This is a genomic window from Pedobacter sp. Bi27, assembly GCF_918698255.1.
Classification (GTDB): domain Bacteria; phylum Bacteroidota; class Bacteroidia; order Sphingobacteriales; family Sphingobacteriaceae; genus Pedobacter.
In genome coordinates this window covers 288,356-346,026 of record NZ_CAKKMW010000005.1, presented here as the reverse complement: position 1 = coordinate 346,026, position 57,671 = coordinate 288,356, and the positions used below count along the sequence as shown (strand labels likewise).

Annotated in this window: 44 protein-coding genes and 3 tRNA genes (1 of these 47 cut by a window edge); 30 read left to right on the top strand and 17 right to left on the bottom strand. The window is 40.7% G+C overall.

The window, feature by feature from the left end; translation table 11 throughout:
* The 3 genes from dnaE to LQ227_RS18605 form a co-directional block, all read left to right on the top strand.
* On the top strand, positions 1–2,735 hold the 3' portion of the coding sequence (gene dnaE / locus LQ227_RS18615) for a DNA polymerase III subunit alpha (RefSeq protein WP_230150505.1). The gene continues 280 nt to the left of window position 1, outside the view; 2,735 of the gene's 3,015 nt are visible here — the last part of the coding sequence; the start codon falls outside the window, past its left edge; its stop codon occupies positions 2,733–2,735.
* 10 nt (positions 2,736–2,745) lie between these two features.
* Positions 2,746–3,324 carry a 2'-5' RNA ligase family protein gene (locus LQ227_RS18610; protein ID WP_230150503.1) on the top strand — a complete coding sequence of 193 codons (579 nt, stop codon included), beginning with the start codon at positions 2,746–2,748 and terminating at the stop codon, positions 3,322–3,324.
* 255 nt (positions 3,325–3,579) lie between these two features.
* The gene (locus LQ227_RS18605; protein WP_230140044.1) at positions 3,580–4,083 is read left to right on the top strand and encodes a YdeI/OmpD-associated family protein; all 504 of its coding nucleotides are present in this window, start codon (positions 3,580–3,582) and stop codon (positions 4,081–4,083) included.
* 191 nt (positions 4,084–4,274) lie between these two features.
* Here LQ227_RS18605 and LQ227_RS18600 read toward each other — a convergent pair whose 3' ends face one another.
* From LQ227_RS18600 to LQ227_RS18565, 8 genes are all read right to left on the bottom strand, one after another.
* Entirely contained in the window at positions 4,275–5,009 is a 735-nt protein-coding gene (locus tag LQ227_RS18600) for a polyprenol monophosphomannose synthase (RefSeq protein WP_230150501.1), read from the bottom strand.
* A gap of 620 nt (positions 5,010–5,629) precedes the next feature.
* Positions 5,630–7,111 (bottom strand): peptide MFS transporter, encoded by a 1,482-nt coding sequence (locus LQ227_RS18595; protein WP_230140047.1) that lies wholly within the window; start codon positions 7,109–7,111, stop codon positions 5,630–5,632.
* Between the two features lie 63 nt (positions 7,112–7,174).
* Positions 7,175–8,764 (bottom strand): peptide MFS transporter, encoded by a 1,590-nt coding sequence (locus tag LQ227_RS18590; protein ID WP_230140049.1) that lies wholly within the window; start codon positions 8,762–8,764, stop codon positions 7,175–7,177.
* A 137-nt stretch (positions 8,765–8,901) separates the two neighbouring features.
* Positions 8,902–9,798 (bottom strand): hypothetical protein, encoded by an 897-nt coding sequence (locus LQ227_RS18585; protein WP_230140051.1) that lies wholly within the window; start codon positions 9,796–9,798, stop codon positions 8,902–8,904.
* A 37-nt stretch (positions 9,799–9,835) separates the two neighbouring features.
* Positions 9,836–11,011: an acetyl-CoA C-acyltransferase gene (locus LQ227_RS18580; RefSeq protein ID WP_230140053.1), complete on the bottom strand. Its 1,176-nt coding sequence runs from the start codon at positions 11,009–11,011 to the stop codon at positions 9,836–9,838.
* Between the two features lie 787 nt (positions 11,012–11,798).
* Positions 11,799–11,966 carry an Arc family DNA binding domain-containing protein gene (locus LQ227_RS18575; RefSeq protein ID WP_230140055.1) on the bottom strand — a complete coding sequence of 56 codons (168 nt, stop codon included), beginning with the start codon at positions 11,964–11,966 and terminating at the stop codon, positions 11,799–11,801.
* A gap of 2 nt (positions 11,967–11,968) precedes the next feature.
* The gene (locus LQ227_RS18570; RefSeq protein ID WP_230150499.1) at positions 11,969–12,490 is read right to left on the bottom strand and encodes a hypothetical protein; all 522 of its coding nucleotides are present in this window, start codon (positions 12,488–12,490) and stop codon (positions 11,969–11,971) included.
* Positions 12,491–12,522: 32 nt separating this feature from the next.
* Positions 12,523–13,380 carry an SPFH domain-containing protein gene (locus LQ227_RS18565; RefSeq protein WP_230150497.1) on the bottom strand — a complete coding sequence of 286 codons (858 nt, stop codon included), beginning with the start codon at positions 13,378–13,380 and terminating at the stop codon, positions 12,523–12,525.
* Positions 13,381–13,570: 190 nt separating this feature from the next.
* On the opposite strand from LQ227_RS18565, the gene LQ227_RS18560 reads away from it, so the two are divergent.
* From LQ227_RS18560 to LQ227_RS18500, 13 genes are all read left to right on the top strand, one after another.
* Entirely contained in the window at positions 13,571–15,577 is a 2,007-nt protein-coding gene (locus LQ227_RS18560) for an HD family phosphohydrolase (RefSeq protein ID WP_230150579.1), read from the top strand.
* 82 nt (positions 15,578–15,659) lie between these two features.
* A tRNA-Ser gene (locus LQ227_RS18555) sits at positions 15,660–15,746 on the top strand.
* 100 nt (positions 15,747–15,846) lie between these two features.
* Positions 15,847–15,920: transfer RNA gene (locus LQ227_RS18550), tRNA-Pro, on the top strand.
* Positions 15,921–15,970: 50 nt separating this feature from the next.
* Positions 15,971–16,044, top strand: a tRNA-Pro gene (locus LQ227_RS18545).
* 265 nt (positions 16,045–16,309) lie between these two features.
* Complete coding sequence (locus LQ227_RS18540; RefSeq protein ID WP_230150495.1) at positions 16,310–17,557, top strand: site-specific integrase; 1,248 nt, start codon at positions 16,310–16,312, stop codon at positions 17,555–17,557.
* 116 nt (positions 17,558–17,673) lie between these two features.
* On the top strand, positions 17,674–17,946 hold the full coding sequence (locus LQ227_RS18535; protein ID WP_230150493.1) for a helix-turn-helix domain-containing protein: 273 nt from the start codon (positions 17,674–17,676) through the stop codon (positions 17,944–17,946).
* A gap of 108 nt (positions 17,947–18,054) precedes the next feature.
* Positions 18,055–18,204 (top strand): hypothetical protein, encoded by a 150-nt coding sequence (locus LQ227_RS18530; RefSeq protein ID WP_230150491.1) that lies wholly within the window; start codon positions 18,055–18,057, stop codon positions 18,202–18,204.
* A gap of 138 nt (positions 18,205–18,342) precedes the next feature.
* Positions 18,343–18,753: a mobilization protein gene (locus LQ227_RS18525; RefSeq protein ID WP_230150490.1), complete on the top strand. Its 411-nt coding sequence runs from the start codon at positions 18,343–18,345 to the stop codon at positions 18,751–18,753.
* On the top strand, positions 18,735–19,985 hold the full coding sequence (locus tag LQ227_RS18520) for a relaxase/mobilization nuclease domain-containing protein (protein ID WP_230150488.1): 1,251 nt from the start codon (positions 18,735–18,737) through the stop codon (positions 19,983–19,985). The genes LQ227_RS18525 and LQ227_RS18520 overlap by 19 nt, the downstream gene beginning before the upstream one ends.
* Positions 19,982–22,009 carry a conjugal transfer protein MobC gene (gene mobC, locus LQ227_RS18515; protein WP_230150486.1) on the top strand — a complete coding sequence of 676 codons (2,028 nt, stop codon included), beginning with the start codon at positions 19,982–19,984 and terminating at the stop codon, positions 22,007–22,009. Before LQ227_RS18520 ends, mobC begins: the two co-directional genes overlap by 4 nt.
* Before the next feature lie 184 nt (positions 22,010–22,193).
* Entirely contained in the window at positions 22,194–23,072 is an 879-nt protein-coding gene (locus tag LQ227_RS18510; RefSeq protein ID WP_230150484.1) for an RNA polymerase sigma factor RpoD/SigA, read from the top strand.
* Positions 23,073–23,459: 387 nt separating this feature from the next.
* Positions 23,460–24,425 carry an NAD-dependent epimerase/dehydratase family protein gene (locus tag LQ227_RS18505; RefSeq protein ID WP_230150482.1) on the top strand — a complete coding sequence of 322 codons (966 nt, stop codon included), beginning with the start codon at positions 23,460–23,462 and terminating at the stop codon, positions 24,423–24,425.
* A 210-nt stretch (positions 24,426–24,635) separates the two neighbouring features.
* Entirely contained in the window at positions 24,636–25,010 is a 375-nt protein-coding gene (locus tag LQ227_RS18500; protein WP_230150480.1) for a type II toxin-antitoxin system HicB family antitoxin, read from the top strand.
* Here the strand turns inward: LQ227_RS18500 and LQ227_RS18495 are convergent.
* Together LQ227_RS18495 and LQ227_RS18490 are read right to left on the bottom strand one after the other, a co-directional pair.
* Positions 25,000–25,599, bottom strand: a complete 600-nt coding sequence (locus tag LQ227_RS18495) for a hypothetical protein (RefSeq protein WP_230150478.1) — start codon at positions 25,597–25,599, stop codon at positions 25,000–25,002. The genes LQ227_RS18500 and LQ227_RS18495 overlap by 11 nt on opposite strands.
* Before the next feature lie 64 nt (positions 25,600–25,663).
* Positions 25,664–28,063: a UvrD-helicase domain-containing protein gene (locus tag LQ227_RS18490; protein ID WP_230150476.1), complete on the bottom strand. Its 2,400-nt coding sequence runs from the start codon at positions 28,061–28,063 to the stop codon at positions 25,664–25,666.
* A 305-nt stretch (positions 28,064–28,368) separates the two neighbouring features.
* On the opposite strand from LQ227_RS18490, the gene LQ227_RS18485 reads away from it, so the two are divergent.
* The 6 genes from LQ227_RS18485 to LQ227_RS18460 all read left to right on the top strand — a co-directional run bounded on the left by LQ227_RS18485 (position 28,369) and on the right by LQ227_RS18460 (position 35,374).
* Positions 28,369–28,563, top strand: a complete 195-nt coding sequence (locus tag LQ227_RS18485) for a cold-shock protein (RefSeq protein WP_230150475.1) — start codon at positions 28,369–28,371, stop codon at positions 28,561–28,563.
* A gap of 504 nt (positions 28,564–29,067) precedes the next feature.
* Positions 29,068–29,535 (top strand): Lrp/AsnC family transcriptional regulator, encoded by a 468-nt coding sequence (locus LQ227_RS18480; protein ID WP_230150474.1) that lies wholly within the window; start codon positions 29,068–29,070, stop codon positions 29,533–29,535.
* Positions 29,536–29,866: 331 nt separating this feature from the next.
* Positions 29,867–30,616 carry a sulfite exporter TauE/SafE family protein gene (locus LQ227_RS18475; RefSeq protein ID WP_230150470.1) on the top strand — a complete coding sequence of 250 codons (750 nt, stop codon included), beginning with the start codon at positions 29,867–29,869 and terminating at the stop codon, positions 30,614–30,616.
* Between the two features lie 1,093 nt (positions 30,617–31,709).
* Positions 31,710–32,255, top strand: a complete 546-nt coding sequence (locus LQ227_RS18470; RefSeq protein ID WP_230150468.1) for a Crp/Fnr family transcriptional regulator — start codon at positions 31,710–31,712, stop codon at positions 32,253–32,255.
* Positions 32,256–32,641: 386 nt separating this feature from the next.
* Positions 32,642–34,228, top strand: a complete 1,587-nt coding sequence (locus LQ227_RS18465) for a type I restriction-modification system subunit M (RefSeq protein ID WP_230150460.1) — start codon at positions 32,642–32,644, stop codon at positions 34,226–34,228.
* Between the two features lie 45 nt (positions 34,229–34,273).
* On the top strand, positions 34,274–35,374 hold the full coding sequence (locus tag LQ227_RS18460) for a restriction endonuclease subunit S (protein ID WP_230150458.1): 1,101 nt from the start codon (positions 34,274–34,276) through the stop codon (positions 35,372–35,374).
* Here LQ227_RS18460 and LQ227_RS18455 read toward each other — a convergent pair.
* Positions 35,367–36,560: a restriction endonuclease subunit S gene (locus tag LQ227_RS18455; protein ID WP_230150456.1), complete on the bottom strand. Its 1,194-nt coding sequence runs from the start codon at positions 36,558–36,560 to the stop codon at positions 35,367–35,369. The genes LQ227_RS18460 and LQ227_RS18455 overlap by 8 nt on opposite strands.
* Positions 36,561–36,629: 69 nt before the next feature.
* Here LQ227_RS18455 and LQ227_RS18450 point away from each other — a divergent pair, with 69 nt between their 5' ends.
* From LQ227_RS18450 to LQ227_RS18440, 3 genes are all read left to right on the top strand, one after another.
* The gene (locus LQ227_RS18450) at positions 36,630–37,556 is read left to right on the top strand and encodes a site-specific integrase (protein ID WP_230150453.1); all 927 of its coding nucleotides are present in this window, start codon (positions 36,630–36,632) and stop codon (positions 37,554–37,556) included.
* A gap of 127 nt (positions 37,557–37,683) precedes the next feature.
* On the top strand, positions 37,684–40,533 hold the full coding sequence (locus tag LQ227_RS18445; RefSeq protein ID WP_230150451.1) for a type I restriction endonuclease subunit R: 2,850 nt from the start codon (positions 37,684–37,686) through the stop codon (positions 40,531–40,533).
* Positions 40,534–40,597: 64 nt separating this feature from the next.
* Positions 40,598–41,617, top strand: a complete 1,020-nt coding sequence (locus LQ227_RS18440) for a PD-(D/E)XK nuclease family protein (RefSeq protein ID WP_230150449.1) — start codon at positions 40,598–40,600, stop codon at positions 41,615–41,617.
* 400 nt (positions 41,618–42,017) lie between these two features.
* On the opposite strand, the gene LQ227_RS18435 is transcribed toward LQ227_RS18440, so the two are convergent.
* Positions 42,018–42,827 (bottom strand): HTH domain-containing protein, encoded by an 810-nt coding sequence (locus LQ227_RS18435; RefSeq protein ID WP_230150447.1) that lies wholly within the window; start codon positions 42,825–42,827, stop codon positions 42,018–42,020.
* A 490-nt stretch (positions 42,828–43,317) separates the two neighbouring features.
* Between LQ227_RS18435 and LQ227_RS18430 the strand changes: the two genes are divergently transcribed.
* From LQ227_RS18430 to LQ227_RS18415, 4 genes are all read left to right on the top strand, one after another.
* A complete protein-coding gene (locus LQ227_RS18430; protein ID WP_230150444.1) occupies positions 43,318–44,217 on the top strand; it encodes a TIR domain-containing protein in 900 nt (299 codons plus the stop codon).
* Between the two features lie 526 nt (positions 44,218–44,743).
* The gene (locus LQ227_RS18425) at positions 44,744–46,963 is read left to right on the top strand and encodes a reverse transcriptase family protein (protein WP_230150442.1); all 2,220 of its coding nucleotides are present in this window, start codon (positions 44,744–44,746) and stop codon (positions 46,961–46,963) included.
* The gene (locus tag LQ227_RS18420; RefSeq protein WP_230150440.1) at positions 46,960–47,553 is read left to right on the top strand and encodes a hypothetical protein; all 594 of its coding nucleotides are present in this window, start codon (positions 46,960–46,962) and stop codon (positions 47,551–47,553) included. The genes LQ227_RS18425 and LQ227_RS18420 overlap by 4 nt, the downstream gene beginning before the upstream one ends.
* Complete coding sequence (locus LQ227_RS18415) at positions 47,550–49,340, top strand: hypothetical protein (RefSeq protein WP_230150439.1); 1,791 nt, start codon at positions 47,550–47,552, stop codon at positions 49,338–49,340. The genes LQ227_RS18420 and LQ227_RS18415 overlap by 4 nt, the downstream gene beginning before the upstream one ends.
* A gap of 1,052 nt (positions 49,341–50,392) precedes the next feature.
* Here the strand turns inward: LQ227_RS18415 and LQ227_RS18410 are convergent.
* The 5 genes from LQ227_RS18410 to LQ227_RS18390 form a co-directional block, all read right to left on the bottom strand.
* Positions 50,393–50,695, bottom strand: a complete 303-nt coding sequence (locus LQ227_RS18410) for a RebB family R body protein (protein ID WP_230150437.1) — start codon at positions 50,693–50,695, stop codon at positions 50,393–50,395.
* Positions 50,696–51,007: 312 nt separating this feature from the next.
* A complete protein-coding gene (locus LQ227_RS18405; protein WP_230150435.1) occupies positions 51,008–52,426 on the bottom strand; it encodes a putative phage abortive infection protein in 1,419 nt (472 codons plus the stop codon).
* Between the two features lie 107 nt (positions 52,427–52,533).
* On the bottom strand, positions 52,534–54,132 hold the full coding sequence (locus tag LQ227_RS18400; RefSeq protein WP_230150434.1) for a hypothetical protein: 1,599 nt from the start codon (positions 54,130–54,132) through the stop codon (positions 52,534–52,536).
* A gap of 442 nt (positions 54,133–54,574) precedes the next feature.
* Positions 54,575–55,927, bottom strand: coding sequence for a hypothetical protein (locus LQ227_RS18395; protein ID WP_230150433.1), 1,353 nt, complete (start codon positions 55,925–55,927; stop codon positions 54,575–54,577).
* Positions 55,928–56,009: 82 nt separating this feature from the next.
* On the bottom strand, positions 56,010–56,600 hold the full coding sequence (locus tag LQ227_RS18390; protein WP_230150432.1) for a hypothetical protein: 591 nt from the start codon (positions 56,598–56,600) through the stop codon (positions 56,010–56,012).
* A 306-nt stretch (positions 56,601–56,906) separates the two neighbouring features.
* Here LQ227_RS18390 and LQ227_RS18385 point away from each other — a divergent pair, with 306 nt between their 5' ends.
* Positions 56,907–57,086, top strand: coding sequence for a hypothetical protein (locus LQ227_RS18385; protein ID WP_230150431.1), 180 nt, complete (start codon positions 56,907–56,909; stop codon positions 57,084–57,086).
* Positions 57,087–57,671 lie beyond the last annotated feature (585 nt).

Here is a 57,671-nt window from a genome sequence, read left to right as displayed (position 1 = left end):
ATAAAGAGGGAATGCGTGAGCTGAATGAATTTTTAAGCCACCACAACATCAACCATATTCCGTTACCCAATATTCCACCCGAAATGGAGCATGTTTATATCATTTATCCCTTTCAAAAATCTTTTAACCCAGTACTAAAAGCAAATGAATTTGTAGGTATCCGAGCCAAACAGCTCAATCTTTTGTACAAACATCCACTTTTAAAACAGAAAGAAAAATTGTTGGTGTGGCATCCTGTTACCGTTAGCGATAAGATCACCTACCGCCTGCATGAATATTTTAGGGCGATCGAGCTCAATATGCTTTTAAGTAAAGTGCCCGATGAGCAAAAATGTGATCCGGATGAGTTCCTGATTCCAGAAGTAGAACTAACCCAGCAATTTGAACAGTATCCCTTCATTGTTCAAAATACACAGAAACTGATAAACAGCTGCGATTTAAGTGTTTATTTTGAGGATGGTCCTACACCTACTTCTAAAAACAAGTTTTTTTATACTGGAGATTTCGAAGGAGATAAAAAAATGCTTCGGGAGTTGGCCGAAGAAGGGCTCAGATATCGTTATGGTGAAAATAATACAGAAGCCATTGAGCGTTTGGAGAAAGAACTCCGGATCATTGAACTTAAAAACTTCTGCGCCTATTTTCTCATTACCTTCGATATTGTAAGCTATGCCATGAATAAATGCGGGTTTTACCACGTTGGCCGTGGCTCGGGTGCAAACAGCATTGTAGCTTATTGTTTGCGCATTACCGATGTAGATCCGATTGATCTCGATTTGTATTTCGAACGTTTCCTGCATGAAAAACGGACAAGTCCGCCAGATTTTGACATCGATTTCTCCTGGGACGAAAGGGAGGTGATACAACGTTATATCTTTGAACGTTATCCCAAATGGCATGTTGCTTTTTTAGGCACCATGAGCACTTTTAAAGATCGTGCAATTATCAGGGAAATCGGTAAAGTGCTGGGTTTACCTAAAGGCGAAATAGATAGTTTTACAGATCCCACAAAAGAACGTGAAAATTTACTGAATGCTACTTACCAGAAATTGCAGGCCGTGTACCGATACATGAAAGGAATGCCCAACCAGCGTTCGATTCATGCCGGAGGAATTTTAATTTCTGAAGAACCGATTACCTATTATACAGCCTTGGATATGCCGCCAAAAGGTTTCCCAACCGTGCAATGGGATATGTACGAAGCCGAAGCCATAGGTTATGAGAAATTCGATATTTTAAGTCAGCGGGGTATCGGGCATATCCGTGAAGCTGTGCAGCTCATTAAAAAAAATAAGGGAAAGGATATCGACATCCACGATTTTAAAACTTTTAAAGAAGACCAGAAATTGAACGGTATTCTTAAAGAAGGGCAGCCCATAGGGTGTTTTTATATCGAATCGCCGGCTATGCGCCAACTGCTCAAAAAACTGAAATGCGATAACTATCTTACCCTGGTGGCTGCCAGTTCCATTATCCGTCCGGGCGTGGCCAGCTCAGGCATGATGAAATCCTATATTGAACGCTATCACGCACCAGATAAAGTAGTATACCTCTGCGAAGTGATGAAAGAACGACTTAGCGAAACCTATGGGGTAATGGTTTATCAGGAAGATGTGATCAAAGTATGTCATTATTTTGCAGGTCTAGATCTTGCAGATGCCGATATCCTTCGTAAAGCCATGAGTGGTAAATATCGGTCTAAACTGGCTTTTGATGAACTGGTGAACAAATTTTTCGTTTCAGCCAGAAAAGAAGGGCACTCAGAAGAACTCATTACCGAAGTTTGGCGACAGATTTCTTCTTTTGCCGGTTACAGTTTTTCAAAAGCACATTCAGCCTCTTTTGCAGTAGAAAGTTACCAAAGCCTTTACCTTAAAACTTATTACCCTATGGAATTCATGGTAGCGGTACTGAATAACTATGGTGGTTTTTACAGTCGATGGGTTTATGTGCACGAACTGCAAAAAACAGGAGCAAGGGTGCATTTACCCTGCGTTAACTGTAGCGATGATGTGGTAAATATAAAAGGCGAAGATGCTTATCTGGGCTTCATTGCCGTTCAGGGCTTGGAAGAAAAAATCATCAAAATTATTCCGCAAGAACGTGCTGCAAATGGTTTGTATATAGATCTCGAAGATTTTGTAAGGCGGACCTGCATCTCATTAGAACAGGCCATTATTTTAATCCGTTTGGGCGCCTTGCGTTTTACCGGGAAAGATCGGAAAACCCTGCTTTGGGATGTACATAACTACCTTGGGTTTAAACAAAAAAAAGTGAATCATGCCGAACTTTTTAAGCTGAGTTACAAAACCTATCAGCTCCCCGAATTGGCCGATTCCGAACTCGAAAATGCTTACACGGAATTAGAGTTATTGGGATATCCGCTCAATTATAGAATGTTCGATTTTTTAAAAACACCTTATCGTGGCGATGTTATGGCGGTCGATCTGCACGAACATTTGGGTAAAACGGTAAGAATGGTAGGGAGCTATGTTTGCGAAAAAACGGTACACACCATTAAAAATACCAAAATGTGGTTCGGTACTTTTTTAGATGCCAACGGCGATTTTTTTGATACGACCCATTTCCCCAATAGCACACCTATGTATCCTTTTAAAGGAAAGGGCTGTTACCTTATTTTAGGTAAAGTGGTAGAAGATTTCGGCTTTCAGAGTATCGAAGTTTTAAAGTTCGCCAAACTGGATATCCAGATGAACCCAGTGGCGATTGATTAAATAAATTGATATGGATTTAAAATTAAAAAAAGACAGGTATTCAATAGTTGTTTACCCTCAAAGAAAAAGTATTAATGATGTTAAAGTTTTGAAAGATATACTTTGGTCTAAAGTTGGCTGGTATAGCAGTAGAAACTCAGAGGCTCATGTTACGATTGCTCTGTTTGAAGCAGATAAGCATGAGTTGGATTTTTACATATCGTATACTAAAGACTTTTGCTATGCTGAAAAACCTAACTTTGTGATGTTTGATCAGTTCATTGCTTCGGAAAAAAACGGAGCAGTTGTTGTTTTACCTAACAAGACTGCTAAACCTTACTTGAATAGCCTTTTTAAAAGATTTAGACAAGGTTTGAGATATAAGAAAGCAATAAATGGAGCTGCTGCCCATATCTCTATTGGGAGAAAATTACATCCCGAAGATATTGAAATAGCTCAAGACCTGTTCGAAGAAGTTAGCTTGAATTTTTTATGTGAAAAGATTGCAATTCGTAAATTTAATGATGAGAAAGGACAGTATGAGGTCATTTACGAATTTTGTTTTTTAGGAAATCCTCCTAAACAAGGACAACTTTCATTCTTTCAATAGAAGGCAGTTTATTGATATGAGCAGATTAATCTTGATAATCGGCTCATGATTTGGGCTATTTTTGAGCCGATTAATGTTTTCTTTATAAGATCGTCATTCCCAACTTGATTGGGAATCTAAAGTTTATTGCATTAAGATTCCCGTCTGCGCGGGAATGACGATCGATTATAGTGTGCGCTCGTTTTTAACGAGTGCACGAATAGCCTAACCATTTAATCGTTTAACTTGTTTAAACATAATTTTTATATTTAAGCCATGATCCACTTTAAAGCAGAAATAGAGCGTTTCGAAACCATGGGCGAAAAAACAGGCTGGAGTTATGTGTTTATTCCGGCAGCGCTGGCTAACGAAATCAAACCAGATTGTAAAAAGAGTTTCAGGGTAAAAGGAAAGATAGATCAGTTGGATATTAACGGTATGGCAACCATCCCAATGGGAGAGGGCGATTTTATTATTGCTTTAAAAGGCGAAGTCCGTAAAAAATTGAGAAAAGAAGCCGGAGCAGGTGTCGAACTCTATTTAGAAGAAGATAAAGATTTTAAAATCGAAATGCCCGAAGACCTCGAAATCTGCTTGTCAGAAGAAGAACATTTAATCCGGAATTTTTTAAAACAGCCTAAATCGCACCAAAACTACTACATTAACTGGATCAATCAGGCTAAAACCGAGCCTACACGCACCAAAAGAATCGTAATGACCGTTAAAGCCATGGATAAAGGGCAAGATTTCGGCGCAATGATTAGGGAAAGTAAGTTGTGAGTTTGGAGTTTTTAGTTTGGAGTTTTGCAAAGAGCAGAAAGATCTTCGGACAATAAGCTTTTGGTTTAGCGTTCTGAAAAAATAACAGGCTTACAATAACCTCAAATTCCCAATTTCTAATCACATCCCAGAGCGATTAGAACGGCTATGCACTTAGTAGCGCTCTCAACTCCAAGCTCCCCGCTCCAAACTTAAGACTCTCTTTTATAACTCCTAAACCAACTCCAAACCTTCATTTGTATAACACCTAAAAAAGCCTCTCTAAAGATACGGGTGCTCATTTTTGATGTTCCTTCGGTACGGTCGGTGAAAATGATTGGAACTTCGACCACTTTAAAGCCAAATTTAATGGCGGTGAATTTCATTTCGATCTGAAACGCATAACCAACAAACTTAATTTTATTTAGTGGAATGGTTTCTAAGACAATTTTGCGGTAACATTTAAATCCGGCAGTCGCATCCTGAATGTTTATACGGGTAATCATACGTACATACATTGATGCAAAATACGACATTAAAACCCTGCCCATTGGCCAGTTTACCACATTTACACCCTTAACATACCTGGAGCCAATGGCTACATCAGCACCGTTTACACAGGCTTCGCGTAAGCGTGATAGATCATCGGGGTTGTGCGAGAAATCGGCATCCATTTCAAAAATGTAGGCATAATCGTGTTGCAATGCCCAATTGAAGCCGTAAATATAGGCTGTACCCAATCCTTGCTTTCCTGCGCGCTCCTCAATAAATAAATGTCCTTCGTATTCGGCTTGTAACGATTTTACAATTTCAGCAGTTCCATCAGGCGAACCATCATCAATAATTAAAACATGAAAAGGCTGGGTTAAAGAAAAAACCTTTCTAATGATCTTTTCGATATTTTCCTTCTCGTTGTAGGTGGGAATGATGACTAAACTATCTGACACGTTTTGTTGTGGTTTTTATAAATAATATAAGCTTTTGTCCTGTGTAGGTGACATGCTTTGCTTATTTGTGCTGTGCAATTGCTTTTAATGTGCGAAAGTAAATATTTAATGTGAAACCTTTATGAATTTTCATTAATAACCAATGATTCCTATTCCTGAACTTGTTTTATAGTAGTTTTTATTGTTTTTAAAGTATTGTCAGTCTGTCCAAAGGACCCCTGTGGAGAGCGTAGTCGAAGACCTTACCCAAATATTTCCCGCTGATTTAGCAGATCACCGCCGAGAAACTTCTGAAGGTCCGGATTTGTAATCCGGATCTTCGTTCTCCAGATTTGTAATCTGGTTTAGCAGTGTTGCAAGTATTACGGGTTCCAAACTGGCTGTTGTATTTACTTTTAGCTTTTACGGCACAAACCATTGTTCCTAAAGCCGATCGGCGTGTAAAGCCCGTAGACCGAAGCATGAGGGCAAGGACTTGAAACAAGAGCGGGACAATGGGCCTCCAAGAACCACTATCCTTTCATTTCCAAATCTTACATTATATCAATAAAAATCGTTTTATAGATTCTCCTCCAAAGGAGTTCCTTTGGAACACTACAGTCGAAATGACGATCACTTTCTTACCTCACCTCTTGCATTAACTTTTTAACCAGTTGCGAGAAAATAATCAGCGCCAAACCTGCAATTAAAGAGTATAATGCCAATGCTTTATAACCTTCAGTATAAGCCATTAATTTTGTGGTTAATGATGCATTATCGATACTCGACATTTCTGCGCCTAATTTTCCGGCAGCCAATTGCCCGAAAGCACTTGATAAAAACCAAAGCCCCATCATCATCCCGAACATTTTCTTTGGCGAAAGTTTAGTAATGATCGACATACCTATCGGGCCCAAACAAAGTTCGCCAAGGGTTAATAATAAATAGGCTAACGTAAACACATTTAACGAACTAATGCCCTGTACATTGGCGAAGAACCTGGTGGCGTAAAAAACATAAAAGCTCAAAGCCAGTAAAAGGAAGCCGATTCCGAATTTTACAACCGTGTTCGGCTCTATTTTACGTTTGTATAAGCCTAACCACAAAATGCCAACAATCGGACTAAAAACAATAACAAAGAACGAGTTAACGCTATTGTTTACCACATTCGGATCGATATTGAAAAAAAGGATTTTATGGTCAAGATTGTCCTTCGCAAATAACGATAATGAACCACCACTCTGCTCGGATATGGCCATGAAAATAAAATAACAGAAGATAAAAACGAAGGCTGCGAGTAGTTTATATTGTGCTTTTTTATCTTTTATTTTAAACGTTTCGTACAAGAAATAAACCAGGGCAACAATGCCTATGGTGTACATGAAATAATCGGTAAAGGCCGTATTTTTTACCATGATATAAATCAGTGGAATACAAAGTATCGACCCCACATAAACGGCAATTTCCCATAACTGCTGTTTTGATTTTTTAAGATGCAGCAAAGGCGAATTCCCGATCGGACCTAAATGTTTTTTTGTGAAAATGAATGTGCCCAAACCGAACATCATTACCAGTGCAGCAGACAAGAAACATAAATGCCAATTGTAATATTTACCAAGATAAATACACATGGCGCCCCCCAATAATCCACCTACATTAATACCGGCGTAAAAAAGCCCATAACCTGCATCTCTGCGGTTGTCTTTCTCGTGGTATAATTCGCCAACCATTGATGAAACATTGGGTTTAAAGAAACCTGTTCCAATGATTGATAAGGTAATTCCAACATAAAACAGATCGTGAGGAGAGAAGGCCAGGATTAAATTCCCGATAATCATCAATGATCCGCCCCAAAAAAGCGATTTTCTGAAACCTAAAATCTTATCGGCAAAAATACCACCTATAAAAGTAAAGGCATAAACAAAGGCTTGTATAGCACCGTACTGTAGGTTCGATTTTTGGTCGCTTAAACCCAGTTGCTCAACCATAAAGAAAGCCAATACCCCGCGCATTCCATAAAAACAGAAACGCTCCCACATTTCTACCAGCGATAAATGCCAGAGCTGTTTCGGGTATTTTCCCTCAAAATTTTGAATATCTTCTATTGAAACTGTTTTTTCCATTAAATATGCTTAAAAATTAAAAGCCCGATGGAGATCGGGCTTTTTGTTAAATTTATTTTTTGATTAGTGAACGCCATGCATCCATTTACGCAATATCGGACTTATAGCAAACATAATTAAGCCTGCAACAATAGGAATAATGGTAAATATCAAGAAGAAAATCGAAATGGAGTATTCTGAACTTATTTTGTCAATTAGGCCGCCAGTAGTACCCGCTAACCAGTTACCAATCGCTGTACAGGTAAACCATACACCGAACATTAAACCTACCACTTTGGCCGGAGCTAATTTACTAACGTAAGATAATCCAACAGGTGAAACACATAATTCGCCAACGGTATGGAAGAAGTAAGCGAAAATTAACCAAAACATGCTTACCTGTGCAGAGGTAGCACCTTTTGCAATATCCATACCTCCATAAGCCAATCCTGCAAAACCTATACCAACAAAAATTAAACCGAGTCCAAATTTTACGGGTCCACTTGGGTTAAATTTAGTTTCCCATATTTTAGACACAAATGGTGCAAGGGAAACAATAAAGAATGAATTTAGAATCCCAAACCATGAGGCAGGAACTTCTGTGTTTAAAGCGGTAAATTCTTTTTCTACTTTCCAAATGGCTAATCCCCAGATAATAATGAAGCTTATTGCAGTAAAAATTATGGTGGCAGGATATTTTTTTGCGATTTTTGCCGCCAGGCTTAATAAAACAACGGTTACCGCAATAAGTGGGAAAATAGTGAGTATGGCATCAACCCATTTAAAAATTGTACTTGCATTTCCTGTTAAATTTCTAAGTGTGTAATCTTTAGCAAAAATTGTCATTGAGCCACCTGCCTGCTCAAACACCATCCAAAAGAAAATGGTGAAAATTGAAAATACAGCAACCACAGCTAAACGTTGATTGCTTACTTTTTTTGGTAAAACTTCATCAGTTGGATCAATTACTTTTTCTGTTTTATTTACAGCAGCACCTAAAACACCAAATATTTTTTGTCCAAAGTAAAACTGAAGCATTCCAAAAAACATAAATACCCCCGCTAATCCAAAACCCCAATGCCAGCCCACTTTTTCGCCGATATAACCGCACATTAACATACCTAAAAAGGCACCGGAGTTAATACCCATGTAAAAAATAGTGTAAGCAGCATCTTTTTTATCACTTGTAGATGGGTAGAGTTTTCCTACGATAGAAGAAATATTTGGTTTGAATAATCCGTTTCCGGCAATTAATAAAAACAATCCCAGGTAGAAGAAATTGGTATTTGAACCTTCTAACGCCATTGATATGTGGCCAATGGTCATAATTAAAGCGCCTACAATAACAGCTTTTCTGTATCCGGTCAATCGATCCGCAATTAAGCCGCCAATTATGGGAGTTAAATATACTAAACCTGTGTACCAGGCGTAGAGTTGTAAAGCCTCTGGCCTTGTCCAGTGCCAGCCACCTTTACTTATTTCACTTACTAAGAATAAAACAAGTAGTGATCTCATTCCATAGTAACTAAATCTTTCCCACATTTCTGTGAAAAATAGCACAAAGAGGCCTACCGGGTGGCTAAATAATTTTTCTTTGGATACATTGTTACTGTCTAAGTGGAGATCTAGTTCCTTGCTATGGTCAATACTAATGGTTTCATTAGATGTTTGCATAAAACATTTGTTGGTTTTAGTTTATGAATTCAGAATTTGTGTGTTGTTTAAGCCAGTTAAGCAGGGCGCAATATAGTCAGCGAATGCCAAACTCACAAATTTTTAAATGATGTGTTAGGTAAATGATTTGTTAAGATTTAAAACTTTCTGATGGGTTTAACATTTTTTTTTGGGTCAGCATAAAGCTCATCAGTCGAATTCGGATCGTTGTGAAGTGTGATGTCTTCCTGCAGTTTTAGCCTTCCGCCAATGATTTTAAAGCCATCAAAAGTGCCGTCTGATCCATGATATTCAAAGGTATCTTTCATTTCCGGATTAAAGGATGCTAAATGGTCGAACACGATCATGCCAGCTTTTAAATCCGTTTTTAAAGTCATCGCATTCGATTTGGCATATTCGAATATTATCCTGTTTTTTCCTTTTAGTTCTTTTCCGTCAAAAACCGGGGCACCAAAAGTGAGATTATCTTTATCGAAAGAAAGGATATCGATTACCTTTTTAGTGGTAAATGGTGTATTTCCTTTCCAGCCTAAAAGTACATAATAAGGCAATCGGTTTCCACTGGTTACCGAAACAATTTCATAATACCTGGCACCGAACCATTTTTGGTTATTGGTAATGCTGTTCGGATCGGCTAAATTGTCTGTCTGATCGATCAGGGGATAAAGTTTCAATGGACCACTTTTGGTATTCATTTGGATGGCGCCATAATAGCGGTAAGTACCGTCTTCGAGTAGCACGTACCAACTCAAAACCCTAAAAGCCTGATCGGATGATTTAACTACTGATACATTTTTAAGCGAATCGAATGGATAAGAAAAAGAATTGGGGGCTTTTAAAGCCTCTACCAAAGTTTTTACGAAATTTCCGTTTATTTCTATTTTTTGTGCATCGCTTTGAGCAGCAATAACCCTTGCCGATATTTTAATCAGTGTATCCTGAAAAACATTTAATTGCTTTGGCGTTTGCTGTGCTTTTAAGGTAAAGCTTAGTGTTCCAAAGATTAAAAGGATATAAAATCTGATAAGTTTCATACAATCAAATGTGCAAAGATGCTGCAAAACCCAAAAATTATAATTTCTCGATAACAAGAGCACTTGCGCCACCACCACCATTACAAATTCCGGCAACGCCGATTTTTCCATCGTTCTGTGCCAATACCGACAGTAAGGTAACTACAATTCTTGCGCCCGATGCACCAAGTGGGTGACCCAATGAAACGGCACCACCATTAACGTTAACCTGGCTGTCGTTTAGTTCTAAAAGTTGATTATTTGCAATGGAAACGACAGAAAAGGCTTCGTTAATTTCGAAAAAGTCAACATGCTTAATGTCGATATTGGCCTTGTGTAAAGCCAATGGAATTGCTTTTGAAGGTGCGGTTGTAAACCACTCCGGTGCTTGTTGTGCATCAGCATAGCCTAATATTTTGGCCAAAGGTGTTAAACCTAGTTCTTTTGCTTTATCGGCACTCATTAAAACCAATGCCGCTGCGCCATCATTTAAGGTAGATGCATTTGCTGCAGTTACTGTTCCATCTTTTTTGAAAACAGGTTTTAATGAAGGTATTTTATCAAATTTAACTGCCGTTGGCTCATCATCGGTATCAACCAGGGTAATTTCACCTTTACGGTCTTTCACTTCTACAGCTACAATTTCTCCAGCAAATTTGCCCGAAGTTTGTGCTGCCTGCGCTCTTTTGTACGATTCTATTGCAAAATTATCCTGCGCTTCGCGGCTGATGTTACATTCAGTAGCGCAAAGTTCGGCGGCAGACCCCATATGATAATCGTTGTAAACATCCCATAGACCATCTTTTACCAGGCCATCTGTAATTTGTCCATGGCCTAAGCGATAGCCGTTTCTTGCCTTATCCAGGTAATAGGGAACATTACTCATGCTTTCCATGCCACCGGCTACAATAATTTCATTATCGCCATTAGCAATACTTTGCGCTGCAAGCATAATTGCTTTTGTGCCCGAAGCGCATACTTTATTTATTGTAGTAGCAGGTAAATCTGGTAAACCTGCAAATTTTGCGGCTTGTGTAGCTGGTGCTTGCCCCAGGTTTGCAGATAAAACATTACCCATATATATTTCTTGGATCTGTTCTGGTTTTAAGCCAGCTTTTTCAATAGCAGCCTTAATGGCAAAGCCACCAAGTTGAGTAGCAGAAAATTGAGCTAATGAGCCTCCAAAACTGCCAATAGGCGTTCGCACAGCTGATACAATTACAACTTCTTTCATGTAAACTAAATTTTATGAATTTTTGGTTAGGCCGCTAAGTTAGTCAAACCCCACAGGTTTCCAAAACCTGCGAGGTTTAAAAATAACGTTTAGAAAATGATTTTAGCCTATTTGAAAATAATAAGTTTTAATAGATTTTTGAAAAGGTGCTGCAGTGATACTTAGGAGAGTTCAGTCCTGCTGTTCGCTTTATCCCGATGAAACCTCTGAAACAAGCAAGCATGTGAAAAAACAATAAATAACAATGCTTAAATCGGGATGCTCACTGCCATCAGGTTTAATTAACTGGGGCTGGTGGTTCTTTGGCTGAGTTGTCTTTCTGGCGTCGATTACCCCCTCCGGGTTTAAGGGGAGCATAGGGGCGGGGTGGTTAAGTAATATGAATTTATTCGGAAAGACGCTGCAGTAGTGCTTGGGTTTGTTCAGTCCTGCTGTTCGCTGTAGCCCTCATACTTCGGGGCTGTCGCTGCCATCAGGTTTAATTAACTTGGGCTGGTGGTTCTTTGGCTAGGTAGTCTTTCTGCCGTCGATTATGCCACTCTTTGTTTTAGGAGGGGTGTCCCTGGGGCGGTTGGCTAGCGTTAGGGATTGTAAGGGTTCAGTACCGATCCTTCATCGATACCGGAGCGAAGCGCAGCCCTGAAAAGCCCGACCCTTTCCCGTTTTTCACGGGATTGGGAACGCCCAATTCAGTTAAGAGTTGGCAGTTAGCAATTAACAGTTGGTTCTTGTAGACTTCCGAAGCTTGCTGATGCCCTGAGCCCTGAAAACTTCGGAAGTCTTGCTTTTATTCTTCTTTTGCTTTTCCCTTTTTTCTCGATTTTATAGCCTGTGTAAGTAAAAATTCAATCTGCCCGTTCGTACTTCTAAACTCATCGGCAGCCCAGGTTTCTACTTCTTTTAATAAAGTAGGACTAATTCTTAATACAAAAGCTTTTTTATCTTTCTCCGCCATTCTTATTGTATTGCTTGTATATTATACCTCGTTTTTAAATTAATAAGGAACATTTCGAGTTCTTCTATCTCATTTGAGCTGAACAGGAGCCTTTTGCCGTTTTTAAATTCAATCTGTAAACCTTTATCTTTATCGTTTAGGATATAAGCCTTGTCGTTAAATTTAAACCAAAGCCTGCTTCGAACACCAAATCCGCCATAATCTCCTAAAGCATTGTATTTATTAATGTAAACTTTCTCTATGTTGGCCCAACTCAATAGCTTCAGCTTGGTTTGAAATGGAAAATACTTGTAAGAAATACCTTCAGTGCCGACCTGCAAGGTCATTTTATTTTTTTGAAGCAGGTAAATAATAGCAAAAGGAAGGAGAATGGCCCAAAATGGGGCAAAATAAGTAGCTTTTAAGGTTTCAAAGCTCATTCCACCTTTATCAAAAAGCACAATACTGACGACCATAACAACATCAATGGCCAATAAAATATAAAGCCACCAAAGTTTTAAGCTTTGTTTTTCCTCAAATTCCATTTTGTTTAATTATATCTCAAATTCCATTTTGTTTAATTATATAGTGTTCCGGTGTTTACCACGGGCTGTACATGGCGATCGCCGCAAAGTACAACCAGTAAATTGCTTACCATAGCTGCTTTACGCTCTTCATCCAGCTCAACAATCCCTTTTTGTGATAATTTCTCTAAAGCCATCTCTACCATGCCTACCGCACCTTCTACTATTAATTTACGGGCCGCTATAACTGCTGTGGCCTGCTGACGCTGTAACATGGCACTGGCAATTTCTGGTGCATAAGCCAAATGCGAAATTCTGGCTTCTAAAACTTCAATGCCCGCTCTCGATAAACGTTCGTTCAGTTCGTTTTCTAAAAGCTCGCTTACTTTATCTGCACCATCTTTTAAGGTAATGGTGGTTTCTTCACCTTCGGAATGATCATAAGGGAAAATGTTCGCCAAATGCCTTACAGCAGCTTCACTTTGAATGTTTACATATTGCATGTAGTTTTCTACAGAGAAAACGGCTTTGGCCGTTTCGTTTACTTTCCAAACCACCACAGCAGCAATTTCGATCGGGTTGCCAAGTTTGTCGTTAACCTTTAATTGCTGCCCGTTTAAATTGTTTGCTTTTAACGATAAACGTCTTTTAGCGGTTAGGGGATTTACCCAGAAAAATCCATCGGCTTTTACTGTTCCAATATATTTTCCGAAAAGGGTGAGCACCATTGATTGATTGGGATTGATGATTAAAAAGCCTGGGAATATTAAAAATATATCTATAGCCAGTAAAATCCCTCCCCAGAGAAAGATTTCTGAAACAAAACAGAAAATAGAAGCGCCCAGCAATGCGATGGATAGTGCGAATGTTAGATAGCCCGATGGCGGATTAATAATTTTTTCTTGATACATAATTGATATTAATTTGATATCATAAAGTAAAATATAAAATCTGGTAATTGCAAACAAAACCTGTAAAATGTATATTAGATAAAAATGCTATTTTTGACAATACAATAATTACATCGTTTTGGCTAAAATCAAGAGAAATTCACACAAAATCCTTTACCGGAAGTATTCATCAAACCTAAAATATGTGATGATGATATTTACCGTTTTCATTATTACGTTATTTCTGCCCAAACAGCCCCGGTTTAGGTATGAGTTTGAAAAAAATGCAGTATGGAAAAACAAGGACCTGATTTCTCCCTTCAGTTTTGCTATTTTAAAAACCAACCCGCAGGTTAGTGCCGATAAAAAGAATGCATTAAAAGATATTTTACCTGTTTACCAATTCGATAGGGGTATTACGGCAAATGCTTTAGAGGAGTTTGCCAATGAGTTTGATGTGAAATGGAAATCTAAGCAACTTAACGAAAAAGATAAGGACGTGTATAAAAGCGCTTCCTATAAATTGCTGCAGAACATTTACGAGAAAGGGATTATTGGTTTAAATGTGAAACATCAGGCAGGAGGGAAGAACTATGACTTTTCTTTACTTGAAAACAATGTTGCCCAGAAAAAGAATACACAGGATGTTTTTACCGCAGAATCGGCCTTGAAGTTTTTTAAAGATAATTTTAAAGCCCCCAATCAGGTAATGGGCGATCTGGTTGCAAACCTCGCCATTGATCATATTACCCCGAACATTGTATTCGATGAGCGGTTAACCCAAACCATACAGGACAATACGGTTAACAATATTTCTACTACCAAGGGTATGGTACAGAAAGGAGAACTGATTGTAGCGAAGAATGATGTTATTGATGAAGAAATTTATCAGAAACTGGAATCTTATAAAGCAACTTACGATGCACAAAGCAAAACAATAGGGAGCAGGGCATTGGTTTATTTGGGGCAGGTAATATTGGTTGGCTTCATACTCGCCATTTTAATGTCGTTCCTTTTTCTTTTCCGGAAGGATATTTTTGCCGATAACCGCCAGCTTTCCTTAATCCTGATTGTTACCACGGGAATGTTACTGGCATTAACCTGGGCCATTAAAATGGAAATTCCAAGTTTGTACTACATTCCGTTCTGTGTGGTGCCCATTATTATTAGGATCCTGTTCGATACCCGTTTGGCACTTTACCTCCATATGCTGGTGATTTTAATTGCTGGTTTTTTTGTGGCCAATAGTTTCGAGTTTGTGTTTTATCAGGTTACTGCGGGCATGGTTGCCATATTCAGTATTAAAAACTTTGTTAAGCGCGAAAGATTCCTGGTTTCGGCCTTATTTATTCTTCTGGCTTATTTTGTTTCTTTTATAGGTATTGCCCTGCTTCGTGAAGGTTCTTTCCGTGAAATAGAGTGGATGAATTTTATTCCTTTTGTTTTTAGTGTACTTTTATCTCTGTTAGCTTACCCTTTAATTTACCTGTTCGAACGTATTTTTGGTATCACATCAGATGTGGCCTTAATTGAGCTCACCAATACGAATAATAAACTGTTAAGGGAGCTTGCCTTTAAAGCGCCTGGAACGTTTCAGCACTCTTTACAGGTGGCAAACCTGGCAGAGGCCGCGATATTTAAAATAGGGGGCAATTCGGTGCTGGTAAGGGCAGGTGCTTTATATCATGATATTGGTAAGGTAGACAATCCACAATATTTTATCGAGAACCAGAATACCGCTGTTAGTCCGCACGATAAACTGCCATATGAGCAAAGTGCACAGATTATAATTCAGCACGTGCATAAAGGAATTGAGATTTTAAGGAAGAACCAGATTCCTGAAGCGATAATCGATTTTATCAGAACACACCACGGCAATACTAGGGTTGATTATTTTTATCAGTCTTTTTTGAAAAATACACCTGAAAAATTTGTCGACGAAAACATTTTCCGCTACCCCGGACCAATACCTTTTAGCAAAGAAACTGGTGTGTTAATGCTCGCCGATTCGGTCGAAGCTGCCTCTAGAAGTCTGAAAAATCCCGATGCTCAGAACATAAATGACATCGTTGAACGGATAATTAACTACAAATTGGAGCAAAATCAGTTAGATGACTGCGATTTAACGTTAAAAGATATTGAGACTATCAAATTGATATTCAAGACGATGCTTATGAGCATCTATCATGTGCGTATAGATTATCAACAAATTTTGTAATTTTTTTTTGTTGGATAACTTGTTTTACTATATTTGCAGACCTCAAAACAACGCCGGTAGGGCGGAAAATAGAGGTCGAAAAGGAGAGGTGCCTGAGTGGCCGAAAGGAACAGTTTGCTAAACTGTCGTACTGGTAACGGTACCGCGGGTTCGAATCCCGCCCTCTCCGCAGAAAATAAAAATTTGCAAAAATAAATGGAATTATCAATTTAAAACCGTTTCTTTGCAATCCCTTCGAAAAAGGGAAATAAAAAAGAAGATACCAAGTTCGGGATGTAGCGTAGCCCGGTATCGCGCCTGCTTTGGGAGCAGGAGGTCGTAGGTTCGAATCCTGCCATCCCGACAAAAAGTTGATCCACTTTTAAAATAGGATTAAAAGATCGATACCAAGTTCGGGATGTAGCGTAGCCCGGTATCGCGCCTGCTTTGGGAGCAGGAGGTCGTAGGTTCGAATCCTGCCATCCCGACGAAACAAGGATTTAAAATCCGTCAAAAACCCTCTAAATCAATTGATTAGAGGGTTTTTTGTTTTTATTCCATGTCAGTTTGGTGCTAAAAATATCAACCTATTTAGCACCTATTCCAGCACCAAAATCTTATTTCTATCATTGTAAATTTTTGAGTCGCATATTTTTTTCAATCACTAAAAATTATTTTGCACCATTTTGCTATCACTTGATTTTTACTGTTTTTCAGGTGCTAGAATAGGTGCTAAGCTTAGGAGGAAATTTTATGAAATCTCAGCACACTTTTGCCCTCTCATTCTATTTAAAGCGGGAAAATGAGCTAAATGGCAAAGCTCCAATTTATGCGAAAATTACAGTCGATGGTAAGTACCTCCGGCTAGCGGTAAAAAGGTCTGTCGAACCGAAATTTTGGAATCAGCGGACTCAAAGGCTCATGGGTAATACACCCGAAATTATTTTATTAAGGGAGAAGCTCAGGCAGGTGACAAATGAAATTAATGGTGCTTATGATGAATTGCGGTATCAGAAGAAAGTAATTACCGCTCAGGCAATCAAATCGAAGGTCGAAGGGAAAGAAGAAGGGAAAACCCTTATGTACCTGATCAAATATCATTATGAGCATCAGGGCTCACTACTTGCTAAAGGGACAATCAAAAACTATTATTCTACGGAACGCTTTTTGAAAGAATTTCTTAAACGTAAAAAGCTGACCGATATCCAGCTTACAGCGCTGGACTTTCGTTTTATTACCGAGTTTGGCGTATACTTAAGAAAAAAAGAACCGGACAGGGCACAGCGCCCATGTACGAATAATACCGTAATGAAGCATATGGAAAGGCTTCAGAAGCTTACCGGTCTCGCTTTAAAATTTGGCTGGATAACTACAGATCCATTTCTTAACTATCAGCGGCACATCATCAAGAAAGATAGGGAGTGTCTCGACATGGATGAAATTTCGGCTTTATGGTCACTGGAAATTGAAGATAATTCGATAATGCTTGTGAAGGAAATGTTTCTGTTCAGTTGCTACACGGGGCTTTCTTATAATGAAATCAGTAGGCTAACCAATGACTTTATCAGAAGGGAAAGTGATGGAAGCCTGTGGATTGAAATGGTCAGGCAGAAAACGCTTAATACCAGTGAACTGAAGTTCCATGTGCCAATCCTTCCTGAAGCGCTTGGGCTTATTGAGAAGTATGAGCATTCGGCAGAATCCTTATTTAAGGGAACAATTTTCCCCAGCCCCACCAATCAGTATATGAATCGCTGCCTGAAAATCATATCCAGGTTGGCTGGCATAAGTAAATGTTTAACCTTTCACGTTGCACGGCACAGCTTTGCCACGACCATAACCCTAGAAAATGGCGTGTCAATAGAAAGTGTCGCTCATATGTTAGGGCACAGTAGCACCAGGACAACCCAGATTTATTCAAAGGTGAAAAAAAAGAAGGTCGCAAGCGAAATGAATCTGGTGAAACTTAAATTACATCCTGTTATCAGAAAGGTAGTTTAAAAACTAATCGGTTATCAATTAAACAATACGATAAAATACTAGGTAAGTGACCTTAATATCCCTTGTTGAACATTGCTATTTTTTGAACTTTATCCTTTAAACAACAGGGGATATTTATGGGAACATTAGAATTTATTACAAAGGAGGATCTTGAACAATTCAAACAAGAACTTTTTGCGGAGTTGCGTAGGCCCACGTTTAAACCACCAACCGGTAAGGATAAGCAAAAACCCTTTATTAAAAGTTATGAGGTCAGACAACTATTAGGGATTTCGCCAGGAACCCTTCTGCAACTTAGAAAAAATGGTCAAATTAAGTTCAGTAGGATTGGTGGATTGATGTATTACAAATACGAAGATATTGAGGCTATGATGGAAAGACGAGCATAAGTAAAGAACAACCTTTTGGCATAGGACTGGAAGTGTACAAACTGCCCAAATATAATGTTGGGTGGTGACCTTGTTAGACCAGGAGTGGACTAGTTGAAAATAAGCAGCATGGAAAAGACAAAGGAGATTACCGATGCCCATCAGTTTTATTGCCCTAAACGAAAACGGCAGGGATCTAAAATAGGCATGCGCCTAAGGATAAGAAAACTGCTACAGTCATTTCCATCTGTTAAAGAGAACAATAAAGAAGGAGTTTAACACTAGCCTAAATGGAAGGATTCTGCCCACGCGTGTGCGCAGCAAGATGGATTTTTGTAGACAAAAATATCTTGCCATCCTTACGGCTGGGGAACCGCGGCGGGACTTGCGGTTCCAAAATTGATCCATTTTTTTATTATGGCCAGAGCTAAACAGAGGGACACTGAAAAACTTTTGAAACATGTGCTGCGGATCAGGATTGATGAGAAGACCTTCAAACGGCTGGAGAAACTGGTGGCAACAAGTGATTGCCGGAACCCTTGCGCTGCCGCAAGGAAGATCATTACCGGGGAGCGTATCAATGTCTTCCATCGGAATGATGAAATGGGGGAAGTGATGGAAGAACTGGCCATGATCAGAAAGGAAATCCGCTCTATCGGTATCAACATCAACCAACAGACCCATTTTTTCAATGCCAGTGGCCAGGTAAGCCAAAAGTGGTTTTATGTTAACCGTACACTGGAGCAGTACAAACCGATAAACGAAAAAATTGAGAGACTGCTGGAAATCGTGAACCAACTTGCCATACAATGGTTGCAAAAATCGTAAGCGGTAAAAAAGTAGCGGGTATTGTGCATTATAATGAGGATAAGGTTGATCAGCGCCATGCACAACTCCTTATGGCCAGCGGTTTTGCTGCAGATATCAGATCACTTACACTGAACATGAAAATCAACCGTTTCCGGCAGCTGACCAGACTCAATGCGGCCACAAAGACCAATGCCATACACATCAGCCTGAATTTCCATCATAAGGACAGACTGGATTCCACCAGACTTTCTGCCATTGCCAGGCAGTACATGGAGGGTATCGGTTTCGGTAACCAGCCCTATCTGGTTTATCAGCACCTGGATGTGCATCATCCGCATCTGCACATTGTTTCCACTAATATCCGGCGGGATGGCTCCAGGATCGATGTCCACGGGATCGGGTACAGGCTGTCAGAACCAGTGAGAAAACAGATCGAGCGGGAGCACAGTCTAACAGTTGCGGAAGGAAGGTCGGAAAAACAGGAGATTGAAAAGATCATGGCACCAAGGCAGCTGGACTATGGGCAGAAAGCTACCAAAAAGTCGCTTTCCAAACTTATCCGGGCAGTGAGGGAGCATTATGTTTATGGGAGTTTACCTGAGTTTAACGCAATACTGAAAACCTTTAATGCCGTAGCTGTGCCTGGAACAGCAGGGTCTAGAATGGAGCAGAACAGGGGCCTTTTATATTCGGTGCTGGATGAAAATGGCAAGCCAGTTGGCGTACCGATAAAAGCCAGCGCGTTAAGCGGACAACCCATCCTGCGTAATCTGGAAAAGGACTTTGTCCAGAAGCAGGAACTAAAGCCTGGGTTAAAACCTGGTCTTAAGGTCAAAATCGAACTTGCGTTAAACAGCAAGGTCAGTTCCCTTGAGGGATTTAAAAAGGTACTGTCCCGATATAATATTGATCTGGTGGTAGCCAGATCAAAAGAGGGAAGGGTTTTTGGTTTGAGTTATATCGATCATGAAAGCAAAATAATCATTAAGGGATCTGAGCTGGGTAAATCGTATGCTGCTTTCGGTTTAGTGGCAAGATTTGGCCGGGCTCAAAAAATACCCGTTAGGGAAAACGATGATCAACGCGCAATCTCTTTGCAGCATGCCGAACAATTTGTGACCGGGAAGGGACAGGGATTAATGCCAGACCTTAACTTCTTATTGGAACCCGGTGAGGGGCTAGCCATTCCAACAGTAAACAAGCGGAAGAAAAAGAAAAAACGCAGCCAGGAAAGGGGACAACAGCGATGAATACAGGCGAAGATACCGGAGCGCTAAGAAAGATCATTGACCTTACGCGGCTGATCAGCCTGGTCATACTCGGCCTGCATTTTTACAATTGCTGTTATGAATTCTTTCGGATGGTGGGGTTTTATGCAGACCTGACAGACAGGATTCTATCGCGTGTTTTTATGGCCAAGCTTTTTTATGGGTTTTTTATAGCAAAAATAGCTGCCCTGGTTTTTCTCATTATTTCACTTTTGGGCGTAAAAGGCAGTAAAGATGAGAAGGTTAAGCTTAAACCGCTTATCCGGAATTTTACTGCAGGACTGGTGCTTTTTTTTATCGCAATTGCTTTTTTACTTCTGTTAAAAGACCCGGTTGTAAAAACACTGCTATATATTGGGATAAGTATGGGTGGATATCTGTTGATGTTAGGCAACGGCGTTAAGATCAGCAGAATCGTAAAAGACAGCCTGCAGGTGGATGTTTTCAACCGGGACAGTGAAAGCTTTCCACAGGAAGAACGTTTGCTGGAAAACGAGTATTCGGTCAATCTGCCCGCCCAATACAACCATAAGGGAAAGATAAAAAAGAGCTGGATCAACCTGATCAACATGTTCCGGGGACTTCTGGTGGTGGGAACGCCCGGGGCCGGAAAGAGTTATTTTGTGATCCGGCACATTATTTCGCAGCACATCCGGAAGGGTTTTTCGATGTTTATTTATGATTTCAAGTACGACGACCTCAGCCGCATTGCCTGGAATATGCTTAAGGAGTATGCGGAGAATTATGGGGTGAGGCCAACATTTTGGGTGATCAATTTTGACAGACCACTGCACCGCTGTAATCCACTTGACCCGAAAGCCATGGAAGATGTTACCGATGCTACTGAGGCCAGCCGTACCATTATGTTGGGGCTGAACAGGGAGTGGGTAAAGAAACAGGGGGATTTCTTCGTGGAGAGTCCGATCAACTTCCTGACTTCGATTATCTGGTACCTGAGAAGATATAAAGATGGCATATATTGTACGCTCCCGCATGTGATTGAACTGATGCAGGCCGAATACGACCAGCTTTTTACCCTGCTTAGCAAACAGGAAGAGATCAAGGTGCTGATCAATCCTTTTATTTCGGCCTGGAGAAACCAGGCAGTCGCACAGCTGGAAGGACAGATCGCAGGGGCGAAGATTGCCCTGGCCAGGTTGTCCAGCCCGCAGTTATATTATGTGCTGAGCGGTAATGATTTCACGCTTGACCTGAACAATCCCAAGGAGCCTAAGATCATCTGTGTGGGCAATAACCCCCAAAAGGTGCAGATATACGGGGCGGTATTATCGCTGTATGTTTCGCGCATGATCAAGCTGGTGAACCAGAAAGGTAAGCTCAAGAGCAGCCTGATTTTTGATGAGTTCCCGACCATCTATTTCTCGGGCATGGATAGCCTGATCGCCACGGCCAGAAGCAATAAAGTTGCCACCACACTCGCCATACAGGATTTCAGCCAGCTCAAGAAAGATTATGGGGCAGAACAGGCCGATGTGATTACCGGGATCGTGGGCAATATCATCTCTGGACAGGTAACCGGCGATACCGCCAAAAAACTCAGCGAGACCTTTGGCAAGACCATGCAGGACCGCCAGAGCAAAAGTATAAACAGTTCGGACGTGTCTATCAGTAAGTCGTCCCAACTTGAAATGGCTATTCCGGCATCGAGAATTTCTTCACTTTCTTCCGGGGAATTTGTAGGCATTGTGGCCGATAATCCTGAAGAAAAAATATCCCTCAAGATGTTCCACTGCGAAATCATGAACGATCATGCTGCAATAGCTAAAGAAGAGGGAACTTTTGAAGATATTCCTACAGGCAAAGGAGCCAGTGAAGAGGAGATAAGGGCGAATTATGAGCGTATAAAGTCAGAAGTGGCGATGATCGTAGCGGCTGAGGGACAGGTGGAAGAAGCTGGAGAAAAGTCTGGAGGGAAAAATAAGAAGGATAAGCGAAAGAAAAAGGCTAATGGTACCCAAACTGTGTCCCAGAGCATGTCGACTTAAAAAAATAGGGTTATTTTTATTTGCCCGGAAGAATCATGGGATGTTCCTTACAGAATTTGATTCTATCTAGAAGTGAATAAACAGCCCGATTTACTTTTCTATAAGCTTTACTGTGACAGCTCGGGAGAACTTTTCAACTTTATGCCGACCAAACTGAGCCCCATCGGGGCGAGCAAGATAATTTATGAGCAAGAACCCCGGCATGAAGTCGCTTCGCATCGAAGTTTCCTATACCACCCGTGATTACCGTTCCTTGAACCTGTATTTTAACGACCTGGCAAAGATCGGACTATTGGGTGATGAGGAAGAAGTGCTGCTCTGTAAACGCATCAGGGAAGGGGACGGTTCTGCCGTTGAACGGCTGGTGAAAGGGAACCTGCGTTTCGTGGTTTCCTGCGCAAAGAAATATGAACATATGGGGCTTCCGATCTGTGACCTGATCAATGAGGGGAACCTGGGGCTGATTACGGCAGCGAAAAAGTTTGATGAAACCCTTGGTTTTAAGTTTATCTCTTATGCGGTGTTCTGGATCCGTCAGGCCATGCTGCTGGCTTTGGGTGAATACGCCCGTATGGTCCGTCTACCCATGAACCAGGTACGCAACATCACGGTGGCGCACCAGCTGATGGGCGAGCTGGAGCAAAAGCTAGAAAGGCCGGCTACTACCCAGGAACTTGCTGATAGCGTCGGGATTCCACAGCACCAGATGACGGAGCAGTTACTCGCTGACCGCATGCCGCTTTCGATCTATCAGCCCCACGGGCATGAGCTGGGCGAACGCTCGGTCGGTGATATCATTGCCGATGATAATATCCCGTCCTCAGACCATCTTCTGGCGCTTTCCGATATTAAAGAAATCACCGAACGGCTGCTTTCCAGATTAACAAAAAAAGAGCGCACCATTATCGAAGGGCTTTACGGGATCGGCCAGGCCATGGACTGCAGTTATGAAGTAATGGCCGGCAGGATCAGCCTGACTGCAGAACGGATCAAGCAGATTGAGAAGGTGGCCATCGGCAAGTTAAAAACCATGGTGAGGGAAGGGGGAATGCCGGATGTTTAGCCCGAGACCCCAATCCTGGCAGATGCTTATCCCACCTGTGCTGCTGCTGCTAGGCTGGGCAATATTGCTTTACCATAAAGGGCCGTTTTTCTGGCGGGAGGGACGGTCTTCCAGAGCAATATCCTTAAAATCATTATTTGCCCGGTGGAGACTTGGGCTTGATATTTTAAGGTTAAAGGCATTATATCTCATCCAAAGGCTTAATTGCCCATTTAAGAAGTTCAAATACTAACCACATATACAATGAACAATGACCTGCTCCTTCACGGAAGCTTAATCCTGATCCTGGTAATATGCGCAGGGCTTATCCTGCGAAAAAGCCAGCTAATGAATAAACGGACAGATAAAAGCGATGATGAGGACATGCATTGGTTATAACAAAACAAGATGAACAAAACAAAGATACTCGTGATCGGTGCCTGTGGGCAGATCGGCGCAGAGCTGATCGAAGCGCTGCGGCAGAAATATGGACGTTATCAGGTACTGGCGGCCGATATCAGGGACAAGAGCCAGGCTGGTGCGGATAATTATCCTTATATCAAACTCGATGTGATGAATAAAGCACAGCTGCTGATGTTATGCAGGGAAGAAAACATTACGCAGGTTTACCTTTTGGCTGCGATGCTGTCAGCCACAGGTGAGCAGGAACCAACGCTTGCATGGCAGCTGAATGTGGATGGCCTGCTGAACACGTTGGATGTGGCGGTGAAGTGTGAAATGGAAAAGGTATTCTGGCCGAGCAGTATTGCGGTGTTTGGACCTGATGCGCCCAAGCAGCATAGTCCGCAGGCCAATGCCAGCAGCCCTTCAACCGTTTATGGGATCAGTAAAGCAGCGGGAGAATATTGGTGCCGCTATTACCACGAAAAACATGGGCTTGATGTACGCAGTTTACGTTATCCCGGATTGATCAGCTATAAATCGCCTCCGGGTGGCGGAACAACGGATTATGCAGTGGATATTTTCCATCAGGCAGTTTCTGATCAGCGTTACCTGTGTTTTTTGAAACCGGGTACCATGTTACCGATGATGTATATGCCGGACGCGATCCGGGCGACACTGGAATTAATGGATGCCCCGTCCGAAAAACTGCGGATCAGGACTTCGTACAATCTCTCGGCGATGAGTTTTACCCCTGAGGAGCTGGGGCAGGAAATAGGAAAACATATCAAAGATTTCAAGCTGGATTATCTTCCGGATTTCCGCCAACAGATTGCAGATAGCTGGCCGGATTCGATCGATGATTATGATGCGCGTGTGGACTGGGCATGGCAGGCTGAGTTCGGATTGAAAGAAATGGTGAGGGATATGCTGAGCAACGTGGGAAGTAAAGATTTACTATCTAAGGCTTAGTATTTTATTTTTTTTGACCCGGTTTTAGCCTGGAAGATCAGGACTGTGTTTATGAGGTGGCGGTCTGTTGCTACTGGAGTAGTTATTATAGTCTACGTCGAATCTATCTTCTGTTTTTACGCCCGGTTTAACCTGGTCGAAAAGATTATTATGAAGGCCATTTGATCCGGCGAGTGATTGAACAGTTAAAGGCCATTGGCCACTTGAAAGATGAATGACATCTTGAGTTATAAAAATTATTACGCATCGGTGTATTATAGCAGTGCCGATGAAGTTTTCTTTGGAAAGATACTGGCAATCAACGATGTGGTGACTTTCGAGGGAGATTCTGTGAAAGCACTGAAAATTGCTTTTGAAGAGGCAGTAGAAGATTATCTGGAAACCTGTGCTGAGGTCGGCAAGTTTCCCGATAAGACCTATAGAGGAAGCTTTAATGTCAGGGTTTCAGCCGATCTTCATAAACAGGCAGCGCTTTTTGCTGCCGTGCACAATCTTACGCTGAATGATTTTGTAAAAAAAGCGCTGGCCTTTACCCTGGCACACAAGGAATCGACAGATTTCAGTGCCCGTAATGTTAATTATTGAACCTGGATTTTATCACCTTTGCCCGGAATTTCCCCTTGCCGTTATAGACAATGGTATCACCAAGCTCATTGCGCTCCATAGCCTTAAAATTGATGTATCCGTATAAACTGTCTCCGGCTTTGTAACCGGGCCTGTCGAGGGTAAGTTCCTGGTGGATCACCCAGTGCTGTGGTTTATCCAGCTTACCCTGATACACGATATCTGAATACTTGTAACCTTCAGTATAGAAGCGCCTATCGTGATAGCTGATATTAAAACCCCATCCACCTAGAAGGTCATGCAGTCCGATGTCGATGTGCAGTGTATCCGATGTGGAGAAATAAGCAGTGCAGGTATTGTAGCTTGAGTTTCGGGAGTCCTGCCTGCTATGTTTTTCACCCATCAGAAATGAGACCATGCTGCTTCGTTTTAGCGTTGAGTCCTGGCCGGGAAAGGTCATTAATTCCTTTTTTGTATCCATTAGCGCAAAAATGCTGTCTTTTGGCAAGTGGGGATTTATGGTGGCAACATCCCATTGCTGGGTGCGAGGGCTTTTGCAGCAGACAAATAAGGATATGGTAAGAAAGATGGAGCGTATTAATCTGATCATTTGGCTTTTAGGATAGGATGCAGACGGTTAATGGTTTCCATAAAATCCTTATCCCTTTGATACTTTACATCTCCTGGAGGATTTCGATTTCATGATCTGATTTTAATTCCCGGATGAACTTGCTCGGGTTACGCTTATTGTACATCAGGTAAACCTTGTGACGTGCCCTTGTCATGGCCACATAGAAAAGTCTCCGTTCTTCTGCATTATCATAACTGCCGCTATCCTCCAGGAGGTAGTCCAGTACTGGATCGTCCGCAATTTCTGAAGGGAATCCGAAGATTCCGGAATCAAGTCCCAAGAGGATCGCGTAATCGCAGGTCAGCCCTTTACTGCCATGCGCGGTATGAAAGGAAATGCGCAAGAGCGGGTGCTTTTTTTTGAGTTCGGCAAGGTCGGTCGGTATGTTGTGGTTGTATCGCCCGATCAGGAATATGTTTGCTTTTTGGCTGATGCCGCCAAGAAGCTGGTTGATCCTGTCAAATAAATAAAGATCGATTTCTGCTTTTTTCATTCTGCGCAAATCGACGGGAACCAGCGCGAAGGCAGGAAAGCTTGCATCAAAGGGTGAAGTTAGTTTCTTTCTGAGCTGGATAGGGTTTTTCTGGATGAAGGTGCTACTCACATGAAGGATTTCGGTGTTGAAACGGTAAGTCTGCAAAATCTGGTTATGGGACGTGGCCCCGAAATATTCGCTAAAACGGCTAATGATTGACACATCGCTGCCATTGAAGCGGTAAACCGATTGCCAGTCATCGCCCACCGCATAGAGTTTGGCGGCAGGATTGGCTTTTTTTAGCGCATTAAGCAAGGCATATCTCCCTTGCGACATGTCCTGAAACTCATCAACCAGGATATATTTATAGGTTTTTTGGTATTTCCCGTTTTCGATATAACTGGTCGCATAGTTGACCATGTTATTAAAATCGATGCTGCCCGTATCCCTCAGCTTTTGTTCATAAGCGCGGAAGAGCGGGGTAAATACGTCAAGGAAGACCGAAAAGCGCTGTTCCATATCTTCGGTTTTCAATTGACCGGGCGTAATCCCGCTGGACTTCATCAGGTTAAGGAAGGTATAGATCAGTCCGATAAAGCCTTCGAAGTTTTCGGTTTTTTTCAGCGTGGCGATAATCTCTTCCGGTTTTCTTTTCCTAAGCAATACACCAAAGGAGCTGAGCTGAGTTTTTAAGGATCGCATCATTGAGCCATCATAGCTTTGGTAAGAATAGGTTTTAACGAGCCTGGTGCCATATTTTTTATGGATCTGCTGTTTCCAGCTCATGCCATGATGGTAATATTCCCTTGCTGTTTGAAACGGCGGTTTTGTAGAAAACCAATCTGGTACGTCGCCGTTTCTATCAATGCCGTAATGTTCGTGGTAAATGTCGTATCCTGGCAGATAAAAGTCAGGGGCATAGTCCCTGAATTCCGCATTGCGGTCTTCGCGCTCCATGGGAAAGAGGGATTCGTATTCAAAATCGACCTGGTGCAGGTAAAGGAAATTCGCGATCTGGAGTTCTTCCATGCTTTTGACCTCGATGCCGTTCAGGCTGATGCAGCGCTGGGCCTGCTGGTGCCTTTTGAATTCTGCGGCCGAATTAAACTCAAATTCATCCTTTACAGGACGGTTAAAGAAGGCCAGGAAATTGATTGCCCTCGACTGGAAATCCTCATCGGTTTTAAAAAGCAGATCAAAGCTTTGTTGGAGGAACGCCTTTGCTTTATAGTCCTTTCCTTCAAAGGCAATCTGTTTGGGATGTGGGTTACAGTGCCTGACCACCTGGTTGCCAAAAGAATTGAAAGTACGGAAGGTAACCCGATCTACACCGGAATCCTTTCCGCAGAAACGAAGTGTGCGGTCAAACATTTCTTCCACCGCTGCATTGGTAAAAGATATTACGAGCAGTTCCTCGGGCGTCGCTAGTTTTTTATCCAACAGGTAGGCGATCTTGGCGCTGATCGTGGTGGTTTTTCCGGTGCCTGCGCCTGCAATGACCAGGTTATTGTCTTCTTCGCTGACCACTGCGCGCATCTGCTCATCCGACAGGGGATACTTTTCAAGTTTTGAAAAAAATAATCTGTAACGATCTGTTTCTGATTTGGTAAATGCCTGGTTATAGTCTGACCTGGTTTTTTCGATATTGCGGTGGAGACTGGCAAAGCGGTCAACGATTTTAAATTCCTGGTCAGTCAGGTTATAGCTGGGGTAATCCTTTGGAATCCTGGATAAAAGGCCCGTATGCCAGGATTTTAACTGAAGGTAATCGTAATTGGCGAAGTATTTATTTCCTGAAAAATAAGGATTGAATTCAGCTGTGGCTTTTTCGATCTGGGGCAGGAGTGCTATAAGTTCCTGTTTGTCTTTTTGCACTTTCTTCCAACGCTCATATAGGTACCAGATGCCCAGGCTCAGGATAACAAGGATAACCTTGAGCAGAATGCTGGGGCCGCGCTGTTTTTTCATTAATGGGATGCTGTTGTTGTGGGAGCTGATAATTAAACTGCAATGATAAGCAAAATGGATGAGCAGGGATAAATATTTAGGGCTAGCGGTCCATTTTTATCCTTATTCCCCAAGGTTATGAATGAATTTTACCGGGATGTTTGCCCTTCGTTGGTTTTGCCGTTATATCCTTGGGCGCCTGAATTTGGAAAAAAAAGCTTTTACTAATTTGAAATCATGGAGAACCAAACATTGGCACTGATTGCTTCGGATATTTTAAGCTATCTTAGGCTTGGAGAATAACCTTTACAGTAAGGTGAAAATTTATGGAACAGGGAAAAGTTAAAATGTACAACAGTGAAAAAGGTTTTGGCTTTATCACTCCGGATGCAAATTCAGAAGATTTATTCGTGCATGTGAGCGGACTGTTGGTCCGTGACCTAAGACCGGGTGATATTGTGGAATACGATACCGAGCAGGGGAAAAAAGGATTGGTGGCTATCAATGTCAAAAAGATCTAACCTTAAATAATAGAAATAAAATCGGACCTGTCTTTCGCTCATTATTTTTAATGGTAGTGCTGGCCCTGTAATTAAAAGAGTGGGCGTCCAGGAGATGGAATGTTAAAAACAAAAAAGGAGCCGGGCAAAGACCGGCTCCAACTAATTATAACTACTCTTATTAAACTAAAACCTGGCTGCTTCTACCCAGCCAAAATCTTTATCCGGGTTTTATGGCTACAGCCTTTCGGATTATTGTCTGATGCAAATCTGCAGCGTTTTCGCTAGCAAAAAATATAGTCGTTGAGCTTTGGTAAAACGGACTGAATTAGGATGATGTTTCAGAATAAAATTTTGTAGCTACCTGTGTGTCTTGACGTGATTGAAATTAAATTTTACATAACCTGGTTTTACCTTGAATAATAGTTGTACAGGATTTGCAAATGAGGGATGGAATGCAATATATTTGCTGCTCATTATAACGGATGAACATGTTTATTAATTTAACTAGCCAAATCAGCTATAATGGAATCCTACTATCCCGACCAGACGGACCTTGCCATATTAAAGCTTCTGCAGCAGGAAGCAAGACTGACCTATAACGAAATCGGCAGACGCCTGCACAAAAGTAAATCACCAATTATCGAACGCATCAGGAGACTTGAAAAACTGGGTTATATCCGCGGTTATGTTGCCTTGCTGGATTATGAACTGCTAAGGGACTGCATGATGGCTTACGTCCATATCCGCTTGTTGGATCATTCAGGAACGGCTTTAAAAGAGTTTCAATCTGCTGTATCCTCATATCCGGAAGTACTGGAATGTTGCCACACAACAGGTGAAGATGATTTTATCCTGAAGGTAGTGACCAGTAGCCTGCAGAGTTATAACGCTTTTTTGAGGCAGAAGCTGGACAGCTTACCCAACATCGGGCAGGTGAGCTCTTCGATGGTGCTTGCGCAGGCGAAACATTCCACTGCGGTGCCGTTTTGATCTTTCAAGATCACAAACCATTTTTTGGTGTTTGATTTCTTTTTTTTTGCCTGGCTGGCTGGACTGGGTTGCTGACGGAACAACAGCGTTTCATTTGTTGGACGCCTGTTGTGGTGGTCCTCATTTCATGTGTTGGACTTTTTTTTAGCTAGGTCCGGCCAATTATAGACTGGGTAAAAACACGATTTCAGGGGGCATGGGCAAACTATGCTGCATCCGGGAATTGTATTTTCAGCTTATGTAAAAACACTGTTAAGCAATGGTATTAATCGTGACTATCGGCCTTAAAAATGAGGTTTTGAGTAGGAAAAAGCGTATTTTTAGGTGAAATATGGAGTTTATTTATATCTACGTTTTTGTAGTCAGTTTTATCGCTACGCTCGTTCGTTCGACCTTTGGTTTTGGGGAATCTTTAATTGCCGTTCCGTTTTTTATACTTTATCTGCCAATGGATATTGCCGTGCCCTTATCTGTTCTGATATCAATTTTGGTTGCATTGGTGGTGGTCGTGCAGGATCACAAACAGGTACACTTTGAGAGTGCCAAATGGCTGATTATTTTTGCTGTCCTGGGTATACCGTTTGGCCTGTTGATTTTGATCTATGGCAACGAATTCTGGGTAAAAATTGGTTTGGGGCTGCTGATTATTGCCTATGCGCTATATGCCATTTTCGGGAAAAATGCACTTACCCTTAAAACAGATAATAAGTTATGGCTTTTTATCTGCGGATTTTTGTCGGGTGTATTGGGCGGGGCATATGGGGTAAATGGGCCGCCGCTCGTTGTTTATGGTAACATGCGGAACTGGAGTGCCAAACATTTCAGGGCAACGCTACAAGCGTATTTCCTGCCGGTAAGTTTTATCGGTTCTCTCGGGTATTTTGCAAAGGGATTGATTACTATCGAAGTCCTGAAATATTTCCTGATCTCCCTGCCTGCGGTATTTCCTGCGATATTCCTTGGCCGCTATCTTAACCATAACATTAGCGGTAATTCTTTTTTTAAGTATGTCTATTTCGGACTTATCCTGATCGGAATCTTTTTGATCGTTAATACATTATTGCCCTTGTATTCTCTATAGAGGTGTTTCATACCACCTTCTTCTGCTGTTCCACATCTTTGGCGATGAAATATTCTATGGCTTTTATGGGATCTGGCTGTTTATGGCAGAATAAACGATAAGCAACTGATCCCAATATCCGCCCGATTTACCGAAGTGGTGTGGCTACTGGCAGGAGCGTGAAGTATTTGCGAATATTGCAGAAGGCCTGGCGGTAGAGAGTGCCTGCCAGGCGCTGCACTGGTTCCGGTAAATATGTTTCATCGTATTTGTTTTATAGCAATACCGGAACCGTGGGAGCTGAACGTCCCGGTAGTGGTTTTAACGGGTACAGGTATCCCTTGAATGGGGCCTGTGCCTTTTTTAATTGCTGGGGGGCATTGCAATGTTTTTTTTATTAGCTCATCAGTTGTTCATTATTGGTGTTTAATTTTTGATGCCGGGTATTGGTGCCCGGATGATATAAGAGGCTATATTTTCTTCATAGGTAGCAATTTTAGTTTAGGCGGCGCGAGGCCGTTTTGGTTTGAGGTACAGGGGTTTGGTGAAGTCCCTGTACCGCTCTTTGGACTGGATAGTGTGGTGGGGATAGGGAAAGGAAAGGATTTTTCATAGAAAGAGGAATAGTTAATGATCAGCAGGGTATGCTTTGGATGGAGGTGCCCTGCTTTGCAGTTAACGGGAAGCTAAATGATGGCTATTTTTTTTTGTTTTTCTACCAGGTGTTGCACCGGGTTCATGTATGGCCAACCACATTATGGCCATTTATTGTTATCTATTTTTTTCTATCGCATGCCGTTATATTACTGGTGGCAACACTTGGTTTAATGGTATAATATTATACAATTTAGATTAGAGGAAACATTTCTGTGAAGTGATTTTGCAGGATATTGGAAACCTGATTATTGTTGAGGTGCTACTTTGGATGTTGAGAAATTATTGTTTAGTTATAAACCGATTCTTTCCAACTTTCGTTATTTCCGCCGGGGAAACCGGGATACAAGAAAAGGGAACTTTATCGGTTCCCTTTTCAAAGCGTTTGTTGGTCTGGATCTTACCCTTCTGGAGAACCGACATCTACTGATTTATGCTCTCCAATGTATATTATCAGCACATGCTTGACAGGATGCTGCAATTCGATGCGATATCACCGGGTTTCATTGCTTTGATGAAGCCGCTTCTGGGATTGATCCATATAGAAAAAGGAAAATTATTATTGTCAAAGGGACAGAAGCCGACCAGGGTATGGTATGTTTTGAAGGGTTTTGTAAAGGAAACCAGTTATGATTCGGGCATAGGAAGGACCAGCTGGTTCTGGGTGGAAGGGGATTTTGTATATGCGTATCCTGGGTTTTTCTCCCAAGGGATTGCCATAAATGATATTGAGGTTATTGATGAAGCAGTGCTGATCGAGATCAGTTATGAAAAGTTTATGGAACTGCGGAACGGCTTTGACGAGGTACCACTATTGGTGGAAAAGATCAGGGATTATTATGATGGGCAGAGATTGGCACATGCGTCAGATTTGCTGGTTTTGAAGGCTGCAGATCGGTTCAAAAAGTTTATTTTGGAAAATAAGAAACTGTTCGGGGTGGCAAAGAGGAGGGATATTGCGAGTTTTCTGGGGATTAAGGATGATAGTCTGCGGAGGTTTGGGTAGCTAATGTAAATATGCTTTTGATCAGGGTCGCATTCGATTCTGACCGATGAATTACAGCCGGATTTTTTTTCTTAAAACAGCCCATCAGTGTATTGATTAGGATTGTGGTAGGATTAGTTCTGTTTTATTTTTTTTGCGTGTCCCTAAAGGGCCGCGTCTACCGCTATATCTTCCTGCGGAAGGATGCCGCTGCAACCGCTCACGCTACCGTTGATTAACTAAGTTTAGACCTGAGGAGGATTTTGTAATTCTATTTCAGATTTAAGAGACGTGGGTACTTAAAGGGCATAGATATGTTGGGAGTTTTTTAGCAAATAGAAGCAAGCAATCAATATTAAAAGTCGCATATTAGCCCACGGAAATTTTTAATCGCAGTAATTATATATATGTCTGAAGATCAAAAGAAACAGCTTGAACAGCAGCTCTGGAATATTGCCAATACCCTTCGTGGTAAGATGGACGCTGATGAATTCCGGGATTATATCTTAGGTTTTATTTTTTATAAATACCTGAGTGAGAAAATGGAGATCTTCGCCAATGAAATACTTAAAGAAGACAAAATTCTTTTCAAGGACATTTCTCCAGCGTTAAAAGAATATGAAGAGTATATTGAGGCTATCAGGGAAGAGGCCTTGGCGAAGCTGGGCTATTTTCTAAAACCAGAAGAACTGTTCGGTCAATTGGCTAAGCGTGGCAAGGGAGGGATATACGAAGATGAGATTTTCGAGGAAACCAACGCTGTTTTCATCCTTGGTGATCTCCAGAAAGTTCTAATCAATATACAGTTGAGTACGATGGGGACTGAAAGTGAAGAGGATTTTGATAACCTTTTTGAAGACATGGATCTGAATAGTACCAAGCTGGGCAAAACTGCCGAAGCAAGAAATACGATCATTTCAAAAGTTTTGAGCCATTTGGATAAAATTGACTTTAAACTTAACCATACCGAACTTGATGTTCTCGGAGACGCTTACGAATATCTGATTGGGCAGTTTGCCAGCGGCGCCGGTAAAAAAGCAGGTGAATTTTATACCCCTCAAGAAGTTTCAAAGATACTTGCGAAAATTGTGACAACAGGTAAACACAAGTTGAAATCAGTTTACGATCCTACCTGCGGATCCGGCTCACTTTTGCTGCGTGTGGCAAGGGAGGTTAAAGACGTAGCAATGTTCTACGGGCAGGAAATGAACAGAACAACCTATAATCTTGCCAGGATGAACATGATCCTGCACGGCGTTCATTACCGGCAGTTCGATATTAAACAGGAGGATACATTAGAACGGCCTCAACACATTGACCACAAGTTTGAGGCTATTGTGGCAAATCCACCTTTTTCTGCTCAATGGAGTGCGAATCCCTTGCACCTCAGTGACGATCGTTTCAGTCAGTACGGCAAACTCGCGCCTAGTAGTAAGGCTGATTTCGCCTTCGTTCAGCACATGATTTATCATTTGGCCGAAAATGGTATTATGGCAATTGTGTTACCGCATGGTGTTTTGTTCAGGGGAGCTGCCGAACTTCACATCAGGAAGCACCTGATTGAACAGAAGAATTACCTTGATGCGGTAATTGGTTTGCCTGCCAATATTTTTTATGGAACAAGCATTCCAACCTGTATTTTGGTTTTTAAAAAATGTAAGGAACATCCTGATAATGTCTTATTTATCGATGCGAGCAAAGAGTTTGAGAAGGTGAAAACCCAAAACGTACTCAGGGATGAGCATATTGATAAAATAGTGGATACCTATCACAATAGGTCGGTAATTGAAAAGTATAGCTATTGTGCATCGTTGAAGGAGATTGAGGAAAATGATTACAATTTAAATATCCCAAGATATGTTGACACTTATGAGGCTGAGGAGGAGATCGATATACAGGCAGTGATGGCCGAGATAAGACAGTTGGAGGCAAAACGTGCCGAATTGGATAAGGAAATTGATGTTTATTTCAAAGAGCTGGGGCTAGTTTTTTAATTTGTTCAATCCTTAATGTAATCTAAAAAGATATTAAATATTATAATGGACGCAAAAAGAAAAAGTGTTGCAAATGTTCCAAATTTGAGATTTCCGAGCTTTGAAGGAGAGTGGATTGAAACGAATTTCGGTAGCGCCTGCAAAATTGCAACTGGAAATAAAAACACTCAGGATAAAGAAGAAGATGGGATTTATCCATTTTATGTGCGTTCCTCAACTATCGAAAGAATTAATACGTACACATTTGATGGAGAAGCGATTTTAACAGCAGGTGACGGTGTTGGCGTTGGTAAAGTCTTTCACTACACAAAGGGAAAAATAGGAGTTCATCAGAGAGTCTATATATTAAGCGGTTTTAAGGACTTTGTTGGTCACTTTTTATTTTATTATTTTTCAACCAAGTTTAGGCAAAGGGTTTCCAAACTGAGTGCAAAAAATTCAGTTGATTCTGTGCGTTATGATATGATTGCTAAAATGCCTTTAATTTATCCTGAAAGGCATGAACAAACAAATATATCTGGTTTTTTATCCCTGCTTGACGAACGCATCTCAACTCAAAGCAAAATAATTGGAGACCTTAGCTCCCTAATGAATGGCGAAACGGCACGCTTATTATCTCAAACTGCAAGATTGAAACGAAAAACAGCGCTGGATGGCTGGGAGTTAAAAAAAATCAAAGATGTTCTTACAATTGGAAGCGGTAAAGACTACAGACACCTGAAAAGTGGAAGTATTCCAGTTCTAGGATCTGGCGGTTTGATGACTTATGTGGATTCATTTCTATATGAGGGGGAAACTGTTTGTATAGGGAGAAAAGGTACAATTAACAAGCCTATTTTTCATGAAGGTAAACTATGGACTGTAGACACGTTATTTTACACTTATCTTTTTAAACACACGTTTCCAAAATACATTTATTACGTGTTCAAAACAATAAATTGGAAAGAATACAGCGAAGCATCGGGTGTGCCGAGTCTTTCAAAAAGTACAATCGAAAATATTAAAATACCAATTCCGTCACTAGAGGAACAAAATGCAATTACAAATTACCTTACGGCAATCGAAAGAAAAATCGAGCTTGAGCAAAAATTATTATCTGAATATAAAAGACAAAAAATATATCTTCTAAGAAATCTCTTTATATAAATAGATTTGAAAGAAAATATTGCTTTTGAACAGTTAATTGATTTACGATCTTGGTTTCTATTTCAATTTTTTTATCGAGTGATTTTAATAGGGCGACAATTTTTTGCTGCTCGGATAAACTGGGAAGATCCATGGTAATTCTTGAAAAATTCTCATAAAAAAGATAGCTCCTCACTCCACCTTCCATGTTTTCAAGTACTTGTTTGTTAAAAAAGTCAGTTTTGAGGTATTGGAAAAAGAACTCATCATTAACGTTTGCGGTTGTTTTAAAACAAACATATAATGAACTGATAATTACATTGTTTAAATTCCTACTGTATCCGATTGACCCTACATTGATTCTAGCGGGATTATAAGCAAATGTTTCTTTCTCTATAACCTTATATATTTTTAAATCATATCCTCTTTCATTACTATCAACTCCCTCGAATTGATCGCCCTGGGGAACAAAACCAATCTTATTATTAATTGAATAAACAGGAAGGTTCTCATTTTTTTTATTTCTTTTGTTCACCACATATGTAAGTTCTCCAAGGTTTTTAGTTTGCCATTCATTGAAATCATCTTCGTTTTCGGCTTTGAATTTGAGTCTTTTAGTAAAGATCTTTGTGACAATAACGTCTTTGAGCGATTTAATCTCTCCAATTATTTTGCTTTGGGTTGACATTCTTTTGTCTAAAAGCGAGAGAATCGAACCTATTTTTTGTTGTTCTGTCAGTGAGGGATAACGAATCTTCAACTTCCCAATCTCTCTCAGTGACAAAAAAGGTTGTGCTCCGCCAGATGTGAGCTGCTTGAAAATCTTCTTTGATTGGTTTCTTTGATACTGTTCTAAAAAACATGGATCTATAATATACTTTCTAGGTTTCACAAGTGCAACATTTTTTAAGCTGAATTCGTAACTTACAGTGTTCAATGCACACGTTGCAGTACCTGCTCCAATATTTACAATCAGAAGGTCTCCCAATTCTGGATTACATCTGCTGTAGATTTGCTTATGTACTTCAGGGCTTATAAAATAGCAATTTTCATAATCAATTTTTCCATCTTTGATATGTATCGCAGTTAGGTAGGGAATACCGTTTGATATGGCCCGAGGAGTATCATGAGTACCGTCTGTGATTTTTGCTGAAATTTCGTTCAATGCCCTTAGTTCCCACTCCCCCTCAAACCCAGGAAATCTCAAATTTGGAACATTGGGGATTATTATTGAGTTCTGTTTTCTACCTTTTGGGTTTTTAACCTATAAAACATTATGACTTCAAAAAAGAAAATCTCCGACGTTATTCAACTATGGATGACTGACAAAAAACAGTACATTAAAAAATCAAGCTTTTCGGCCTATGTGTTGCTTATCGAAAACCACCTTTTACCCTCATTTGGAAACTGTTCCGCAATTTCCGAGGAAGATGTTCAACAATTTGTATTACAAAAAATAGATCGCGGGCTCAGCCATAAATCGATAAAAGACATTCTGATCGTACTGAAAATGATTATGAAGTTTGGCGCAAAGTTGGGACTTCAGGAATATAAGCCATTTGATATACAATTTCCTGTTGACCGGATTATGAAGAAAACAGATGTGCTTAATAGGTCGGACCAAAAAAAAGTTATGGCTTACGTCGAGGCCAATTTTACTTTCAGGAATCTCGGAATATTTATAAGCCTAAGTGCGGGCGTACGTATTGGTGAGCTGTGTGCGCTGACTTGGGAAGATGTCGATACTGACACGGGTGTTATAAGGGTAAGAAAAACCATACAGCGCATCTATGTGATTGATGAGGGGGAGCGCAGGACTGAACTGATCCTAGACAGCCCAAAAACCAAGAACTCGATACGGGATATCCCTATGAGCCGGGACCTTTTGAGGCTTTTGAAACCCATTAAGAAAATAGTCAAAGGTTCATTTTTTGTGCTGACAAATGAAATAAAGCCGACTGAGCCACGTACCTACAGGAGTTATTATATGAAATTGATGCAAGAACTGAATATGCCCAGGTTGAAATTCCATGGGCTTCGGCACAGTTTTGCCACTAGATGCATTGAGAGCAAATGCGACTATAAAACTGTAAGCGTGTTACTTGGTCATTCCAATATCAGCACAACTTTGAATCTATATGTGCATCCTGATCATGAACAGAAAAAGAAATGTATTGACCAGATGTTCCGTGCGTTGAGGTAATCTGCCATTGAGTCTACTTTCGGGGATTGAAAAAGGGTCGATATGGGTATTGTCACCAATTATTTTTTATCCGTTTCTTTTTCAATCCTCGAATAGTATGTTTACTTTCACCGCAAGCTTTCAACATATGTCCAAACAGTCAGAACAGATCTTAGAGGAGCAACTTGTGTTACAGTTGCAAAAGCTGGGCTACCAGTTTGTTTCTATTGCAAATGAAAAATCACTGCTTTCAAATTTAAAAGTGCAACTGGAAAGGCACAATGGGGTTACATTTTCAAGCGAAGAATTTGAAAAGGTACTTAATATATTAAACAAAGGTTCCGTTTTTGAAAAAGCCAAACTTTTGCGTGAAAAAAAGCATCATATTATCCGAGATAACGGCGATAATCTTTATTTTGAGTTCCTTAATGTGGAGCACTGGTGCCAGAACCAATATCAGATTACCAATCAGATAAGCCAGGAGGGGGAATATAAAAACCGGTACGATGTTACGATATTGATTAACGGTCTGCCGTTGGTTCAGATTGAACTGAAAAGGAGGGGGCTGGAAATGAAGGAGGCATTTAACCAGATCAACCGCTACCAGAAACACAGTTTTGGTGCAGGGCAGGGACTGTTCCATTTTGTACAGCTTTTTGTGATCAGCAATGGGGTCAATACCAAATATTTCTCCAATTTCGGTACCCATAAACAAGAATACCTGCAGACATTTCAATGGACGGATGAGCACAACGGACCGCTTAATAATTTATTGAACGAATTTACAGATGTCTTTCTAGAACCCTGCCATGTCAGCAAGATGATATGCAAATACATCGTGCTGAATGAAACTGAGAAAAAACTGATGGTTCTCAGGCCTTATCAATATTATGCAGTTGAGAATATTCTTAAAAAAGTTATTGAAAATACCGTACTCAATGGCTATGATATCCAGAAGAACGGTTATATATGGCATACAACAGGTAGTGGTAAGACGCTGACAAGCTTTAAGGCCAGCCAAATTCTTGCTAAAATACCGGCAATAAAAAAGGTGGTATTTGTAGTGGATAGAAAGGATCTTGATTACCAGACCAACCAGGAATACGATAAGTTCAGTAAGGGCTGTGTAAGTGCGGCAGATAATACAGAGGACCTAATAAGGAAATTTAACGATCCCGATATTCCTATCATCGTTACAACGATACAAAAGCTGAATAATGCCATTTCAGGCCGTAACATAGCTAAGATGGTAAAGATCCAGCACCAACGGATGGTGTTTATATTTGACGAATGTCATAGGTCGCAGTTTGGTGATACCCATAAGAATATCGTCTCGTTTTTCGATAATATCCAGCTTTTCGGCTTTACCGGTACACCAATACTGGCAGAAAATGCTGATGGCGAAAAAACAACCTCCAGTCTATTTGGCAAATGTCTACATAAATATGTGATTACTGATGCGATACGGGATGAAAACGTACTTCGTTTCTCTGTGGAATATATCCAGACTTTCAAAAAGAAGGAACATATCATAGATCTCAAGGTTGAAGATATTAATGAGGCAGAAGTATTTGAGGCACCGGAACGCAAAGATGCGATCGTAGATTATATCATTGAGCATCATTCCCAAAAGAGCCAGAAGGGAAGTTTCTGTGCGATGATGTGTGTGCAGGATATTGATGCGGTCATCCAATATTATGAAATTTTTAGGAAAAAGGCACAGCTTGGTGAACATCAATTGAAAGTGGCAACCATTTTCAGTTTTACGCAGAACGAAGAGGAGATCAATTTTGATATCGCTGATTTAAATGGAGCAATAGTGAATGGAATCAAGCCGCATCGAAGGGAGCTGTTGGATAATTATATCGTTGATTTTAATAAATTATATGGCACCTCACACAGCACAAAGGACAGTTTGAGTTTCTATAATTATTATAACGACATTGCCAAGAAGGCAAAATTCAATGAACTCGATATCCTATTGGTCGCTAATATGTTTCTGACGGGTTTCGATAGTAAGTATGTCAATACACTTTATGTGGACAAGAACCTGCGCTATCACGGCCTGATACAAGCCTTTAGCAGAACGAACAGAACTTTCGACAAGAATAAAACTCAGGGGAATATCGTGTGTTTCCGTAACCTGAAGGATCGGACCGATGAGGCAATTACCCTTTTCAGCAACAAGGACGCGATTGATGAAATCATAGTTGAACCTTATAGTCATTATGTGGAGATCTTTAACGGCACAGGAGAAAGAATGCTTGAGCTTGTCCCTAGTGTGGAGGACGTGGATAAACTTTATACAGAGGAGGATCAGATGAAATTCATCTTGGCTTTCCGTGCGATCATGCGCCTGCATAAAAAAATGAGCCATTATAGCGAGTTTGATTGGGAGGACCTTTGCATTGACGAACAGTTGTTTGCGGATTACAGTAGCAAGTATCAGGATATTAAAGACAGTATTGTTCATAAAGGCAGCGGTGATAAAGCTTCAATACTCGACGATATCGATTTTGAACTTGAACTGATCAGGCGGGACACCATAAATGTTACTTACATCGTACAACTGCTGATCAGGTTAAAGTCCAAGAACAACAAGGCGGACAGAAAATCGATAGAGGAGGAGATATCTAATTTGTTGAGTACACAGGTGTCACTACGGAGTAAGCGTGAGCTGATTGACCGGTTTATTTCAGAAAACCTACCAAAGATTGAGGATACCGAGGACATTGTTCCGGAGTTTGAGAAATTCTGGGGGGAGGAACAGAAAAAAGAGTTTTCTAAATTGGTGGAAGAGGAAAATCTTTCGGCCGAAAAAACCGAAAAATTGATTGAAAACTATCTGTTTGCAGAGCGCGAGCCTCTTTTGGACGAGGTACTTAAACTTATCGATGGCGAAAAACCCACACTGCTGCAACGCAAAAAGTTGGGCGACAGGATAATTTCGAGAATTAAGGGCTTTGTTGATACATTTATGAACGGGATGGCGGCTTAAGGCCCATATGATATACGGCTAAATTTTTTTACCTGCGTATTTTTTAATTTATAGTCCATTTAGCATGAACCTATTTGTATCATTGCTTAAACTTTATCGCTCTCGTGGACTTAAAACTCCCATAGAAGATTTTACTACAGAAATTCTAGCGAATATCCTCCAGGGCGACAGTATGATCATGAGTTGCTTTACTAAAAAAATCCTAAGGATCTCTGGCGAAAACTATAAAGTAGCAACACAAGAAACATTTGCCCTAAGTGGTGCTGGAAGAACATATTGCAGGATCGACATGATCTTTCGGAACGATGATAGCATTTGCTTTCTGGAGAATAAAGTTCATTCTGGTGAGGGATATGGACAGCTTTCCAGTTATGCAGAAGTACTTGATAGCTTAAGCTTGTATCACCATAAGTTCCTGCGTTTCTGTACGAAGTTTTATCAGGACAAAAGTCACATTCTCCAGCATGGTTTTCTCCAGTTCAGGTGGGGAAATATTGCAGGCTTTTTATCACAATGGAGGGATAGAGAAATAATCAATGCATTTATCGAATTTTTAGAAATTAACAATATGGGTAGCTCAACAGATTTTACCATGCAGGAAATACTTGCACTTGAAAACTTTAATCCTGCGTTGCGTAAGATGGAATCTTATCTTGAAAAGATAAAACCAAAGTTTATGGGGATGTTTGGTGGATCCAAGGCAGCCGCTAGCCTAAACCAACTGAGGGATCACAATCGACATGTAATATGGCGAGAGTATATTTTCGGTATACACTATTCGGACTTTGGCGCAGGTTTCAACTTTGATGATGCTCCACATACTATTGTATGGATGTGGACTGATGCTCGCAATCCCGATATTGATATCTACAAAAAGATGCTAGGTGATATACCTGATTGCGATACAGACGGGGTTACATATTTTGGTTTTAGAAAACCTCTTTCGGATTTTCTCAGTTCAGAAGATATGGAATTTGCTATTGAACAATGGTTTATCCAGACTTTTAAAAAGGTTAGAATGATTATGTCAGATCATCCTGAGCTGAATTGGAATCTGCCAGCAGAGGATTTTGAAAACCACTAATTTTTCGGGTGTCATTGTGAGGAGCTATCCGGATTCATACATTGTTTGCTGAAGATTTTATATCCGGATGACTTTCAAGGATCTCTCTCCAAAACTGATGCATAAATTTTTGCTACCGCTTCAGCTATGCTCCTCTTGGCATCCAAGCATTAAAAATCCATATTATCATCAAATCCATCTCGATATGCATCATTTTTTTCTTCCTTTCTTCAAAGGTTGTTTTTCAAACCGGTTTCAATACATTCACAGGCTCGCCAACTCATTGTTGACAGAAATTTTTGTAATTTGATGTTTGGATTTTCTTTTGCGAAAAAGAAATAACATCATTGGATGATACATCCGATCAACGACAGGGAGGTTTGCTGGAAGCAATCTTTAGTTATCTCTTGTTATTGGCGTATTAATCGATTTTAGCAGCCAGTTCCTTTATAACCTCGTCGTAGCGGCGTTTTTTTATTTCGGGCGATTCTTTCTGAAGAAATTCCATGCCTACCAGTGTATTGTTTCCTTGTTTACGGTTTTGCCTTGGTTCCAAGCTCTCAATTAATATAGCCTCCAAGATATTTGCCATATCCTGTATGTCCATATCAGGGAATTTTTTTCGGTCTTTTAGATGTCCTTTATCATCTACAGCATAAAAGCCAAACCAGGAAAACCTGTCCCAGCGGCCACTTAAACGGTCGGATAGATGTTGCCTTAAGCGATCACCAAGAGTTTGTTCTATAGCCTGTCCAGCATAGATAACTTCCCTGCCATCATAAAGCAGGTAAATTCCCCGCTGATCCTTGAAATTTACCTCCGTTGCACCTAATTGCTGAATACCCAATAAATCTGGCTTGCTGCCCCAGTGAACAAGTTGTCTGCTCCAATAGATACCGAAGGCATTGATCACCCTCAATTTGTCTTTAGGCAGTGGTTCGCTTGTCGGAAGAAATTGAGCCGCTGCATCGTTACTGCTGATCTGCGCCTCGTCGTTAAGGAATTTCCTTAAGATATAGATACCTTTATCAACCCTGGCAAAAATAGAATTATGCTTGTTGGTGTTTATATCCGTAGTGATATTGGAACTGACCGTATCCGAGGGCGTCGCGCCGAGAGATGTCCTATATTTTTTTTCAGCAATAATTTCGGCGATTTTGATATAGTGAAGTGCTTTTTTTTCCTCTTCAAAAACCTTAACTATAGCTTCTTTCCATTTTAATTCTGGCATCGAGCGTTATTTGTGTTTAAACTAAGTACTGCGAATATTGCAATTTAAAATGAAATCATTCCCTAAATTGTGATAATAATGGGAGAAGATCGATTAATGTTTTACTTAAAAAGTTGGGACCATAAAACTGTTTCTGATTTTCAGAGGATTACAGCGTGATGATATATTTTAAATGCAGCTCTATTGACCTGGCACAAAATTGATCAGAGTGAAATGGTGCTTTTTTGTCTTTTGGTTATCTTAGGGAGCTATACTTAATTAATATCCCCAATGAAAGATCAATCTCTTCCTTAAAGTGGGAAAAGTAATTCCACGCTGTTTGTTTTTTATACCGTGGCACGACAACCTGGTGCAGATCAGTATTTTGAGATTTTGGAATTTGTTTATCAAGGTTGGAACCAGCCAGGGAAAAGGACATGAACTGGGGGCTCCCGGTGACCTGAACGGGTACGGGATACGGTAAATGACTGGGCTGATAAAATTATTAGTATTGAATATTGTTGGTAAAAAAAACGTAGAGCTAATGTTGATTTATGCGGTTTTTTATAAATTCGGAGAAATGCACTCAACAATGAACGATAAGCAAATAAAAACAATTGAGCAGCTGGAATCCTTCAAAGGCTTGATCATCAAATATTATAATGCGCCGACCGCAAAACTGAGGACTCAGATAAGCAGAAGTATCAATCATGTCGAAAAAATTGTTAGGCTTGCCGGTGCTGCTAAAAGAGTAACGATTTCACCACCGCCAATGGTTGGTGGATATCAGTTTAACAATGCAAATCCCTTTAACCTTGTATTTGATGCACCGTATGGAATGGATATGACCCAGGTGATCATTGATATGATAGACGAGGCGATCGGTGTAATCGAAGTCGATGAAAATTTTGGGCTTATCACCCAGGTACAAAACCCAGTAAAAGCGGATACAAAAATGCCAGACCATAAAAAAGTATTTTTAGTTCATGGACATGATCAGGAACTGAAAGAAAAGACAGCGAGGTTCCTGAGTAAATTGGGATTGGACCCAATCATCTTACACGAACAGTCGAACCGGGGACAGACGATTATCGAAAAATTCGAGAAACATTCGGATGTATCCTATGCCGTTGTATTATTGAGCCCAGACGACGTTGGAAGATCGGTTAAAGATGATGCTGAAAAACAACATTTCCGGGCCAGACAGAACGTGATTTTTGAGCTTGGTTATTTTATTGGGAAGCTCGGCAGAAATAAGGTCTGTGCGGTGATAAAAGGGGGAGTGGAGACACCTTCAGATTATGATGGCATCCTATATTTACAATATGATGATGCGGATGGCTGGAAGATGTTTTTAGCTAAGGAGTTGAAAAATGCGGGCCTGCCCGTTGATCTGAACAAGGCGATCTAAAGCTTTTTAACATTGTAATCTGAGTTCGCTTAGATTTTTTGCATATGACATATAACCTGTTTGTCGATGAAAGCTGTCATTTTCCAATGAATGGATCATCTTTGATGTGCATAGGATATATCGAAGTTCCACGAATCGCGTATCATGAGCTATAAGAGTGCATACCAAGTGCTATTTTTTAGGTTCAGACACGCCTTTTTTAACACAATCTATGACTTATTTTAAAATTTTTGATGGTGTTTTTCAGAAATGTTGTATTTTGCACTAACATCTTGAAGACCCGCCAAAATATTGCCCTTGCTAGACGGATATTGCCCCAGTGGTGAGATCATAATGTGCTAGTGGTTAAAACTTATGTTTTAACTAAAACGTCGTAGGAATATTCCTACCCGACACTATATCCCGACGAGTTTTTATAACTTGATATTGATACATACACAAAGAATAAGGGTGGGCTTCAAGATTTTATTTTTTTTTAATGATCAGCCAACAGCATAGCGCTTACATAGTCGAAGGATTTAGAGAAATGAAAAGTAGAGAAGATCTGCTTGATCTGATCAATTATTCAAAAAAGGCTTTGTATGGTGAGGACGTCGAGCCGATAACAATAAGCCAGTTAACCTTTTATTCGAACCCATCGGCTGGAGGCAAACGTTACCGGCAGTTTAACATAGCAAAAAGCTCCGGTCAGTACCGCGCAATCCACGCACCTGTTCAGGGGCTGCTTTTAATACAACGGTGTTTAAACCTGATACTTTCTTGCATATATAAACCCACGCCCCAAGCACACGGCTTTACGCCCGGCAGGTCCGTAAAGACCAATGCATTTGTGCATGTGGGAAATTATTATGTTTTCAATGTCGATTTAAAGGATTTCTTTCCCAGCATCGATCAGGCCAGGATCTGGAGGATGCTACAACTCCCACCATTTAACCTAGTGGCGAAAAACGATTCGCGCATCAGTCCTAAAAACAGATATGAGCTCGCCAGCATGATCAGCGCAATATGCTGCACAAGCATGTTGGTCGACCGTATCGATAGAAAAGGTAATCTGACAAGGGTGGTAAGGAATGTATTACCACAAGGCGCTCCGACTTCACCTTTTTTTTCAAATATGATCTGCCAAAGGCTTGATCAAAGGTTGATGGGGGTTGCAAAAAGATTTGGCCTGAAGTATACCCGCTATGCAGACGATATTACTTTTTCTTCACTCCACAATGTTTTTCATTCCCATAATCCTTTTATCGTGGAAATGCGCAGGATCATTACCGAGCAGGGTTTCACCGTCAACGAAGATAAGGTTCGTCTTCAACGCACCGGATATAGGCAAATGGTGACCGGACTGGTTGTGAATGAAAAAGTTAACGTAACAAGGGAATTTATAAAGTCACTGCGTAAATCATTGTATTTATTGGAAAGATATAATGAAGAGAAAGCTTCCCAGGCATATATAAAGGATAATAAATTGGATGATGTTTCGATCAATGATATTGATATCCAGGCAATCGTTACCGGGAAGATAGCGTATCTAAAAGACATTCTGGGAAAAAATAGTCCAAGATATCTAAGCTACAAGACCCGTATCGATCAGTTGTACCCCGGGAAAGGCACAACGGTTCCAGTTGAAAAAGTGGATGCAAAGACACTTGCCAGGAATATTGATAGGGTAAAGCACAATCTGTTGAACAACGAACTGCCAACAGAAAATGCAAGTTTTGAAGAGCTTCGGGCCTTTGTACGCTTGCTGAGGGATGAAAATAGCGTATCAGCCCTGCTGGTCGACAAAGCGGGCCAGGCTGAGGAAGATGAGATCCATGACCCTAATTTCGTTGTTTCTGTACTTGAAAAATTTACAAGCGAAACGCACTTAAAATATGCCACCCACTATTGGGATACCCAGGACAGATATAAGAACTATAATGTGTTCAGGAAATCAATCATGGAAGATGTGAGACTTTTTAAGCTCCGGCTTTTGCCAAGATATAACTCACATTTATATTGGAAAGTGATCCATCCGTTTTTGATCCGAGATAAACCCGATGAAAAGAAATCCGGAGAAAAATTTGAGTACCAATGGGGGAGGCATAAGCTAAAAGTTGGGTTGCAATACCCTGGCATCTTGGAAGAGTGGATGCAGGAGAACCCTGGGAAATCGCCGTTCTCGATGCCCATACCGAAAGAGTTAAGACCTCCGTTCAGGATCAGCGGCAAAAGCCTAACTTATTTTGAAGATTTTGTCGATGAATTTAAAAATGAAATCGAATTTCGAAGGAATGACCTCCATTACCTGATAAAGGATATCACCAGTAGTATGGAGTTTGATTTTGATATTTCCATCACCAATCTAAAAGGGCTTAGCTTTTATACGGACACTTATCAGGTCGAACAGGCTTTACGCATCATTTTTAATGCGATTAGAAAATACCCTGGTGCCCCCAAGATTATCGTAAACGGGTCTTATGATACCGAAGCGAAATTTATTGATATAGATATTCTGCATATCGATTCATTTTGTGATCGGCCACTGAACGATAGAAAACTTCAGCTAATGGATAAAAGGGGGGACTTTTTTACTATAAGGAAATTATTGAACAGTCTTTGCGATTGGTCTATCCAAAGCCGTTTTAGAGTAGGCAATGAATACACGTCTTATACCATACATTATCTTAATTCAACAGGAGCACAGAATCCCGAGAAAAGCGCGGATGCCCTTGGCTTCCTGCATAAACTTAGGTTTTACTTATGAGAAAAATCTTGATCGTGGATGACAGGATCCAGCGGCAAATGGAGTTCCTCCCCGGACAGGCTGAGGATGTGAAAAAGATCGATGCGATGCCACAGGTTAGAAATGCGGTGGGGGATCAGTACACTAAGTTTATTGACGATATCGAAAACAATAACCTGATCGAAATTCTGGGCTATGATCTTTGGGTATTCCACCGTTCTTTACTGGTGACTAGAAAGCTTTTGAACAAAGTTCAGGGCCTGGCCAAGGAGCATGGTAAGGCACTGATCCTTTTTAGCGGAGGTGTGACATTTAGCACCTATTCTCAGGGGGAATTTCCACTGCTCATCCTTAATTCCCAGGGTTTTTATTCAGACAGGCTGATTGGGTTTTTAAAGAAATTCAGTGAAGATGCGGACACTAAGATAATAGAGGTGATCTATGGCGAAAACTGGCAGCTGACCTATCTTTTCAAATATAGACAGATCCTGCAGGGGGTTGTTTATCCGGGCAATGCAAGGGAAACGATGGAAGAACTTGAGAGTGCACTAGGTGAACTGGATCTTCCCGCTGTTAATAAAAAAATCGATAACATTCTGTTGGGCATATGAAGCAGCTACTGATACACAATGACAATGTGAATCCCGAACTTTTGGTCTCTTTTGAGCATAGGGAAGCGCTTTATCCTTCACGTGCGGAGATGCTGGAAGATGATTTTGACATGGATAGATTTTTTGATTCCAAACTGGCTGCATTGCTAAATGTGAGCTATGATTGTATTTTTATGCCTTTTACCCTAAATAATTTCGATTATCTGGAATTTACCGGGCTTCAGGTTGCGGCCCACATCAGGCTATCGCCATATTTGAACCATTGCCGTACCCCACTGGTATTTGTAGGGGGCGATGACCCTGCCGATGTTTTTAAACTCAAACCTCTAGCCAGTCTTTTGTTTACGCACGGGATATACTTTTTGGGGGAGCCGACCGTAGCTGCAAAAGAACAGCTGCTTGAGCAGATTTCCAACTATCCAAAGGTCTCAGACGCCGGGTATAAACTTTTCCTGGATCGGATTCAGGTTGATCCGCCAGCCAATTACTCGAGCTATCATTCCCTGGCCAATGAATGGGGAATCAAAAAGCTTTCCGAACTCTTCAAATTGACCGATCTGCCGAATGGTGTAAAGGAAGATATTGTAAGGATAGAGGACCGTTTTAAAACAAACCTTTATTTTAAGCTGCTTGAACAAAAGCTGGATAAAGCCCGCAATAAGATAAAGAACAGTGAAAAAATCCCCCCTGTATTACCCAATTTGGATAATGCGCGGGTGCTTTATATTGATGATGAACACGATAAGGGTTGGCAGGCATTATTTGAATTTTTATTTTCCAGCGCATCTGCCAAACTTTTGTATTATGATGCTTTTAAAAAAGGGCTTAAACGGGAGGAACTGTTCCAAGCTTTAACGGCATTCATTGATCTTCCCGGAAATGAGGTCGACTTCTATATTGTCGACCTGCGCCTCTGTGATGAGGATATGCATGAGGCAGATCCGATGAAGTTGTCTGGCATGAGGGTTTTGGAATATCTGTTGAAGAAAAATAAGGGGAACCAGGTGGTACTGCTTACCGCCTCCAATAAAACCTGGAACCTTCAAGCGGCATTTGAAGTGGGGGCGGCAGGTTATATCATAAAGGAATCGCCGGAACTGAACTATACCTCCAAGCAGACTGCCCAGTTGTTTACAGAGCTGAAAAAGGCTTTTCAAAAAGCTTTCAGGAATGCCTACCTTGCTGACCTATGGACCTTTATCAAACTGGCGGGGGTGTCTGCCGATCTAACAAAGTTAACGCACAATAATTTCTCAAACCGCCTGCTGGGTGAGGGGGGATGGCTTGAACAGATTTTTACTTTGTTGAGCCTGGACAAATCGGTCGTATACAAGCAGGTTCTGGTCGTTTTTGTTTCTATCTTGGAAGGTTATTGTGATGCCTGTTTTAAAAACGGAACAGAATTGTATGTAATCCTCAAAGACAACAGTGAAGTCCTTGTCGGGAATAACAATGACGAGGGAATGTTTACTTTTGATTTTGGGAAATACAGTTATCAGCTTACTTCCGATGATGTACGGAAGGAGGTCCGTTTTCATGCGGCTCTTCAGAAAGTGAGCACTTTCGTTAAAGAAAACGAGCCTCGCCTGTTGGTGAAGGTCGTGTCTGTACTTCATTTCCGCAATAACTTTACCGAGGCTGAGCTAGAAAAGGTTATGGAACTGGTATTTCTGAGAAACAGTGTAGCAGCGCATGGTGGCCAGCAGAAGGTCAATGAGAGCCTTAGATATATCAGGATGGACGATATTAAGTTGATGATCACCTGCCTGAAGAAAATGTTCGTATAGATAGCACTGCCGCGATAAGGCCAAAACCTGATATCATGCTATGGTAAATGCGGCTTTCGCTGTTAGATTGGGTATTTCTGCAAAAGTGTACGCGCGTTTCGCATTTATGCTGACACCCTGATCTTTGGATCAGTATTTCTTCTCTCAGCTATTCCTTTTAATTTTTTAAGTTTAGGGCAATAAACGCTCAACGTTTCCGATGTTACTTGATGTGATCTTTGACCTGTCGAATAGGATTTTAGCGTTTCAGAGCTTCCGTTGGAGGGGTATTTAGCTGTGCTGAGATAGGGAGAGTGGCCAAATTTCTTTTCAACTTTCTGATTTCACTCTCGATGAATGGTGATCACCTGCCCAATCATGAAGGAATTTGATGATTACAAAGCAAAGGCGAATGATTTCTATAGATTTGAAATCGAACGCTTTCTGAGCTAAGGTTTTTATGTATCCGCAAGGCTGCGCTGCAGGTTGAAGTAAGTTACAGATTTTTGCTGTTTTCCCACCACGCTTTTGCGCCCTATCGGCTCTGCCCGAAAAGTGATTTTTGCTTCTAACCGTTAGGGGATGTTGTGGAGAGCGTGGGGGACTGTACTGCAAGTGGTGCGGATACTGCAAACTTCCACCGTTGATGTTAAGCTTCAGCGAAAACTTTTAGGATTTCTTAAAAAGGAAGAGCGCAGAAATCTTAAACCAACAGGATTTAATTTAAACACAACAAGTTAGGATAACATCGAAATTTAGCAATGTCTAATCTTATTCTTTTAAAAAAATGTATGGTAAATATCTATGATTTACTTTAACGCAAGGCATAAGTTATTTTGAACGCTTCGAAATGACATTGATTTCAGACATGAACCGGTCAGCGTCATTTTTTGTGCGGATGACCTGGCCAAGGCTGTCCTGATTTCCGGTGCTCCGTGATGCTGAGCTCGAAGGGCTGTGCGATACTGCTGCAGCCTTTTTCAGATCATGGATTTTATTTTGAATGTGCTGATTCATTTACAAATTTAATATAAATTTAAGCCACATTTTTTCAGCATATGGCCAGCTTGGGTTTAGGGCTTTAAAAGTTTTGCTATAGCTACGGCATCAACGACAGTGTCCACACTGTAAATCTGCATGACTCCCTGTGTTGTGGCAGCCTGCCCTAAAGTATTCTGCTGATTCTGGGCATTTATCGCGTTTTCAAACATAAGCCCTGTAGAATGTGCCGCGGTCTTGTAAATATTTCCCAGTGCGATTGCAGGGGCTTCCGCTACAACTTTTACGTTGGATTGTGTTACTGCGTCTGTAATCTGGCTATTAACCGATTGCGTTGTAGCGTTTGCTGTTGGTTTGTTGTCTTCTTGTGGGTTCATGAGGTTAGTTTTTTAGATTTAGATTAAAGTTAGGAAATACCTGATAAAAAGTAGCGGGCCTTGGAAACTGAATGTCAATGTTTTTGATTTTTCTTTTGGACGTGTGCTGGGAGTTGGGTTTTTATTTTTCTAAAAAATGGCATTTAATTTTTTGGCGTATCCCTAAAGGGCCGCGTCTTCCGCTGTATCTTTTGTTCCAAAAGGATGCCGCTGCAACCGCTCACGCGCTATTGATAAAGAATGTAGCAAAATCTTGATACCTTTTTAGCTTTTAGTAATGTTTCATGGCGTTTCCTCCACAAAGAAAAAATATCAAACCATATCTGTTCGTATCTGTTCGCGCTGAAGAGCTGCTTCCTTTATGATTTTATTTTCAGGGACATCAAAGCCTTCAAATACTACATTTGGGTAGTAATCTGAAATCCTAATGTCAGCGAAGATGACGTCATTGGGAATGTTTTTGATGATCATATACTTGGTGATCAGTTGCTTTGCATCGGGCATTGCTGAACCATGTTTTTTTTCTTCCAATTCCCAGATTCTTCCTAACTGGGAAAGGCTGTTTAGAAATATCAATATTTGTTCTGCGGTAGATAACTGTCCCCTTAGATGTCTGATGTACCCGTACATCTCATTGGATGAAAGTTCTTTGCTGCTATCGATAAATGAAATTGTCTGGTATAGATGACGGAAATAATGGCCTAAACGGAATTGATGGCCACCATAATACTTTTCATATTTGTCGGGATAGTAGGGATTTACGAGCATTGTCTGCTTTCCGTCGATGACACTGATCTGTTTAAAACAATTAACGTCAACTTCCTTCCCTAAACGATGATTAGCCAGATTAAAGCGAAGCGTTATCAGATCAGTTGGTTTTAGTTTGTTTGTCAAATCCCATTGTGTCCAATATACTGATCTTTGCTGCGGCTTTAAAGCAGCGAATGCTAAAATGTAACTCATAAAAGTTAGATCGTATCTGTTATGAGTTAAACTCTTAACTGTTTCTATGCCGGATTTACTAACCCCGAAAAAAACGATCAGATATATAATGTCTATCCGGGCGTATTCCAATAGATCTATGTTGCGTGTATTAATCTCCTTGTTTTTTTTAAGGGTCAACAGGTATTCGCTAGTGTAGATTTCTTCGAGTGGCCATTTATGAAACATATGCGAGAGTTCGTTGTATGCCTCCTCAAATTGTTCTAATGCCGCGAGGAAAAAATGCCTGCTTTCAAAAATATTGGTCTCGAAAATTTCTTTTACTCCCTTCTCGTCGGTGATCTTTTCACGCTTTACCAGTGAATATTTGATATCGCTTACATTGTCCCGGTGAAGTTTGAGTAATTCAAAAAACCTTCCTTCCGTTTTATCGTGATTAAAAGCTTTTTGTTGCATGACATTGGCCTCGCTCTGTTTCTTAAGCGACAGGTAAAGCAGTACAAAACCTGCAAACGAGAATAATGTGCCTGCAACTCCGGCAGTAAAATCACCAATGGTTCCTTTTATGCTCCAATATTCTTTAGGATCTTCAGCCTGATATCCCTTAGTGCCAGATACTTTTGATATAGCGTTATCCGCGCTTGTTTTTGCAGGCTGGTTGTGTAAAACAACGAAAAAACATATAATCGCAGCAGCAATCAAAACTAATGCAAAACCTTTGTAGGCATCATCAGATTGATAATCAGTTTCTTCGTTTTCGGGATCTGTTTCGGTCAATTTTGTATTCATGAAAGTGGAATTTAGATCTGCTAAAATAAAGATATTATTGTTTTTTTTTCGGTAATTCCCCATTGAAGATGGTGATCTCCTTGTCACGGCTTTTTTATATTCACTATTTATTTACTGAATTTCCTGAAGGCACTAACCATTTGGAATAAAAAATAAGATATTCCTATCCTGCTTAGAAGATCAAAAAGATATACCACGGAAGGGAACTCGTCGATATGTTCGCTGAGGTCCTTAGTTCTGTGGGCGGGGTTAACTAATATTGCCCACATTTTCAGGTTGCCTAGGATCGCATGTATATTAACCGGAAGATCATTAATGGAATCTAAAAAATGGTTATAGTCCAAATTTCTGGAACTGAAAAACGCTACGGGCAAAAAACTTATGATTGAAAAGATAAACAGGCCCATTAATGCCTTTAGCCAGCTCTGTCCGAAATCGTTACTCATACTGCTCCATAATATCAGGTATTCACTCCATTGTCTGGGACGGTTTACAGCAACTGACTTTTTATAGTAGTGCATTTCATGGCGCTGGAATTCGAGCGAAAGTGGAATGTCGCCCTGTTTTTGGGCTGAGAATTTCAATTGCCGGTATATCTCCCGTATTGCAGCCAGCTTTTGGTGTAGAATTTGTCTCGCCTTAGCAATTTCACTGCTGTTACCCCTTTTTTTTACTAGCCTAAGCTTATTTTTAAGTTCGGATATATGGTCGGTTTCCAGTTTGGACCGGTGAAACCAAATAACATTAGAAGATGATATTTCGGTCAAGAGAACATTGTGCATCCTGATAAGGTCAAATGAACTGAAGTCCGTTTGAAAGAAAAGGGCTTTACCGAGATTGGAATTGGTTATTTCCACGTAGTTGCTGCGCAGAAGAATAGGTTCTTTTTTATCTTGTAGTTCCCGGTTTGTCGCGCGGAGCCCTGAGAAAATCAGTCCACCTTGGTTGATAGTATCACGAATAAGCAATTCCCCTACAGCCAAATTATTAAAACTAATATTTGTGCCGTTATTGAATCCCTGGATATCGATTGTGCCGACATCCAGGTCGTTGAAGGTCATGTTGCCTGAAAGATTCACGCTTAAGTGTAATGATATTCTTTCGATGTTCGACCTATCTGCGTATTTACCAGGAGAGCCCATGACAAAAAAGCCCGAAGCAAACCTGCAGCCCTGAATATGATATTCTGTAATGGATTTCGACCTATCATTTTTGCGTTTCCTATAATCCACATAAAGACCTTTTTCAAACTGGGAAGAGAAAAGATAGAGCCCCTGCAAGGCTGTTTCGCATTTTACCAAGTTGACCATTCCCTGGAAAATGGAATCTTGAAGCATGATGTGTTCTTCGAAAGAGCAATGGTAGATTTGACAGCCGCCCGAGAAAATATTTTTCTTATTCAGCTCAAGACTTTTCATTTTGCTGAACCGGATCAGGATTGCATCCGATATCGTTGATTCATGGATTTTGGTATCGCCCTGTAATATGCAGCTTTCAATGTAAAGGTTGCCCGCATAATTACAGGATGATATCTGTAGCCCTCCCTGTTCAGTTTTTACAGCATCAAGTTTAGCAACTTTGTTAAACTGGCAATGATTAAATTCAATGCCATAGGATAGCTTGCAGTTGTTTATGGCAAAAACTCCCTCGAAAATACAGTTTTTAAATTGAATGTTTATCGGTTCAATGCCAAGGTGCTTATCCAAAGTTGATGCTGTTATGTTTTCCAGTATAACATCATATTGAAAGGTACAGCCGTCAAATAAAATGCCTTTTTTCAGGTCTACCTCTTTGAAACGCAATGAACTTGTGAAATTGGAATTCTGTATGTTAACCCAGCTTGCCCTGTAACCAGCGGCATTCACATTTACAAAGCCTATTGTCTTTCCAGTAAGCCGTATTTCTTTGTTTTCCAAGAGAAGGTCGGCAATAAGATCGTAATTTTCGTCAAGTATCATGAGCGTTTATTTGAAGGTAAAAGTTTAAAACTGTAATAAAATAGTGTGTTGAAACACTGCTGGACTTTTTCAGAAAACATACCGAAAAATTACGGATAGCTTATATCATTATCGAAAAGGAGTGCCCTTTGATTTTCTTGCAGGTTCATCTTAGGTAATTGCAGACCATCTATTATTGATGGATGTAGTCTCACCTCAAAAACCGTCTCGATGATTTTATTAGTGCATAGATAAAATAAGATGACATAACCCTTGAAATCAGATCCCACATGATCTCCCAGCCACGAAGCGCATCGTTAACTTTGTGCAAAGGGTTAAGTAGTATGAAGAAGAGACCAAAAGCTTGTTCCACTACTGCTTTGTCGCTGAGCGAATAAGGTACAATTGAAAGACCGCCATATTGATAGTAGTTTATCATAACGCTTAATATTAAAATATTGGTCAATATGAGACCGGTCAATGGGCGCAGGAAGCTTGAGCCGAACGAGGTGAGGTGTTCACTAAGATAGAGGATCAGCTTTTCCCAGAACGTTTCAAAAACAGGCCAGGTCCAGTTAAGTTTTTTATTGTAGACTTTCATCTCCAATCCATAAAAAAACTGTTCTTGGATCCGGTCCCCCTGTTTTTCGTAAACATACTTCAATTGCCGGAAAACCTCTTTTAACTGGTTGAAATGCACCTTTGTTCTCACCTTCCTGTTTTTGTCATGGTTGCCGTATGTTGGTCCGACCATTGGTTTGATGTTATCTCTTTTCCAGTGACAATTGATCAGGTTAGTTTCCGAAAGGTAGCTGTCTATGATGATGACCTCGGTGAACTCATCAAATGCCACACGGTGAAATTGTGCCTTTCCGAGATTGGATTTGCTTATTTCGAAGTAGGAGTTGCCAGTGGTAGCGGGACTAAGGCCGAATATATTTAGATTGCCGTCATTAACAAAACTACTAAGGTGGAAATAATCTGTTTTGACATCTTCAAAAAGATACTGACAATCTTTGTTGGGGCCATGCATATAAAGTTTTGCGATGGTTTGACCTTTAATGTTGATCTTCCCCTTGGTTTTACCCTGATTATAAATTATCAATTCCTTTGTCTCATCCACTCCCAGGTAGGTCCCCATATTAAATTCAGAGAACTCCGCATCACGAATCCAAATCGACATTTCTTTGTTTCCTGAAGAAAAGTCGATGGCTTGGAAATTACCGGAATCCAGATGGAAGTATTTACAGTCCAGTTGGGTGATCCTGAGTGTTTTATGAAAGGTTCCGGCCAGGATGAAGAGTGATTGTAAGACCTTACAGTTCTTAAATTCGACATAGTTCTCGAAAATTGACTTTTCCAGCGAAAAATGCTCATGAAACGTACAGTCCTCAAAACGGATCCTTTCTGTGAACAAGATGTTATCATAAAAGAAAAAACTTTCGGTAATATCATAACCTTTGATCTCTATCCACTCATCGAGCACTTCAAAAGAGCGATCACGGCCTTTCATCACTTCAATGAGCGCGGTGGTTCCTATTTTTTTATTTTCGGTTTGTCCCACAATATTTTTTTACTGATTTGTTAAGTAATCTATTGACAGCGATATGTTCGTTATTAAGTGCTATGAATCTTATTAATCACTGCTACCTATGTTTGCCGAGGATAGGTTTAAGCGTTTTTGCAAGGTGATATTCGAAGACAGAGGTCAACGCTGTCATATTAAGCGGCAGATAAACTATGTTAAGGCGGAGCACCAGGCCCTTAAGTTCGCTCAGATAATCCCAATGACAAAGTTGGAGCCCTTGTAAATGGATTTGTTTGGGTTCGTAACCTAGATGCAGGAACATTCTGCCAGAAATATTTGTATTTCCCTTTCCAACGTACAGTATCTTAGAATCCTGCTGATAGTTTTTGTAGATAGCAGGCATCTTCCTTTCGCCGATAGTTTCTCTATGCTGTATATAGCTATTTCTGATCTGATCTGCTGTGTGATCCGATATTATTTCAAACCAATATACCGCTGGAGCTTCATTCAGTCCATTGTTGTGGAGAACGCGGCATATCCTATCCGATTCTGCAGAAGCATGCACACCCTCTGCTAAGGGAGCCAGTTGATCACAGGCAATATCCATTGAGATAATGCTGTCAAAGATCTGGGGATTCTGTTGGAGGTGCAGTAAAGAACCGAGCAGGTCTGAACCGTATGCTTTTAATATTTTCGAGGCGTCAATCATATTCAAACATAGCATTTATTCTCAGTTTCCCACTACACATTTGCGGCCTTTCGGCTTCGCCCGAAAAGTGATTATTTTCGCTTCTACCTGTGAGGGAATATTTCTTTGAACACAAGACTAGGCTACAAGTGGAAAGGATAGTACAAATTGTTGCTGTTCCAATTTCGAGCGACCCCCGTTTTAATACTTAAATTTTCAGTACCAACTTTTTTCATTTCCCGACATTTGTCGGAAAATCCCCGCTTTCTTCCCAGCAGATTTGTGTTAAGAAATCAACAATGGTTTCCCTAACCAAATCTGAACCTAATGAAAAATACAATCCTGCTGTTGGGAGAAAATACTGGCCTCCTCCCAAAACCGATTTCCAAAGCTGAAAAACGTCGGCTAATAATACTTGAAGCCATGACCTGCCTTTTGGTGCTCTTGTGGCTTTATACCGGCCTTGATAAACTGTTAGACTATAAATCCTACTGGCATAGCATGTAACTGCAGATTTTTCCCAGATCGGTCCTGAAAATAATGGTGCCAGTCGTTCCGATCGTTGAACTTGGCGCTGAACTGTTGTTCTTTCACCCGAAATAGCGCGAGTATGCCTATGCCAGCTCGCTATTGCTTTTGGTCAGTTTTACTATATATGTCGCACTTATTTATTTCGGATATTTCCCCAAACGCCCCCTGCGCCTGTGCTGGCCTTGTTGAAAAAATGACCTGGGCCAGCACCTTATTGTCAATACCTGTCTGTCCATTATAGCGTTCTCGGCACTGAGGCTTTATTCTCAAAAACCGAACTTTTTCGCCCGCTTTTTCAAAAGCAAACAAGCGGCCATATTATGAAATTTACAAAAATCAAATCTGTATTGTTTACTGCACTTGTTGCAGTTGTATTGGTAGTTAGTGGCAGCGCTTTAACACCTGTTTGTTTTTAGTTGGTCTAATACCAGTGCCGGATGCGATGCCTGTTCCTGAGCCGTCTAATTTAATTACTGCACTACCATTTGTTTTTTTTGTTGCTGGACATGCATTTCCCAAAAAGCTTTTTGTCAAAATACACCCATCGATAGTGAAGTGACT

Coding starts and splice junctions, on each gene's coding strand:
- LQ227_RS18390 (WP_230150432.1), bottom strand. CDS start 56,600: ATGATTGACGCCTCGAAAATATTAAAAGCATACGGTTCAGACCTGCTC.
- LQ227_RS18385 (WP_230150431.1), top strand. CDS start 56,907: ATGAAAAATACAATCCTGCTGTTGGGAGAAAATACTGGCCTCCTCCCA.
- LQ227_RS18465 (WP_230150460.1), top strand. CDS start 32,642: ATGTCTGAAGATCAAAAGAAACAGCTTGAACAGCAGCTCTGGAATATT.
- LQ227_RS18560 (WP_230150579.1), top strand. CDS start 13,571: ATGATATTTACCGTTTTCATTATTACGTTATTTCTGCCCAAACAGCCC.
- LQ227_RS18435 (WP_230150447.1), bottom strand. CDS start 42,827: ATGCCAGAATTAAAATGGAAAGAAGCTATAGTTAAGGTTTTTGAAGAG.
- LQ227_RS18580 (WP_230140053.1), bottom strand. CDS start 11,011: ATGAAAGAAGTTGTAATTGTATCAGCTGTGCGAACGCCTATTGGCAGT.
- LQ227_RS18575 (WP_230140055.1), bottom strand. CDS start 11,966: ATGGCGGAGAAAGATAAAAAAGCTTTTGTATTAAGAATTAGTCCTACT.
- LQ227_RS18500 (WP_230150480.1), top strand. CDS start 24,636: ATGAATGACATCTTGAGTTATAAAAATTATTACGCATCGGTGTATTAT.
- LQ227_RS18410 (WP_230150437.1), bottom strand. CDS start 50,695: ATGAACCCACAAGAAGACAACAAACCAACAGCAAACGCTACAACGCAA.
- LQ227_RS18440 (WP_230150449.1), top strand. CDS start 40,598: ATGAACCTATTTGTATCATTGCTTAAACTTTATCGCTCTCGTGGACTT.
- LQ227_RS18535 (WP_230150493.1), top strand. CDS start 17,674: ATGGGAACATTAGAATTTATTACAAAGGAGGATCTTGAACAATTCAAA.
- LQ227_RS18460 (WP_230150458.1), top strand. CDS start 34,274: ATGGACGCAAAAAGAAAAAGTGTTGCAAATGTTCCAAATTTGAGATTT.
- LQ227_RS18520 (WP_230150488.1), top strand. CDS start 18,735: ATGGTTGCAAAAATCGTAAGCGGTAAAAAAGTAGCGGGTATTGTGCAT.
- LQ227_RS18450 (WP_230150453.1), top strand. CDS start 36,630: ATGACTTCAAAAAAGAAAATCTCCGACGTTATTCAACTATGGATGACT.
- LQ227_RS18420 (WP_230150440.1), top strand. CDS start 46,960: ATGAGAAAAATCTTGATCGTGGATGACAGGATCCAGCGGCAAATGGAG.
- LQ227_RS18540 (WP_230150495.1), top strand. CDS start 16,310: ATGAAATCTCAGCACACTTTTGCCCTCTCATTCTATTTAAAGCGGGAA.
- LQ227_RS18565 (WP_230150497.1), bottom strand. CDS start 13,380: ATGTATCAAGAAAAAATTATTAATCCGCCATCGGGCTATCTAACATTC.
- LQ227_RS18425 (WP_230150442.1), top strand. CDS start 44,744: ATGAAAAGTAGAGAAGATCTGCTTGATCTGATCAATTATTCAAAAAAG.
- LQ227_RS18475 (WP_230150470.1), top strand. CDS start 29,867: ATGGAGTTTATTTATATCTACGTTTTTGTAGTCAGTTTTATCGCTACG.
- LQ227_RS18405 (WP_230150435.1), bottom strand. CDS start 52,426: ATGAATACAAAATTGACCGAAACAGATCCCGAAAACGAAGAAACTGAT.
- LQ227_RS18570 (WP_230150499.1), bottom strand. CDS start 12,490: ATGGAATTTGAGGAAAAACAAAGCTTAAAACTTTGGTGGCTTTATATT.
- LQ227_RS18525 (WP_230150490.1), top strand. CDS start 18,343: ATGGCCAGAGCTAAACAGAGGGACACTGAAAAACTTTTGAAACATGTG.
- LQ227_RS18495 (WP_230150478.1), bottom strand. CDS start 25,599: ATGATCAGATTAATACGCTCCATCTTTCTTACCATATCCTTATTTGTC.
- LQ227_RS18480 (WP_230150474.1), top strand. CDS start 29,068: ATGGAATCCTACTATCCCGACCAGACGGACCTTGCCATATTAAAGCTT.
- LQ227_RS18605 (WP_230140044.1), top strand. CDS start 3,580: ATGATCCACTTTAAAGCAGAAATAGAGCGTTTCGAAACCATGGGCGAA.
- LQ227_RS18510 (WP_230150484.1), top strand. CDS start 22,194: ATGAGCAAGAACCCCGGCATGAAGTCGCTTCGCATCGAAGTTTCCTAT.
- LQ227_RS18595 (WP_230140047.1), bottom strand. CDS start 7,111: ATGGAAAAAACAGTTTCAATAGAAGATATTCAAAATTTTGAGGGAAAA.
- LQ227_RS18505 (WP_230150482.1), top strand. CDS start 23,460: ATGAACAAAACAAAGATACTCGTGATCGGTGCCTGTGGGCAGATCGGC.
- LQ227_RS18490 (WP_230150476.1), bottom strand. CDS start 28,063: ATGAAAAAACAGCGCGGCCCCAGCATTCTGCTCAAGGTTATCCTTGTT.
- LQ227_RS18470 (WP_230150468.1), top strand. CDS start 31,710: ATGCTTGACAGGATGCTGCAATTCGATGCGATATCACCGGGTTTCATT.
- LQ227_RS18445 (WP_230150451.1), top strand. CDS start 37,684: ATGTCCAAACAGTCAGAACAGATCTTAGAGGAGCAACTTGTGTTACAG.
- LQ227_RS18415 (WP_230150439.1), top strand. CDS start 47,550: ATGAAGCAGCTACTGATACACAATGACAATGTGAATCCCGAACTTTTG.
- mobC (WP_230150486.1), top strand. CDS start 19,982: ATGAATACAGGCGAAGATACCGGAGCGCTAAGAAAGATCATTGACCTT.
- LQ227_RS18530 (WP_230150491.1), top strand. CDS start 18,055: ATGGAAAAGACAAAGGAGATTACCGATGCCCATCAGTTTTATTGCCCT.
- LQ227_RS18590 (WP_230140049.1), bottom strand. CDS start 8,764: ATGCAAACATCTAATGAAACCATTAGTATTGACCATAGCAAGGAACTA.
- LQ227_RS18585 (WP_230140051.1), bottom strand. CDS start 9,798: ATGAAACTTATCAGATTTTATATCCTTTTAATCTTTGGAACACTAAGC.
- LQ227_RS18610 (WP_230150503.1), top strand. CDS start 2,746: ATGGATTTAAAATTAAAAAAAGACAGGTATTCAATAGTTGTTTACCCT.
- LQ227_RS18485 (WP_230150475.1), top strand. CDS start 28,369: ATGGAACAGGGAAAAGTTAAAATGTACAACAGTGAAAAAGGTTTTGGC.